Origin of the sequence: Telluribacter sp., assembly GCF_035998675.1 — a bacterium.
Lineage (GTDB): Bacteria > Bacteroidota > Bacteroidia > Cytophagales > Spirosomataceae > Telluribacter.
Map to the genome: position 1 here is coordinate 865,073 of NZ_DASYHI010000020.1, position 56,566 is coordinate 921,638.

59 protein-coding genes and 1 tRNA gene (2 of these 60 cut by a window edge) are annotated in these 56,566 nt (G+C 50.5%); 30 read left to right on the forward strand and 30 right to left on the reverse strand.

Features of this window, described 5'->3' with window-relative positions; translation table 11 throughout:
* Together VGN67_RS17820 and VGN67_RS17825 are read right to left on the reverse strand one after the other, a co-directional pair.
* A protein-coding gene (locus VGN67_RS17820) for a Fic family protein (protein ID WP_327488208.1) crosses the window boundary here: on the reverse strand, window positions 1-195 show its beginning. Its footprint begins 582 nt before the window's first position; 195 of the gene's 777 nt are visible here — the first part of the coding sequence; its start codon is at window positions 193-195; its stop codon lies beyond the left edge, outside the window.
* Window positions 196-258: 63 nt separating this feature from the next.
* Window positions 259-343, reverse strand: a tRNA-Ser gene (locus VGN67_RS17825).
* A 203-nt stretch (window positions 344-546) separates the two neighbouring features.
* Here VGN67_RS17825 and purL point away from each other — a divergent pair.
* Window positions 547-2,841, forward strand: coding sequence for a phosphoribosylformylglycinamidine synthase subunit PurL (gene purL, locus VGN67_RS17830; RefSeq protein ID WP_327488209.1), 2,295 nt, complete (start codon window positions 547-549; stop codon window positions 2,839-2,841).
* A 98-nt stretch (window positions 2,842-2,939) separates the two neighbouring features.
* Here the strand turns inward: purL and VGN67_RS17835 are convergent, their stop codons facing one another.
* Window positions 2,940-3,566, reverse strand: coding sequence for a hypothetical protein (locus VGN67_RS17835; protein ID WP_327488210.1), 627 nt, complete (start codon window positions 3,564-3,566; stop codon window positions 2,940-2,942).
* 87 nt (window positions 3,567-3,653) lie between these two features.
* Window positions 3,654-4,109, reverse strand: a complete 456-nt coding sequence (locus VGN67_RS17840; protein WP_327488211.1) for a YrdB family protein — start codon at window positions 4,107-4,109, stop codon at window positions 3,654-3,656.
* 532 nt (window positions 4,110-4,641) lie between these two features.
* On the opposite strand from VGN67_RS17840, the gene VGN67_RS17845 reads away from it, so the two are divergent.
* A complete protein-coding gene (locus VGN67_RS17845; protein WP_327488212.1) occupies window positions 4,642-5,682 on the forward strand; it encodes an alpha/beta hydrolase in 1,041 nt (346 codons plus the stop codon).
* A gap of 205 nt (window positions 5,683-5,887) precedes the next feature.
* On the opposite strand, the gene VGN67_RS17850 is transcribed toward VGN67_RS17845, so the two are convergent.
* The 11 genes from VGN67_RS17850 to VGN67_RS17900 form a co-directional block, all read right to left on the reverse strand.
* Window positions 5,888-6,556: a hypothetical protein gene (locus tag VGN67_RS17850; protein WP_327488213.1), complete on the reverse strand. Its 669-nt coding sequence runs from the start codon at window positions 6,554-6,556 to the stop codon at window positions 5,888-5,890.
* Window positions 6,557-6,987: 431 nt separating this feature from the next.
* Complete coding sequence (locus VGN67_RS17855; RefSeq protein WP_327488214.1) at window positions 6,988-7,866, reverse strand: manganese catalase family protein; 879 nt, start codon at window positions 7,864-7,866, stop codon at window positions 6,988-6,990.
* A 272-nt stretch (window positions 7,867-8,138) separates the two neighbouring features.
* On the reverse strand, window positions 8,139-8,747 hold the full coding sequence (locus VGN67_RS17860) for a trimeric intracellular cation channel family protein (RefSeq protein ID WP_327488215.1): 609 nt from the start codon (window positions 8,745-8,747) through the stop codon (window positions 8,139-8,141).
* Window positions 8,748-8,774: 27 nt separating this feature from the next.
* Window positions 8,775-9,380, reverse strand: coding sequence for an FMN-binding negative transcriptional regulator (locus tag VGN67_RS17865; protein ID WP_327488216.1), 606 nt, complete (start codon window positions 9,378-9,380; stop codon window positions 8,775-8,777).
* 55 nt (window positions 9,381-9,435) lie between these two features.
* Window positions 9,436-9,897: a GNAT family N-acetyltransferase gene (locus VGN67_RS17870; protein ID WP_327488217.1), complete on the reverse strand. Its 462-nt coding sequence runs from the start codon at window positions 9,895-9,897 to the stop codon at window positions 9,436-9,438.
* 235 nt (window positions 9,898-10,132) lie between these two features.
* Window positions 10,133-10,498: a glyoxalase/bleomycin resistance/extradiol dioxygenase family protein gene (locus VGN67_RS17875; RefSeq protein WP_327488218.1), complete on the reverse strand. Its 366-nt coding sequence runs from the start codon at window positions 10,496-10,498 to the stop codon at window positions 10,133-10,135.
* A 108-nt stretch (window positions 10,499-10,606) separates the two neighbouring features.
* Complete coding sequence (locus VGN67_RS17880) at window positions 10,607-11,104, reverse strand: VOC family protein (protein ID WP_327488219.1); 498 nt, start codon at window positions 11,102-11,104, stop codon at window positions 10,607-10,609.
* 1 nt (window position 11,105) lies between these two features.
* On the reverse strand, window positions 11,106-11,402 hold the full coding sequence (locus VGN67_RS17885; protein ID WP_327488220.1) for a hypothetical protein: 297 nt from the start codon (window positions 11,400-11,402) through the stop codon (window positions 11,106-11,108).
* A gap of 271 nt (window positions 11,403-11,673) precedes the next feature.
* Window positions 11,674-12,018, reverse strand: a complete 345-nt coding sequence (locus VGN67_RS17890) for a DUF86 domain-containing protein (protein ID WP_327488221.1) — start codon at window positions 12,016-12,018, stop codon at window positions 11,674-11,676.
* On the reverse strand, window positions 12,018-12,299 hold the full coding sequence (locus VGN67_RS17895) for a nucleotidyltransferase family protein (RefSeq protein ID WP_327488222.1): 282 nt from the start codon (window positions 12,297-12,299) through the stop codon (window positions 12,018-12,020). Before VGN67_RS17895 ends, VGN67_RS17890 begins: the two co-directional genes overlap by 1 nt.
* Before the next feature lie 308 nt (window positions 12,300-12,607).
* The gene (locus VGN67_RS17900; RefSeq protein WP_327488223.1) at window positions 12,608-12,880 is read right to left on the reverse strand and encodes an acylphosphatase; all 273 of its coding nucleotides are present in this window, start codon (window positions 12,878-12,880) and stop codon (window positions 12,608-12,610) included.
* Between the two features lie 299 nt (window positions 12,881-13,179).
* Between VGN67_RS17900 and VGN67_RS17905 the strand changes: the two genes are divergently transcribed.
* Together VGN67_RS17905 and VGN67_RS17910 are read left to right on the forward strand one after the other, a co-directional pair.
* Window positions 13,180-13,467, forward strand: coding sequence for a 2TM domain-containing protein (locus VGN67_RS17905; RefSeq protein WP_327488224.1), 288 nt, complete (start codon window positions 13,180-13,182; stop codon window positions 13,465-13,467).
* A gap of 36 nt (window positions 13,468-13,503) precedes the next feature.
* Complete coding sequence (locus VGN67_RS17910; protein ID WP_327488225.1) at window positions 13,504-13,764, forward strand: 2TM domain-containing protein; 261 nt, start codon at window positions 13,504-13,506, stop codon at window positions 13,762-13,764.
* A gap of 63 nt (window positions 13,765-13,827) precedes the next feature.
* Here the strand turns inward: VGN67_RS17910 and VGN67_RS17915 are convergent, their stop codons facing one another.
* Entirely contained in the window at window positions 13,828-14,622 is a 795-nt protein-coding gene (locus tag VGN67_RS17915; protein WP_327488226.1) for a thymidylate synthase, read from the reverse strand.
* Window positions 14,623-14,689: 67 nt separating this feature from the next.
* Window positions 14,690-15,124: an OsmC family protein gene (locus tag VGN67_RS17920; RefSeq protein ID WP_327488227.1), complete on the reverse strand. Its 435-nt coding sequence runs from the start codon at window positions 15,122-15,124 to the stop codon at window positions 14,690-14,692.
* 165 nt (window positions 15,125-15,289) lie between these two features.
* Here VGN67_RS17920 and VGN67_RS17925 point away from each other — a divergent pair, with 165 nt between their 5' ends.
* The 3 genes from VGN67_RS17925 to VGN67_RS17935 all read left to right on the forward strand — a co-directional run bounded on the left by VGN67_RS17925 (window position 15,290) and on the right by VGN67_RS17935 (window position 17,618).
* Window positions 15,290-16,063: an NYN domain-containing protein gene (locus VGN67_RS17925; RefSeq protein ID WP_327488228.1), complete on the forward strand. Its 774-nt coding sequence runs from the start codon at window positions 15,290-15,292 to the stop codon at window positions 16,061-16,063.
* Between the two features lie 170 nt (window positions 16,064-16,233).
* Entirely contained in the window at window positions 16,234-17,286 is a 1,053-nt protein-coding gene (locus VGN67_RS17930; protein ID WP_327488229.1) for a sialidase family protein, read from the forward strand.
* Between the two features lie 68 nt (window positions 17,287-17,354).
* Entirely contained in the window at window positions 17,355-17,618 is a 264-nt protein-coding gene (locus VGN67_RS17935) for a 4a-hydroxytetrahydrobiopterin dehydratase (RefSeq protein ID WP_327488428.1), read from the forward strand.
* 157 nt (window positions 17,619-17,775) lie between these two features.
* Here the strand turns inward: VGN67_RS17935 and VGN67_RS17940 are convergent, their stop codons facing one another.
* From VGN67_RS17940 to VGN67_RS17955, 4 genes are all read right to left on the reverse strand, one after another.
* Complete coding sequence (locus tag VGN67_RS17940) at window positions 17,776-19,947, reverse strand: PKD domain-containing protein (protein ID WP_327488230.1); 2,172 nt, start codon at window positions 19,945-19,947, stop codon at window positions 17,776-17,778.
* A gap of 29 nt (window positions 19,948-19,976) precedes the next feature.
* Window positions 19,977-20,606 (reverse strand): TetR/AcrR family transcriptional regulator, encoded by a 630-nt coding sequence (locus tag VGN67_RS17945; protein ID WP_327488231.1) that lies wholly within the window; start codon window positions 20,604-20,606, stop codon window positions 19,977-19,979.
* Between the two features lie 60 nt (window positions 20,607-20,666).
* Entirely contained in the window at window positions 20,667-21,038 is a 372-nt protein-coding gene (locus VGN67_RS17950; RefSeq protein ID WP_327488232.1) for a hypothetical protein, read from the reverse strand.
* Between the two features lie 373 nt (window positions 21,039-21,411).
* Window positions 21,412-21,873, reverse strand: coding sequence for a DUF4112 domain-containing protein (locus VGN67_RS17955; protein WP_327488233.1), 462 nt, complete (start codon window positions 21,871-21,873; stop codon window positions 21,412-21,414).
* Between the two features lie 140 nt (window positions 21,874-22,013).
* Between VGN67_RS17955 and rsmI the strand changes: the two genes are divergently transcribed.
* From rsmI to VGN67_RS18005, 10 genes are all read left to right on the forward strand, one after another.
* Window positions 22,014-22,682 carry a 16S rRNA (cytidine(1402)-2'-O)-methyltransferase gene (gene rsmI, locus VGN67_RS17960; RefSeq protein ID WP_327488234.1) on the forward strand — a complete coding sequence of 223 codons (669 nt, stop codon included), beginning with the start codon at window positions 22,014-22,016 and terminating at the stop codon, window positions 22,680-22,682.
* 22 nt (window positions 22,683-22,704) lie between these two features.
* On the forward strand, window positions 22,705-23,886 hold the full coding sequence (locus VGN67_RS17965; protein WP_327488235.1) for a DUF4105 domain-containing protein: 1,182 nt from the start codon (window positions 22,705-22,707) through the stop codon (window positions 23,884-23,886).
* Window positions 23,883-24,674, forward strand: a complete 792-nt coding sequence (locus tag VGN67_RS17970; RefSeq protein ID WP_327488236.1) for an inositol monophosphatase family protein — start codon at window positions 23,883-23,885, stop codon at window positions 24,672-24,674. Before VGN67_RS17965 ends, VGN67_RS17970 begins: the two co-directional genes overlap by 4 nt.
* Window positions 24,675-24,778: 104 nt before the next feature.
* Window positions 24,779-25,168, forward strand: coding sequence for an FdtA/QdtA family cupin domain-containing protein (locus VGN67_RS17975; protein WP_327488237.1), 390 nt, complete (start codon window positions 24,779-24,781; stop codon window positions 25,166-25,168).
* A 37-nt stretch (window positions 25,169-25,205) separates the two neighbouring features.
* On the forward strand, window positions 25,206-26,300 hold the full coding sequence (locus VGN67_RS17980) for a DegT/DnrJ/EryC1/StrS family aminotransferase (RefSeq protein ID WP_327488238.1): 1,095 nt from the start codon (window positions 25,206-25,208) through the stop codon (window positions 26,298-26,300).
* On the forward strand, window positions 26,300-27,226 hold the full coding sequence (locus VGN67_RS17985) for a glycosyltransferase family 2 protein (RefSeq protein ID WP_327488239.1): 927 nt from the start codon (window positions 26,300-26,302) through the stop codon (window positions 27,224-27,226). Before VGN67_RS17980 ends, VGN67_RS17985 begins: the two co-directional genes overlap by 1 nt.
* Complete coding sequence (locus VGN67_RS17990; protein ID WP_327488240.1) at window positions 27,219-27,980, forward strand: class I SAM-dependent methyltransferase; 762 nt, start codon at window positions 27,219-27,221, stop codon at window positions 27,978-27,980. The genes VGN67_RS17985 and VGN67_RS17990 overlap by 8 nt, the downstream gene beginning before the upstream one ends.
* A 35-nt stretch (window positions 27,981-28,015) precedes the next feature.
* Complete coding sequence (locus VGN67_RS17995) at window positions 28,016-28,549, forward strand: YfiT family bacillithiol transferase (RefSeq protein ID WP_327488241.1); 534 nt, start codon at window positions 28,016-28,018, stop codon at window positions 28,547-28,549.
* Between the two features lie 41 nt (window positions 28,550-28,590).
* Entirely contained in the window at window positions 28,591-28,746 is a 156-nt protein-coding gene (locus VGN67_RS18000; RefSeq protein WP_327488242.1) for a FeoB-associated Cys-rich membrane protein, read from the forward strand.
* Between the two features lie 328 nt (window positions 28,747-29,074).
* On the forward strand, window positions 29,075-31,552 hold the full coding sequence (locus tag VGN67_RS18005; RefSeq protein ID WP_327488243.1) for an AsmA-like C-terminal region-containing protein: 2,478 nt from the start codon (window positions 29,075-29,077) through the stop codon (window positions 31,550-31,552).
* A gap of 38 nt (window positions 31,553-31,590) precedes the next feature.
* Here VGN67_RS18005 and acs read toward each other — a convergent pair whose 3' ends face one another.
* The 3 genes from acs to VGN67_RS18020 all read right to left on the reverse strand — a co-directional run bounded on the left by acs (window position 31,591) and on the right by VGN67_RS18020 (window position 35,553).
* Window positions 31,591-33,480 (reverse strand): acetate--CoA ligase, encoded by a 1,890-nt coding sequence (gene acs, locus VGN67_RS18010; protein ID WP_327488244.1) that lies wholly within the window; start codon window positions 33,478-33,480, stop codon window positions 31,591-31,593.
* Window positions 33,481-33,558: 78 nt separating this feature from the next.
* Window positions 33,559-35,259: a sodium:solute symporter family protein gene (locus tag VGN67_RS18015; RefSeq protein ID WP_327488245.1), complete on the reverse strand. Its 1,701-nt coding sequence runs from the start codon at window positions 35,257-35,259 to the stop codon at window positions 33,559-33,561.
* A 33-nt stretch (window positions 35,260-35,292) separates the two neighbouring features.
* Window positions 35,293-35,553 (reverse strand): DUF4212 domain-containing protein, encoded by a 261-nt coding sequence (locus VGN67_RS18020; protein WP_327488246.1) that lies wholly within the window; start codon window positions 35,551-35,553, stop codon window positions 35,293-35,295.
* 208 nt (window positions 35,554-35,761) lie between these two features.
* On the opposite strand from VGN67_RS18020, the gene VGN67_RS18025 reads away from it, so the two are divergent.
* Entirely contained in the window at window positions 35,762-36,997 is a 1,236-nt protein-coding gene (locus VGN67_RS18025) for a THUMP-like domain-containing protein (protein WP_327488247.1), read from the forward strand.
* Here VGN67_RS18025 and VGN67_RS18030 read toward each other — a convergent pair.
* Entirely contained in the window at window positions 36,986-37,339 is a 354-nt protein-coding gene (locus VGN67_RS18030; protein WP_327488249.1) for an ArsC family reductase, read from the reverse strand. The genes VGN67_RS18025 and VGN67_RS18030 overlap by 12 nt on opposite strands.
* 111 nt (window positions 37,340-37,450) lie before the next feature.
* On the opposite strand from VGN67_RS18030, the gene VGN67_RS18035 reads away from it, so the two are divergent.
* Together VGN67_RS18035 and VGN67_RS18040 are read left to right on the forward strand one after the other, a co-directional pair.
* Window positions 37,451-37,777 carry a hypothetical protein gene (locus VGN67_RS18035; protein WP_327488250.1) on the forward strand — a complete coding sequence of 109 codons (327 nt, stop codon included), beginning with the start codon at window positions 37,451-37,453 and terminating at the stop codon, window positions 37,775-37,777.
* A 61-nt stretch (window positions 37,778-37,838) separates the two neighbouring features.
* Window positions 37,839-38,303, forward strand: a complete 465-nt coding sequence (locus VGN67_RS18040; RefSeq protein WP_327488251.1) for a hypothetical protein — start codon at window positions 37,839-37,841, stop codon at window positions 38,301-38,303.
* 27 nt (window positions 38,304-38,330) lie between these two features.
* Here VGN67_RS18040 and VGN67_RS18045 read toward each other — a convergent pair whose 3' ends face one another.
* Complete coding sequence (locus VGN67_RS18045) at window positions 38,331-39,749, reverse strand: dicarboxylate/amino acid:cation symporter (RefSeq protein ID WP_327488252.1); 1,419 nt, start codon at window positions 39,747-39,749, stop codon at window positions 38,331-38,333.
* Window positions 39,750-39,901: 152 nt separating this feature from the next.
* Entirely contained in the window at window positions 39,902-41,200 is a 1,299-nt protein-coding gene (locus tag VGN67_RS18050) for a dicarboxylate/amino acid:cation symporter (RefSeq protein WP_327488253.1), read from the reverse strand.
* Window positions 41,201-41,456: 256 nt separating this feature from the next.
* On the opposite strand from VGN67_RS18050, the gene VGN67_RS18055 reads away from it, so the two are divergent.
* From VGN67_RS18055 to VGN67_RS18080, 6 genes are all read left to right on the forward strand, one after another.
* Entirely contained in the window at window positions 41,457-41,891 is a 435-nt protein-coding gene (locus VGN67_RS18055) for a hypothetical protein (RefSeq protein WP_327488254.1), read from the forward strand.
* A 358-nt stretch (window positions 41,892-42,249) separates the two neighbouring features.
* Window positions 42,250-42,705 (forward strand): DinB family protein, encoded by a 456-nt coding sequence (locus VGN67_RS18060; RefSeq protein ID WP_327488255.1) that lies wholly within the window; start codon window positions 42,250-42,252, stop codon window positions 42,703-42,705.
* 45 nt (window positions 42,706-42,750) lie between these two features.
* Window positions 42,751-43,623 carry a WG repeat-containing protein gene (locus tag VGN67_RS18065; RefSeq protein ID WP_327488256.1) on the forward strand — a complete coding sequence of 291 codons (873 nt, stop codon included), beginning with the start codon at window positions 42,751-42,753 and terminating at the stop codon, window positions 43,621-43,623.
* A gap of 191 nt (window positions 43,624-43,814) precedes the next feature.
* Window positions 43,815-44,729: an ATP-binding cassette domain-containing protein gene (locus VGN67_RS18070; protein ID WP_327488257.1), complete on the forward strand. Its 915-nt coding sequence runs from the start codon at window positions 43,815-43,817 to the stop codon at window positions 44,727-44,729.
* Window positions 44,730-44,812: 83 nt separating this feature from the next.
* Window positions 44,813-46,144, forward strand: coding sequence for an ABC transporter permease (locus tag VGN67_RS18075; protein ID WP_327488258.1), 1,332 nt, complete (start codon window positions 44,813-44,815; stop codon window positions 46,142-46,144).
* A gap of 272 nt (window positions 46,145-46,416) precedes the next feature.
* Complete coding sequence (locus VGN67_RS18080) at window positions 46,417-49,386, forward strand: DUF2723 domain-containing protein (RefSeq protein WP_327488259.1); 2,970 nt, start codon at window positions 46,417-46,419, stop codon at window positions 49,384-49,386.
* Window positions 49,387-49,482: 96 nt separating this feature from the next.
* On the opposite strand, the gene dnaJ is transcribed toward VGN67_RS18080, so the two are convergent.
* Entirely contained in the window at window positions 49,483-50,652 is a 1,170-nt protein-coding gene (dnaJ, locus tag VGN67_RS18085) for a molecular chaperone DnaJ (protein WP_327488260.1), read from the reverse strand.
* A gap of 86 nt (window positions 50,653-50,738) precedes the next feature.
* Complete coding sequence (locus VGN67_RS18090; RefSeq protein ID WP_327488261.1) at window positions 50,739-51,299, reverse strand: nucleotide exchange factor GrpE; 561 nt, start codon at window positions 51,297-51,299, stop codon at window positions 50,739-50,741.
* A gap of 116 nt (window positions 51,300-51,415) precedes the next feature.
* On the opposite strand from VGN67_RS18090, the gene queG reads away from it, so the two are divergent.
* The gene (gene queG / locus VGN67_RS18095; protein WP_327488262.1) at window positions 51,416-52,369 is read left to right on the forward strand and encodes a tRNA epoxyqueuosine(34) reductase QueG; all 954 of its coding nucleotides are present in this window, start codon (window positions 51,416-51,418) and stop codon (window positions 52,367-52,369) included.
* Between the two features lie 151 nt (window positions 52,370-52,520).
* The gene (locus VGN67_RS18100; protein ID WP_327488263.1) at window positions 52,521-53,363 is read left to right on the forward strand and encodes a universal stress protein; all 843 of its coding nucleotides are present in this window, start codon (window positions 52,521-52,523) and stop codon (window positions 53,361-53,363) included.
* A 62-nt stretch (window positions 53,364-53,425) separates the two neighbouring features.
* On the opposite strand, the gene VGN67_RS18105 is transcribed toward VGN67_RS18100, so the two are convergent.
* Window positions 53,426-53,731 carry a hypothetical protein gene (locus VGN67_RS18105; protein ID WP_327488264.1) on the reverse strand — a complete coding sequence of 102 codons (306 nt, stop codon included), beginning with the start codon at window positions 53,729-53,731 and terminating at the stop codon, window positions 53,426-53,428.
* 91 nt (window positions 53,732-53,822) lie between these two features.
* On the opposite strand from VGN67_RS18105, the gene corA reads away from it, so the two are divergent.
* A complete protein-coding gene (gene corA, locus VGN67_RS18110; RefSeq protein ID WP_327488265.1) occupies window positions 53,823-54,905 on the forward strand; it encodes a magnesium/cobalt transporter CorA in 1,083 nt (360 codons plus the stop codon).
* Window positions 54,906-54,953: 48 nt separating this feature from the next.
* Window positions 54,954-56,566: the 5' portion of a bifunctional UDP-N-acetylmuramoyl-tripeptide:D-alanyl-D-alanine ligase/alanine racemase gene (locus VGN67_RS18115; RefSeq protein ID WP_327488266.1), read on the forward strand. The gene runs 877 nt beyond the window's last position; 1,613 of the gene's 2,490 nt are visible here — the first part of the coding sequence; it begins with the start codon at window positions 54,954-54,956; its stop codon lies off the right edge, out of view.

Here is a 56,566-nt window from a genome sequence, read left to right on the forward strand (position 1 = left end):
GTGAGAAAAGGGTTTCTCAGGAACAGTTTTGCCGTATTCGAGCAGGTCGATGACCTGATTTTCGGTGAGGGTACTTCCCTCGATAGCCGTAGAGTGGTGCGTAATGGCGTAATAGGCGTACTTGCGAAAATCCACCCGCCCCTTGGAGAGGTACTGAAATTGTTGGATCAGCGATTCGATTTCCTGGATCTGCATGCGCCTGCCGGGTTGACATGAAATAAAAAAACCCGCTCAGTGTTTTACTAAACGGGCTTTGAGCAGAGGGAGAGGGATTCGAACCCCCGGTAGGTTGCCCTACAACGGTTTTCAAGACCGCCGCGTTCGACCACTCCGCCATCCCTCTAAAAGATCTGCTTGGTCGCAAATGTGAGTGCAAAAGTACGAATGAAATAATACAGGTCAATAGTTTGTACAGAAATTTTCTTTGGGCTTCGCTTCTCTCGGGCTAAAAGCCTAATTTTGCGGAAGTAAAGAAGCCCGCCACCCATGGTACCGCCGCTAACCGCCAGGTACCGGCGGGCCATGTACCTGTAAACCGAGAAAAAAGTGTCATCTACCGAAGTACTGGACGGCAACGCCCTCCCCACCGTCGAAACCGCCCGCAAGCTGGGTGTACTCGCCGAAGAATTTGATAGAATTAAAGAAATTTTAGGCCGTGACCCCAACTTTACCGAGCTGAGTATCTTCGCGGTAATGTGGTCGGAGCACTGCTCTTATAAGAACTCCATTGTATGGCTTAAAACCCTCCCCCGCGACAGCGACCGGATGCTGGCCAAGGCCGGTGAAGAAAACGCCGGACTGGTGGACATCGGCGAGGGGCTGGCCTGTAGCTTCAAAATTGAATCTCATAATCACCCTTCGGCGCTGGAACCCTACCAGGGAGCCGCCACGGGGGTAGGTGGTATAAACCGCGATATATTTACGATGGGCGCGCGTCCCATTGCCCAGCTCAATTCCCTGCGCTTTGGTAATCCCAAACTCCCCAAAACCAAATGGCTGGTAAAAGGAGTGGTAAAAGGTATCGGCGACTATGGCAACGCCTTCGGTATCCCGACGGTAGGTGGTGAGCTTTTCTTTGACGAATCGTATAATACTAATCCGCTCGTAAACGCTTTCTCGGCGGGAATTGTCGAAGTAGGTAAAGTTGCCAAGGCAACTTCGTATGGCGTGGGCAATCCGGTATTTATTGTGGGTTCGGCCACGGGTAAGGACGGTATTCACGGGGCTACGTTCGCTTCGGAAGACATTACCGATAAATCTACTGAAAAGCTGCCCGCCGTGCAGGTAGGTGACCCTTTTATGGAAAAGCTCCTGCTGGAAGCTACCCTGGAAGTAATTGCCACGGGCTACGTGATTGGTATTCAGGACATGGGTGCTGCGGGTATTATCTGCTCTACGTCCGAAATGAGCGCTAAGGGCGAACACGGCATGGTCATAGACCTGGACAAGGTACCTACCCGGCAATCTAATATGCACGGCTGGGAGATATTGCTGTCGGAGTCGCAGGAGCGCATGCTGGTGGTCGTGGAAAAAGGAAAGGAAGACGACATCAAGCAGATTTTTGATAAGTGGGACCTTCATTGCGTACAGATTGGGGAAGTAGTAGCCCCCGGTGATAACGATACGGGGCGTCTGCACTTTTACCAGCACGGTCAGCTTATTGCCGATGTACCCGCGCACGACCTCGTGCTGGGCGGTGGCGCACCGCAGTACCACCGCGAGTACCGCGAGCCGGCCTACTACCAGGAGTTTAAGAAATTCAGCATAGATACCATTCAGGATGTAAACGCCGACGAACTGTCGGCCGTGGCGAAGCACCTGCTCTCCCACCCCAACATCTGCTCGCGGCGCTGGGTAGCCGAGCAGTATGACTCCATGGTAGGTACCGCAACGCGCACCACCAACGAGCCATCCGATGCCGCCGTGGTACGCATCCGGGACGTCGCCCGCCCGGCCTACGAAAAGTCGCTGGCGATGACCGTCGACTGCAACAGCCGCTACGTCAACGCTGATCCGTTTATTGGCGCGCAGATTGCGGTGTCAGAAGCGGCGCGTAACCTGCGCTGCGCCGGAGCCGAGCCGCTGGCGGTAACCAACAACCTCAACTTTGGTAATCCTTACGTACCGGAAGTATACTGGCAGTTTGTGCAGGCCGTAAAAGGAATGGGAAAGGCCTGTGAGCGGTTTGGCACCCCCGTGACGGGCGGTAACGTGAGTTTCTACAACCAAAGCTCCGACGACGGCCCGGTATTCCCGACGCCCACCATCGGTATGATTGGACTGGTGGAGAAGCCGGAATTCCAGACGCCACTCGCTTTCCAGGCCGAAGGCGATTTACTATACCTGGTAGGTACTTCTAAAAACGACATTGCTTCTTCGGAGTACCTGTACAGCTACCGGGGTGTAAAACAGTCGCCCCCGCCGGCCTTTGATCTGGAAGAAGAATTTAGTCTGCAGCAGGCCGTTCGTAAACTGATTACGTCCGGCGTAGTAGCCTCAGTGCACGACCTGTCAGACGGGGGTTTGTTTGTGGCCCTGGCCGAGTCGGCGATGTACCGTAACCTGGGCTTCGACATTACTACCGATAACAGCTTCCGGCAGGATGCTTACCTCTTCGGTGAAGCGCAAAGCCGGGTACTGGTGAGCGTAAAAGCAGACAAGCAGCCGGAGTTTGAGCAGCAACTAAGCGACCTCAGCACTACCTACCAGCACCTGGGTACAGTTACCCGCGAAGGATTCGTCGTAGACGGACAAACAATCATGGGTACTTCCGAAGCCAAAGACCTTTACGATAATTCGCTGGCGAATATCCTGGAAGGTACACCGGAGGTAGTCAGGTAAAACCTGGTTTGTAACAGGTACTTTATAAAGCGACAGCCGCTCCCAGGGGGAGCGGCTGTTTTGATTACTGCCTCTGTATGTTAAACACCTTAACCCAATTATTTTTTCGGACTGCCCTTTGGATAGTAGTAGGGCATTTTATTCTTGGCCGACTTCATAAGCTTGTTAACCAGCATAGCAGGGGTAGTCCGTGCGTCTCCAGAAAGTTTGTGCGTATAGGTCCAGATGGTATCCTGCGTTCCCTTATCAAACAACTCGAGTGTTAAAGCCATTTTGTTATTCTGTGTTCCCCGGTTAAAAGGTCCAATTCCTCTTAATACCATACCTGTTACTAGCGATTCAGTATCGGTCATGGTTTTATTCGATGTGAAGTTAGCGACCAAAATGGCATCTACACCTAATATATCGCAGATTTGAGCCGGCGTTAGGGCTTCTCCGTCAAAATACCCCGCTGCTTCAAGCCTTTGGTTTGTATCATTCACCCTTTGAACGTCCACGAACACTCTGTTTTCGGTTTTTTCTTTTAACATCCAGCTATACATTAACTGATGGAATTGCAGGGATGCCCGCTCTTGGTTCTCATGCCCTGCGGTTGCTTTTGTTCTTTTAATGCCTCTATGCTCCACCTTAGGGGGAATAATGGCAATAAGACGATGGTTGGCAGCCAATGATCTGGTTTCGGGATAGGAGCTGGTTTGGGCGCAGCCGCTAAGGAGTAGTACCATGCTTACCAGCACGGTAGTGGGGATTAGTAGCCTTTTTTGCATTTCAGTGAGGATAGAGTAATAGTATAATACATCCAATATCTTCACTTATCTCACAAGTACCAAATTAATTTCACCCGGAATAAATCTTAACATACCAACAACAGCGATAGCCACTTTCCCAGCAGATGGCTGAAATGCATACTGCCGCAGTAGCAACAACACCCGGTCGTATGATAATAGGTAGTGTACCAGCAGCACCACGCCCAGCACCAGACTGTTACGAAACTGATTCAGGTCGTAGAGAGCGGCAACGGCCGCCCAAAAAAACAGGATTTCCAACAGCAGACGAACGAGGCCGGGTACCTGCACGGGAGATACCCCCGGGTCGTTGGGCACCCTGAAAACACCCCATACCGTGGCCGCCACCACCTGCAGTAACAAGGCCAGTCCGTAGCGCAACGAAGTACCTTCCGGCTTTTGCCACCCCCAGGTACCCAGCGCTACCAATACCAGAATTTCCAGTAAAAAACGAACGCCCAGATTGATCGGATGCTGACTCATTGGTTTAAAAAATAGTCATGAAGGAAGGGTATTAATAGGCTGAGGTACTTACTTCCACCGTACCCTGGGTGGTATAAATCAATCTATAATCTATTTTCTCATGGCTAACAGATACTCAAAACTACGCAGACCGGAAATGAGTTACCAACCGGTTTTTATGAAGCGAAAAAATAGGGGGATGAAGATGCTGTCCCAGCTGATGAATCTAATGGCCTGGTGCCACAATGTAGTACCCGTTTCTTCTGTATGACAATACTTTTTGCTGGTTAAACCAGTATCGTCTGTTGCAAATCATTCCCTCTAGCAGAAAGATTTCCACCACTCCCGAAAGGTTTGTTTAACATTTGGCAACACTAAGGCAGCTAATCTGTAACCAGATTAAACAAAACAGACTGGTATAGTATTTCTCTGGCAATAAGAATAATAACAAAACAATATCCATATGAAAACACAAAAAATACTTATAAGCAGCCTTATTGGACTTAGTACTACCTGCGCAATTTTTCTTTCTTCCTGTGCCACAAACAACACCATGTCCGGATCAGGAAATACAGGTACCATGGAAGCCAGTTCGGCCGGAGATCTTGAACCTAACCAGCCCAAGCCCGACTGGGGTAAAAATATGACTGATCCCATGGCCGTAGTAATAGAGCAACTGGCCAGTTATAAAGCTCCCCCCCTGACAACGCTCAGCGCCGAACAAGCCCGGAAACAACCTACCCCGGCTGTTGCGGCAATGGCTGTAATGAAAGAAAATAATATTCCCAAGCCCCCCAGCAACGTAGACACTATGGGCCGGAAAATTCCGGTCGACGGAGGTCAGATTCATATGCGGATCTATACTCCCAAAACCGGTAAAGACTCTTATCCGGTCATAGTGTACTACCATGGTGGCGGCTGGGTAATCGCTGACCTTGATACCTATAACGCATCAGCCGAAGGACTGGCCAATACCGCCGAAGCCGTAGTAGTGTCGGTAGGCTACCGGCAGGCGCCGGAATACAAGTTTCCTACCGCCCATAACGACAGCTATGCTGCCTACGAATGGACCGTTAAGAATGCTGCTTCTATCAAAGGTGATCCTAACCGGATAGCCCTAGTAGGTGAAAGCGCCGGAGGCAACCTGGCCGCCGCCGTCAGCATGATGGCCCGGGATAAGGGAATGCAACTGCCTGTCCACGAAGTGTTGGTTTACCCCATTGCGGGTCATGACTTCACTACTGAGTCGTACAGGGAAAGTGAGAATGTAAAGCCACTGAGCAGTGGCCTGATGAAGTGGTTTTTTGACAAGTACCTCAACAGTCCGGCCGAAGGCGACAATCCTATGATTTCTCTTGTAAAGGCTGATCTAAAAGGTATGCCTCCTACCACTATTATCGGAGCGCAGTACGATCCGTTACGCACAGAAGGTAAAACACTGGCCGACAATCTGGAAAAAGCCGGTGTACGTACTAGCCACAAAGTGTACGACGGTACTACCCACGAGTTTTTTGGAATGGCAGCCGTAGTGCCCAAAGCAAAGGAAGCACAAGCCATGGCGGTATCTGAGCTAAAAAAGGCTTTTAATAAATAAAGATATCTCATATAAAAGAATCAGCGGGGGAGATTGCCAGGAGGCCGTCTCCCCCGCTTTATATAAGCCCTATTCCAAAACCATTTAACCCGGGGCGGAGTGGTACTCTATACCGGGTAACGTCCACGGCTGTATGCGTACCTGGAAACACTTAACCAGTTAAAAAAGCCGGTTGAAGTGGGCCTGGGGAGTAAGGGGTACTTTTTCAGAGAGGAGGATTAAACCGGGCCTGGTAGTAGGGAATTTTTTTACCGGCCGTCAACACGATTTCATCCACCGCCCAGGAGGGGGTTGAGCGGGTATCCCTGGATAACTTGTGTACGTAATCCCAGATAACCCTGCCAGTCTGCTGATCAAACAATTCCAGAATCACCGCCCTGTTGTTTATCGGCCCTTTCCCCTGTTTCAGGGACGGCAGGTCTCCGGTTCCAATGACTTGCGTTTTTACCTCAAAATCTGTCATCGTCGTGTTGAACAAATAGTTGGGAATAAGCACGGCATCGACGTTTAGGATGGCACACAATTCAGCGGGTGACAGGGCATGTTCGTCAAAATAACCGGCTTCAGCCAGCCTGGCGTTGGTTTCCTGGACTTTCTGAACATTAACAAATACATGGTGCAGGGCTCTTCCCCGCAGCATCCAGGTGTACATTCTCTGCTGAAAGTTTAACGATTCCCGGCTTTGGCGCTCCTTCGAGTCGGTCCTATCCGTTTGGATATTCCCAAAGGTAGCGACATAGGGAGGAATAACGGCGATTAACCGGTGGGTGGCCGCCAGGGCCTTGGCTTCGGAAGTCCGATACTTTCTTGTACAACTACCTAGGAGCAGAACCACACAGACCAATACCGACAGGGAAAGTACTATTTTACGCATCTTTTGGAGGGTTATTATAGTGATATTGCAGGAAACTACCTGACAATAAGTAGGTAAAGGCCCGCCCGAACGATAGCTACTACTCCCGATTCCCTGATTACTAAAAAGTTACAATAAGTAATTTGGATTTTACAATAGAGGCTGAAACCTAGAGCAAAAGGAGGAAGATCAGAAGCCCCTGAAGTGCTTTTGATTGTTAGGACACCATCGCTACCGACCAACTCTAAAAACAGCCTGGTGTCCCGGCCCAAAGCCTGAACCCCGACAAAAAAGCCCGGATGCTGGATTAGGAGTAAGGAGCTTTCAGGCGGCAGGTACTCAGAGCTTCGGTGAAGTACCGTTCTGTAATTAAAGCACTACTCAATTTACAAAAAACGGGGGAAGCTGCCAAAAGGCAGTTTCCCCCGTTCTAAAATTAGAAAAGTCAGGTACTACGTAAGCTTTTCCTTGACTTTTTTCATAATACCTCCGCCGGAACCATCCATCATTTGCTCCTTTTGGGCGTGGCCCTTAGGATCGGGAGCACCCAGCTTAGGTACTTCTCCGTGCGGCTGCGCATGAACAAACTTGAACTCGCCTTTGCCGTCGATCGACCGGCCCCGGGTCCAGCGGCCCAGCGGCGGCTCGGGCTTTTCGATATTGGTTGAAATAAAAGCGTAGCTGAACTCCTTATGCTCCTCGCTCTGCGGGAAACTATTTGGTATGGGGTGGTTATTTTCCAGACCGCCCAATTCTTCCAGCACCGCCAGCCACTGGTTCTGGTGCATGGTATCACGGGCAATCAGGAACGCCAGCATATCCTTCATGCCCTTGTCGTCGGTCGACTCCCACAGCCGCGTAGCCAGTACCCGACCACTCGACTCAGCCATAACGTTGGCGTGCATATCGGCCGCCAGGTTACCGGTACCTACCACCCACGAACCATTAAAAGGTACTCCGTTGCTGTCAACGGCCATGGCCGCCATACCCGACGAAAGTACATGGCGCGGGTCCATACCGCCCATGATACTGCCTACAATTGGATTTTCGCCCGCCACTTTATCTTTAAGATCATTGGTAGCCCCCTCCAGATTCAGCGCCACGGCCGTAGCCAGCATCTCAATATGTGCCATTTCTTCGGTTCCTGTTTCTAAAAGCATGTCCCGGTACTTTTCCGGTCCCCGCGCGCCCCACGCCTGAAACATGTACTGGAGGCACACCCTGATCTCTCCCTCAATTCCACCAATAGCCTGCTGAAGCAACTTTGCAAAAGCCGGATTGGGTTTGTCTACACGTACCTTGTACTGCAGCTTTTTATCGTGATAAAACATAATAAAAAAATGTTTAAGTGTGTAAAAACTGGTTACACCGCTTGAACTTAGGTACCGCCCGGATGTTTGAAAAAAAGTGGTACAATAGAAACAATCTTTATTAAGTACCTGTCAAATAAGTACTTAATAAATAATTAATTTCTTATCAGTTGTAGGGAAGGTCAATCTTGTTTGTAACTTGTCCAGGAGGAAGAATATACTACGTCGCCAAGTCAATATGCTTGCTAAGGTACTTACCGGAAAGCCGGAAGGAAAGAAAATCTTTTGACTGGTTATCTGAAAAAATTTGGAATGCGCCAGTGGTACTGCACCGCCAGAATGCGAATCAGGATAATAACCGCCGAAGCCAGGATAAAGGCCGTAATGCGCTCGGCACCGAAGTAGTCCAGCACCAGGTAGCTGACGGCTCCGGCCAGGCAAGCCGTGGAGTAAATTTCTTTTTGGTAAATAATGGGAATGTCGTTGTTCATGGTGTCCCTGATTACGCCCCCCATTACGGCAGAAAACACCCCCATAATAGCGGCAATTTCGGGCCTTACCCCCAGATACAGGGCTTTTTCGGTACCTACTATGGTAAAGAGCGCGATGCCGAAGGTATCGAACAGGAAAAGGGTGCGGCGCAGCCGCAACAGTTGCCGATAGAAAATGAAAGTAGCCAGTACGCCCGCCAGTATCGCGTACAGGATAGTGATATCGCTGATCCAGACCAGCGGATAACTACCCAGCAGTACATCGCGCACAGTACCCCCACCGATAGACGTAATAAAGGCCGTGAAGGTAGCTGAGAACCAGTCCTGGTGTTCCTTGTCCCGCACCGCCAGTGCCCCCGATATGGCAAAAGCAAAAGTACCGACGATTTCAAGGACGTATTGGATACTCATGGGCGGCTTCGGGACTGCATAAGGTACTTAATTCAGCTTCATATAGTCCGCCACTTCCCGTTCGTGGGTGCGGGTACTTTCCGAAAGTACTTCTTTGATTCGTCTTTGTTCCACCTCCGTTCTATTCTGGCTTAGTTTCTTCTTGGCCTGCAAATCAGTAACTACTATTTCAAAGGCGACAATTCCCCTAACCATTTTCTGTTTGTAGTCATCGGGCAGGCTGTCCCATTGGCTTTTATATTCTTTTTCGTAAGTATTTATCGTTGCTTCAAGTACCTCAAAAGCCCGGTCTGAATCGGGCAGTACCTGCCCCTGCCCGTAGGCATGTACCGAAAAATAATTCCAGGTAGGTACGTTCTGTTCTTTGTCGTAGTGCCCGGGCGAAATATAGGCATGAGGCTCCGCAAATATGACAAGTACCTGGTTATCGGCTATTTCCTTCCACTGTTCGTTGGCTCTGGCAAAATGTGAGGTCAGGACTACCTTATCATCCCGGACGGAAATCACGAAGGGCAGATGGGTCGCCGTTGGAACATTATCAGTAGCCGTAATCAGGGTAGCAAAGCTGTGCTCCTGCATAAAGGACAGGATTTCTTGCTGGTCCGTGGCAGCGAAGATCTTGGGGATGTACATGGGTTAAATGCAAAAGTTTGAAAACGCAAAGGTACCTGGCTTTTGTTGCCGAGGTTTATTCCTGATCAAAATGAAACTTCATTCCTTCGTGCGAGGCAGTAAATCCCAGCTTTTCGTAGAACCGTAGGGCGTCGGGTCGTTTTTTATCGGTGGTTAACTGAAGTACATGCGCGTGCCTTTCGCGGGCTCTCCGGATAGCCCATTCAAACAGCTGCTGCCCAATCCCCTGCCCTCTTACATCTTCCCTGATTCTGACGGCCTCGATCTGGGCTCTTGTGCCTCCCTGGTACGTCAGGTAGGGTATAAAGCTCAGTTGCAAAGTACCTATAATCTCATCATTTTCGTTTTCTACTACGATAAGTTCCTGGTTGTTATCGCGGTTTATCTGCTCAAACGCATCATAGTACCTGCCCGGCAAGGGGTCCCGGTAATCCTCCCGGAGCTGCCCGAGCGGGTCACTGGCGAGTAGTTGAACGATAACCGGAACGTCTTTCCGAACTGCTTTTCTGAATTTCATACTGCTGGTGCTTTTATCGATCCCGACGCAAAGTACATACAGTTGCGGAAGGAGCAGCAGCTTCCCTGGAAAATCTTGCTCCCAAAACGTATACGGTTTTTTCTGTCCTGCCAGGTACTCCTCAGTTGAATAAGCGCGGGGCATCGTAGGTACTTCCCCACCCTATGCCCCCTAGTTGGTTCGCTACGCTACCAGCTAACCCGAAAAACTGATTTTCCGTAGTTCCCTTTCTGGTTTAGGGGGCATCTTCCATGATAAAAATAAGATTTCGGTTGAGGTCAAAGAATCCGAATTCGTTGGTTTTCCAGGGCGTGTTTGCTTTAAAGGCATCCCGATCCACCGTCCCCCGCTCTACAAACTCTTCGAAAAGGGGTCTGATATCCCGTGTATAAATTCTGATCACCGAACCGCCCAACAGGGGATCTTCTTCGGTATCGGCGTGCCACTGAAGGTGCAGCCACAGATTACCGCGGTACAGTACCGCGTACATTGGGTCCTGAAAGTGGGGCTCAAAACCCGTTTTTTCCCGATACCAGCGTACATCCCGCTCGATACCCAAAGAAGGCAATACCGGAATGATCTGAACCAGTTCGGCAGGCATGGGTGAAGTAGTTTTTTAAGTTAGTAATAAGAGAATTAATCTGTACAGAACCCTGCCCAGAGGTGTGGCACTCACGGATCAATAATGACCGGTTGAAGCCGGGGTACCTCAGCTACCCTGTCTGAGCTCGGCCAGTAAACCATACAGGTCGAGGCGTTGGGTGTACATGTCCAGCGAGCCGTCTTCCTTTTGTGGCCACTGGTCCTGCGGACGGTCCCAGTACAACTCCACGCCGTTGCCGTCGGGGTCGTCGAGGTAAAGGGCTTCCGACACGCCGTGGTCGGAGGCACCCGAGAGCGGGTACTTAGCCTTATTTAACCGCTCATAAATAACCGCCAGGTCGCGCCGGGTCGGGTAAAGAATGGCCGTATGAAACAGGCCGGCCGACTGCCGGGGCGCGGGCGGTCCACCCTTGCTGTACCAGGTATTGAGGCCAATGTGGTGATGGTACCCTCCGGCCGAAATAAAGGCGGCATCGGTGCCGTAGGTCGTGGTTAGCTCAAAGCCCAGCAGGTCGCAGTAGAAGGCGAGCGAGCGGCTCAGGTCGGCGACTTTCAGGTGTACGTGTCCGATGCGGGTTTGGGCCGGAATGGTATAGGGTTCCATGCTATTTTTCCTGGGTCAGGGTAAAGACATTGGTGGCTTCCAGCCCACGTACTTCGTGCTCGGCGTTGACGGGTATGTGGTACGTATCAAACTGCCTGAAATGGAGTACTTCGCCCCCAATTCTGAATTCAATCGCTCCTTGTAGTACGGTCAGCAAGGTGGGGATGGCAGCTTTATGCTTTTTGAGCAACTGGTCCTGTACGAGGCCAATGGCCAGCAGGTTTAGCTTTTCGGTTTTCAGAATGGGTAAAACCGCAGGTTTGTCGCTGGTAAAATGTAAATTTTCAATAATATTCATGGGTAGAGTACTATTACTTTTTAATGCGTATTCATTCAAGTACCTGGCAAAAAAGTATTCACTAGCGATTACTCACTCCACCGGCACTGTTGAAAAACGAAGGTAAGGTTTGATGAGGAGTAGGGTACATAAAAGTAGTTAGATGTCCAGGGATAGAGCTATTTTCCGCAGCCTCTACTCTATTTTGTTTCTATCCTGATTAGACTAACTTCCAACCAAATACTATATTAAAGGAAAGCAATTGGTACATTAAAGTTTAAACCAGGTTCTGCTAAACTTCCTCATTCCTGATAATAGCGTTGATCTGTTGCTCAAAGCCGGGTAATACACCTTCCACTACTCCCCAAACTGCCACTAAATCAACACCCATGTAGTCGTGAATAAGCTTATCGCGCAATCCGGCGATTTTCCTCCATTCTACCGCTGGATACCGGGCCCGGAAAGCAGAAGGACGTTGTTTAGTAGCTTCTCCGATAATCTCAAAATTCCTAATTACCGCATCCTGTACCATGCTTTGCTGAAGAAAGTCTCTTTCACCTAATCCCCGGGTATAGTCTTTGATCTTTGCAATACAGTCAGCAATGTGGTGCAGGTAAATTAGTGGCTCTTTCTGCATCAAATTATCCTGATTAGATCTTTTTGAATATAAGGCTTAATGTGTTCACTCACCGAGTTGATCGTTACCAAATCAACCCTTATACCCAAAGAATCCGAAAGTTCCTGCTCTAAGCCAATTAAATCCAGCAGATTAACTTTGGATTTAAAATCAATCAGAATATCCAGGTCACTGTTCAAGGTATGCTCATCACGGGCATAGGAGCCGAAAACCCCTACTAAACTGGGCTTGAATCGGCTCGTAATTTCCTTTATCTTATTTTTTTGATGAGGTGTCAGCACGGTATAACTCTATTACAAGTCGGATTATTCGTCAATTGTATTTATAACTATTTCCAATCTGCTATTCTTGTTTTGGAATGATGCGTTGAAAATATAATTTTTATCAGTCTTCACTTTTACACCACTACTATAAAACTTATAAAATGTATGCTTACCTGTTAGATTGGTGAGTATCTTTTGTTTTTTTATAATTCTTTCCATTTTCAGGCGAAGTAGAGTTAGAGAACATTATTTAGTAAAATAAAATCATTTTGATTAGACTATTGATGGCAGAGCTACCTTTGCTGTGCACCAATGATTTTAGCCCTCTACCGCCGCTGCTCAAACTCCCGGTACCCCTGCACCTCCCCTTCCTGCACCAGTACCTGATCAACCCGGGCCAGCAGGGGGCCTCGGTGGCACCAGCTCAGGAACGCCTCAAGTACCTCCCCGGTACCTTCGGCTTCGATGTAAACGCTTCCGTCGGGCTGGTTCTGGACAAAGCCCGTCAGTCCCAGTTCGTGAGCCTTTTCCTGGGTACTGGCCCGGTACCATACGCCCTGTACCCGTCCCTGAACGGTAATGTTCCAATGCTTTTTCATGGGTGGCGGCTACTTTTATTTTGGTGTGACTACTGATTACCAATGTTAAGTAATAATTTTATAGTATTCAGCTCTTAAGGCTGGATTTACCCCTTCTGATTGCCACTTCGGCCCCGGAGAAAATGTAAGCTTACTGGCACCAACTATTTTTCACTCCTGATTTCGGGTGGGTTTATCCCGAAAAAAAAGAGGTTCGTCGGATTCAGGTAGCCCCTGGAATAGGCAGGTACTATCTTTGAACTACCCAACTGAAAAACAACAGGATAGCAGTCAAACCATTACCATATACCTAAACAACTATGGAACCTCAACGCAACGAACAACTCTGGAAAGTAGCCCAGAACCGGGCAGCCTTCAAGATTCACCTGCGCACTTACCTGCTCGTTAACACCGGCTTCTGGATCCTGTACTTTTTTATGTCCAAACAGCCATGGGGCGAAAGAATGTACCCCTGGCCGCTTTGGCCCATGTTGGGTTGGGGTATAGGGCTTGCCTCGCACTATTTCTCTGCCTACCGCTCGGTTGATAAAGAGAGTATGGCCGAGCGGGAGTACCAGAAACTAATGAACGAAGGTCGCCGAAATTAACATTAACCATCCAAATGTACTTAATCTACCCTGGTCATGGAACCCAAAAACGAACGACTATGGCGCCTGGCCCGGCTCCGCGCCAAATTCAAGAATAACCTGATCGCTTACTGCGTAATAAACCCGATCCTGATCCTTTTCTGGTACTTCAGCAGCGGCCCCAATACCTTTTTCTGGCCGGGTTTCCCTCTGTTTTTCTGGGGACTCGGACTGGCCTTTGAAGGATTTAACGCGTATTACAACAAGGGAGGTCTGGTGGAGAAGGAATACGAAAAACTACTTCGGGAACAAGGGTAATCTTTTCCTGAAATACACCAAAAGGGGTGAGCAACGCCACGTTGCTCACCCCTTTTGGGTTGCCTATACCGCTACCGGGGCTTTTATGCCCGGCCAGGGGTCGTAGTTGTCCAAGGTGAAGTCTTCGTACTTAAAATCAAAAATGCTTTTCACGTTCGGGTTGAGCTTCATGGTGGGCAGGGGGCGTGGCTCGCGCCCCAGCTGTAGGTTAACCTGGTCGAGGTGGTTGAGGTAAATATGCGTATCACCGCCCGTCCAGATAAAATCACCCGGCAGCAAACCGCACTCGTGTGCGATCATCATGGTCAGCAGGGCGTAACTGGCAATATTGAAGGGTACCCCCAGGAAGATATCCGCGCTGCGCTGGTACAGCTGGCACGAAAGCTTGCCATTGGCCACATAAAACTGAAACAGGGCGTGGCAGGGCTGCAAGGCCATGAAGGGCAAATCGGCCGGATTCCAGGCTGAGACGATCATCCGGCGCGAATCGGGATTTTTTTTCAACTGTTCGAGCAGGTCCTTCATCTGGTCAATGGTACCTCCGTCGGGACCCATCCAGCAACGCCACTGTTTGCCGTACACCGGCCCCAGACTCCCGTCCTCATCGGCCCATTCGTCCCAGATACTCACGCCGTTGTCGTTGAGGTACTTGACGTTGGTATCGCCCTTCAGAAACCACAAAAGTTCGTAAATGACCGATTTGATATGTACTTTTTTGGTAGTGACCAGCGGAAATCCCTGCTGTAAATCAAAGCGCATCTGGTAACCAAACACACTAAGGGTACCCGTACCGGTGCGGTCAGATTTGCGGTCGCCGTTTTCCAAAACGTGGCGAAGTAAGTCGTGGTATTGCTGCATGTGTGGTACCTTAATTGGAGTCCTTTATTCTAAACTAATTTATCGTGAATCTGAAATCTGCCCGGCCTTAGCTGCCCGCTTCTTCAATGGTTACGCTGTGCGTAAGCTCCGCGGTACTTTCGAACTGGGCCGTAGCCGAGCAGTACTTCTCCATCGAAAGCTGGATGGCCCGGTTGACCTTGGCCTCGTCCAGCCCTACGCCTGTCAGCTTGAAATGCAGGTGCATGGTGCGGTAGGGCTTCCGTTCGGTTGTGGCTTCTTTTTCCCGGTCGCCTTCGGCTACTATTCGAAAATCGGTAATCTGCTGCCGTTGCTTTTTCAGAATAAGTACTACATCAATGGCACTGCAGCTGGCCAGGCCCATCAGGAGCAGTTCCATGGGCCGCACGCCCGCATTATGTCCGCCTATATCAAGTGCGCCGTCAATATGCACCGTGGCGTCAGACGAGCCGGAGGCTTCAAAATGGAAGGCGTCGTCTACGCGTACAAGTTCTACTTTCATGAATAGTTGAGATAGGAATGAGAGTTTGTTAGTCAAACGGGCCCGAAACCGGGTTTCCTGATACAAAAGTCCGATTAGTTTCCGAAAGGTTCAAATAAAAAAGTAAATCAGCAGCAGGCATAGTTCTTTTATTTACCTTGCCAATTCAATAGCCCTTTACACTTCATGTTAACCACCGATAGAGACTTACGCCTGGCGGTACTCATTGATGCCGATAATGTTCCTTATTCCAACCTGCAGGGGATGCTCGAAGAAATCGCTAAATACGGCAGCCCTACCTTCAAACGTATTTACGGCGACTGGACCAACCCCCGACTGGCGGGCTGGAAATCGGCGCTGCTGGAAAATGCCATAACTCCGGTACAGCAGTACAGCTACACCAGTGGCAAAAACGCCACCGACTCCGCTATGATCATTGACGCCATGGATATACTGTACACCGGTCGGGTGGATGGTTTTTGTATAGTGTCCAGCGATAGCGATTTTACACGCCTGGCGATCCGCCTGCGCGAAGCCGGCATGAAGGTATTCGGCATGGGCGAACAAAAAACCCCAATCTCCTTTACCTCGGCCTGCGACCGTTTTATTTATATTGAAATCCTGCGAAAATCGGCCGACACCAACGGTTCAGACCAGTCCGAAGCCCCCGAAATCAGGTCGAAGTCTACCGTTAAAAAACGCGCGCCCAAGACGGATTCGTCCGATAAAAAATTGAAAAATCTCATTGCGGGCAGTATCAATGACGTGGCCGACGAGGATGGCTGGGTGTTTCTGGGCGATCTGGGTAACCTGCTGATCAAGAAGCGTCCCAGCTTTGACTCCCGCAACTATGGTTTCAACAAACTTTTACCCTTAATTAAGAGCATGGATGCCTTTGAAGTGGACGAACGGGAGACCGGCAAATCTAACATCAAGCACGTTTACGTCCGGAATAGGTAGTTCGGGCAATGGCCGTCCGTGGCACGGATAGTCCGAATTAAAGATTCTCCGTATTACTGATGCCCTGCGTTAAAATGGCCCGTGGCACGAATCATACCTGGCACGGCCGAGATAAGTAGATTTGGTACCATTACCTGCTTCGAACTAAAAAATATACCACCTAAATCCCGATGAAAAAACTACTCGTGTCGCTGCTTGCCAGTGGAATTTCCCTGGTCGCTACCCTGCCGGGCTTCAGTCAGACTTCCGGCTCCTGGAAAAAGGTCAGCCAGGAAATGGTTTTTGAGAATCCGCCCTTTAAGGAATGCCACGCCTCTACCATTGAGGAGGTACAGCCCAATGAATTTCTGGCCGCCTGGTTTGGAGGTCCGCACGAAAAGCACAAAGATGTAGGTATCTGGACCGCCACCCAAAAGAACGGGCAGTGGAGCAAGCCGCAGCTTATGGCCGAAGGTATAATCAATAAAGACCTGCGTTACCCCTGCTGGAATCCGGTCCTGTTCAAGGCGCGTGAAGGCAAATTGTTTTTGTTTTACAAAGTAGGTCCTTCGCCCCAGGAGTGGTGGGGAATGGTCAGGACTTCCGACGATAACGGACAAACCTGGACCCAGCCCGAACGGCTACCGGATGGCATTCTGGGTCCCATCAAGAACAAGCCCATCCAGCTGGCCAACGGGGATATTCTGTGTCCGTCGAGTACCGAAACTAAGGAACGCTGGAAAACTCATATTGAACGTACCCCCGACCTAGGCAAAACCTGGGAGAAGGTGGCCGTTGACCCCGGCACCGCATTTGACGTAATTCAACCGAGTATACTTCAGTACCCCAATAACCGTTTGCAGATTCTGTGTCGCAGTAAAAATGACCGTATTGTGGAAGCGTGGTCTAATGATGGAGGCAAAACCTGGGGGCAACTGGCCAAGACCGAACTACTGAACCCTAACTCCGGTACTGACGCCGTCACCCTCAAAAACGGTACTACCCAACTGCTGGTGTACAACCCCACCTTGCGGGGTAAGCAGTGGGACAACGGCCGCCAGAAACTGCACGTTGCCACCTCCCGCGACGGAAAGTCCTGGACTGATGTGGCCGTGCTGGAAGATAAGGAAAGGGGTGAGTTCAGCTATCCGGCGGTTATCCAGGCTCAGGACGGCAAGGTACATATTACCTACACCTGGGACCGTAAGAACGTGAACCACGTAGTACTGGAGAGTACCCGCTAAGGCCAACGAAAACACTCCGGTAGCTTCTTGGGTTGAATAGTAAAAAATAACTATTCATCAACAACCTAATCAAGCAAACAGCCATGTGGGATGAAGTAGATAATAAACTGAAACGCAGCTACGAATTTGAAGATTTCCGGGAAGCCTTCGCGTTTATGACCCGGGTCGCCGATGTGGCCGAGCAGATGAACCACCATCCCTGGTGGTCGAATGTATACAATAAAGTTGAGTTCGAACTGACCACCCACGACGCGGGTGATACCGTAACCGAAAAAGACAAGCAGCTGGCCGAAGCCATTGATACCATCTACGATGACTTTGATGACCTGTAAGAAGAACTTTTAAAATAATGTTCAAGAGTCATCCCGTACTTTTGGAGATGACTTGAAAGGTAATAAGAAGAGCAGCTAATGCGGCTCTAAGTCGGTAGAGCGGGGTCAGAGCATTCTGGCACCGCTCTACTGTTCCTAGGTATCGGGGCTGGATCAATTACTCTACTACTACCCTTACGCGGTCGAGGTTCTGGATACGGGTATAGGGCGTTTTTGTATCTCCCTCACGTTGCGCTGCTACCCGCAGCGTCGGGAAGTAGGTACCTGGTTTAGAAAATGTATAGGTAGTCTTTACCGTGACATGAGAGCCTGTTTTGTCAGGAGTAACCTTTGCGGCAACCGGAAAAACGCCCGATTTTTCGAAGTCCCATCCGGACAGCTTGCCGACATCTTCCGGCAAACCTTCAAAGTTCCAGGCGGCTGCTACTACCTTACCTCTGTTTTCTGGCACTTCCACGCTGGCGGTAAAGGTTACGGGTTGGCCTACTTTCACCTGTGCCCGTTTCCCGCCATTGGCCTTTACGGTTACCACAGGTTGTATGCCTTTGCGCTCATCGGCAGCCTGCGGTACTACTACCTGACCGTCCACTACTTTATAACTCGTGGTAGCCGCCGGGGCTATACCCTTTTCGACCCAGGTACTTAGGTCAATCAGGGCCTGCTGCAGTACGCCCAGGTAGCCAACGGTGCGGGTTGGGTCATCTTCAATGGAAATATCGCCGTGCAGGGCGTGGTCGGTGTACCAGAGCCGGAAGTTTTCGTCAATGCGATCGCCCAAATGCTCCTTTACCCTGGAACGATACCAATCCGCCTGCCACGCAAAAGCTTCCCGGTCCCAAAGTGATGAAAGCAGAATCATCTTACCCTTAAACTTACCCGTTGGCAATACACCGGCTGCTCCCCGTGTAAACAGCGGCCCGAGCAACATAGGCCGTTGGGGGTACATCGGGTTCCCGTCTTTATCCCGGAACTGGTCGTAACCATGGTACTCTTTGCTGGGTACCTGATGACGGTGGTACGTCTGAACCGCCAGAAAATTAGAATTATCCACCTGAACCTCATCACCGGGTTTGATCTGGGTCAGTATTGCCGTATCAACAGGCCCAAGTACTACTTTATCCCCGGCTATTTTGGTTATCTGTAATGATTTACCGGCAGCCGCACCACTCCTGATGAGGAGATCTCCACCCAGAAAATCCATATCGGGCAGTACGTCTGCCAGTTGAAAGGCAACGGGCATCCCTCCTTCCACTCCACCAATGGCCTTCCAGGCGGCATCGGCGGTGCCGCGCTCGGTGGGCGACATGGGCTTGGATAATCCCAAACCGACCGCCTGGTCGCTGGAAATTCCTGCTTTAATCTTGCTCGGCTGTTGGATACGGGCCTTTAGCAATGAGGCCGGTGGATTAGCGCCCAGATAGCCGGGCACTTTCCAGAAGTCCTCATTAAAATATTTTTGGTCGGCCCCGACTACACCCTGATACAGTACTAAAAAACCATGTATACCCATGTTCTTGTACCCAAACCAGGCATGGGGTGGAAAGCCCAGGCGGGTTACCTCCTGAAGGGCCTCCTTTTCTTCGGCATTCAACCCGGCGTACATGTCGCCACTCCCTCCCGGCTCCAGGGCATCAATAATCTGGGGAAACTTGTCCTTCAGTACCCGCATGGCGTGCATCCGCACGGTGAATACGTTGGGAATAGACATGGGTGAGCCCAATACATAAGGAACAACTCCATCCCAAACTCCTTCGGTATTTTCGATGCTGCCAACGGTCCGATAAGCTCCTCCGCTCCCCCCAAACGCATAGCCATACGGACGCCTGCTACTATAGATTTGCTGAGCGACGACTCTGGAAAATTGCGCAGTAGCCGCGTTCACCCGGTATGCCCCAATAGTGGGATCTTTTGATTCCGGTTTGGCTAAGTCTACTCGCCCGCCCCCGTTTGTTTCGATGAAATAGGCCCCATGGGTAATCGCAAACCCAATCTTATCTTCCTCACCGGAGGCCCCCTGCGACAGGTTTTCGTTATCCGGAAAAGGAGTAATGTACTGAAAGAAGCGCCCCTGGTACTTCTCCTTTGGTGGGAAGTAAAAGGAGAAACGGGCGTTAGTGCCCTTGAACCCGCCATGCACGTACCGGTGGCGAAAGGAGCCTTCCCTCCATTCATCTACATCCACGTAGGGTTCTTTGAAGAGCGTGTCCTGGGTGGTAAATTGTTTAGCCAGTTCGCTGCTTAACTGCGGCAGGTTGTTTTGTGCCTGGCCAAGGTTAGCATAAACGACCGACAAACAAAGAAAGACGTTCCGAAAAAGGTGAGAGCGCATCAGGTGATAGTATAGTTATAATATTTGATTCAAATTGAGGCGTTCACCACCCCACTGGATAACCGGAGGGTTCGGATATGCTCATCTAAAGCCTTCATGCCGTCAACGGTGCAAAGTCCCCGGATAAATGTTGCCGTAGTGTTCAACAGTAAATCGGTCGCTGACAAATGAAAGTGCTTAAAAGGCTCTGTCCGAACGGCCACCCGGTGCAGGGCTAGTATGCTTCGTAAGACTACTTCCGGAAGGATGTCCTGCCGGAAGGCCCCCTGTTCTATTCCCCGGTGAATAATAGACAGAAAGTGCTGCTCAAACTTTTGGCCAATTACCCCCTCTACTTTTTTTTCCAGCTCGGGGTAGTAATGATGCAGGTCCTGGTAGAAGAGCAGGTTAATCTTGTACTCCGTCTCTATGGCTATCTGCCAGACCTCAAAAAAATGACAGGCTGCATTTTGCTCTTTCGGCAGACTTTCCAGCATTTCGTACTGCTGGTTGTGGTAGAGATGGAGTACTTCTTCCAGTAACCCCTCTTTGTTTGTGAAGTACTTATAGATGGTTTTGGTAGAAATGCCCAGCCATTCAACGAGCTTCTGGTTGGACATTTCCCGAGTACCATATTTCAAAAACAGCTTCAGCGATTTTTCTAGAATTTCTTCTTTCATACAGCCTTCCATGTACGTCTGCGGTTGGTTAGCGACCTGGCCAAACAGGATCGTTTCTACCTACTTTACCCGTTTAGCAGTTGCATCAAACCCATATACACTACCTTTCAGGGTATCATCATTTACTTTCGCCAGCTCCAGAGCCATGTCTCCACCCTGTGACGACTCAAAATAGATAGTCAGCTTATCTCCGCTCTCTTCTACTTTAGTGATTTTACGGGTGCCGCTGGCGGGGTCAGCCTGGTTCACAAGTTCCCCGGTAAGTTTCCCATCCTTCCGTACCAGTTCCGTCAGAAAGGTTATATCTCCCTGGGGCGAACTAAGTACCGTGATTTCCCACTTACCTGCGAAGAAATCCGCCGGAGCCTGTGAAAAAGCGGTGAAGGCAGTACCTACCATCAGGACGAAAAGAAATAAGTTAACTTTTTTCATTGCTGTAATTGATTAAGTTGAAATTGAACGGAATAGCTGACTCAGGAATAGGAGACTTTCAAATCCTCTCGTCGATTACTCGAGGCCTTGTTGGAAACTTTTATATATTCGATAATTTCCAACAAAGGAAATGGAAATTATTTTAAATAAAAAAATTTCCTCCATAAAATCTCCGTTCATGATGATGACTCTGTACAGTGAATGCCGATGGAACGCCAAGATCTTTAACATAGAGCACTACCGATTGCTATCAAAGTACGGAAGTCAAAGGCCGCGGCATACGACCAGTAGCTACGGAAAGGAAGTTACTAGTTAGCCCAAGCCACGGTTTGAAACCTGGCTTGGGCCGCGCAAAGAGTTATAACCGGAGAAGTTAGTTAAATAACCAGGCAAAAAACCGGTAGCTCAACCAGGCCATGGCTCCAACCACCAGGAACAGTACTAACAAGGCGGGCAGTACCACCTTCCAGGCTCCCCCCTGGTGGCGGCCTTCGACATAATGCTCACGCATCAGTTTTACATTCCGTTGATTGGCCTTGAAGGCCACATCAAAAATGTCACCTATGATTGGAATAGATCCCAGGAGGGCATCGATCACAACATTTAAGGTCATCCGGGCAATCACAAGTCGGCTGGCTCCGTTCTTGGCCAAAACGGAAATCATGTACCCGGATATACACAAAGTACCGAAGTCACCGACACCGGGAATAAGGCCTACCAAAGCATCCAGTCCAAACCGGATGTTAGTACCTGGAATTGTAAAGCGGGAATCCATCCATTTGGCCATCGACTCCATATCCGAAATGGCAGACTTTTGCTTTGAAACTGCTCGCATGGCTACTAGTAAGTATTTGTTTTAAAATGGTACCTACTAATAATGTGCCACTGGTATGCTGGATTGGAACTCTGCCTGGTGCTTTATTGGCATCCTCGCTCCTATTGAGTACTTTCGGAGCTTATTAGCTGATTAGATTCATGAAATTATACCTTGTACCTACGCCCATTGGTAACCTGGAAGACATTACATTGCGGGCCATTAACGTGCTCAAAGCCGTAGACGTGGTGCTGGCGGAAGATACCCGTACTTCCGGGAATCTGCTGAAGCACCTGGGTATTACCAAGCCCATGCAGAGCTACCACATCCACAATGAACATCAGACCATAACGCGGCTGCTGGAGCGGATGCTGAAAGGAGAAACTATGGCGCTGGTGTCCGACGCGGGTACGCCGGCCATATCCGACCCGGGCTTTCTGCTGGTACGGGAGTGTATCAAGTACCGGATTCCGGTAGAGTGTCTGCCCGGCCCGACGGCCTTTGTTCCCGCCCTGGTGAACTCAGGCCTGCCCTGCGACCGTTTTACTTTTGAAGGTTTTTTGCCCCACAAAAAAGGCCGTCAGACCCGCCTGAAAGAACTGGCCGAAGAAGAACGTACAATGGTGTTTTACGAGTCGCCGCACCGCCTGGTAAAATCCCTGCAGCAGTTTGCGGAGTACTTCGGGCCGGAGCGTCAGGCGAGTGTAGCCAGGGAACTGACAAAAATATACGAAGAGAATGTTCGTGGTACGTTACAGGAAATAATTACTTATTTTGTTGAAAAAACTATTAAAGGTGAAATTGTTATCGTTATTGCCGGAAAAGAATAATTCATGTACCCTGTTCGGTTCCATGCGCCTCCTCCTTCTTCTGAGCTTTACATTATTCGTTAACTACTGGGTTTCTGCCCAGGCCCTCACCCTCAGTCCGGAGGCACGGGTGAGCCTTATTACGGTGGGGCCGGGCGAAGAGCTATACTCCAGCTTTGGGCACAGCGCCCTCTGGATCTATGACCCGGGTACCGGCCTGGACAATGCCTACAGCTACGGTACCTTCAACTTCAATGCGGATAATTTTTATGTAAAATTCCTGCGGGGTACCCTTCCGTACCAGATTTCGGTGGCACCCCTGCAGCCCCAGCTGTTTTACTGGCGCAGCGAAAACCGTTCGGTCATTGAGCAGGTACTTAATCTGACCCCGGACCAGAAGCAACGCCTGTACCAGTTTCTGGAAACCAACTTCCTGCCCCAAAACCGGGAGTACCAGTACAAGTTTTTTTACGACAACTGCTCCACGCGCCTCAAAGACGCGGTGGTACAGGCCTGCGGGGATAGTTTACAATTTCCGGGCTACGTTCGGGACACCCTGAGCTTCCGGCAGTGGATAGACCGCTACGCATACGAACAAAAGCCCTGGGCCGACTTTGGCATGGACCTGGCCATTGGTGCCCCATCCGACGAGGTAGCCACCCCCGAGCAGGCCACCTTTTTGCCCTACAACCTGATGGCTTCCTTCGATGATTCCCGGCTGCTGAAAGGCGGACAGCTTCAACCCCTGGTCACGGTTACCAATGCACTATTTACGGCAGTACCTATGCAGGAGGAAGTATGGCTGACACCAACGGTATTTTTCTGGGCAATGGCGGTACTGGTGCTGGCCTACACCCTTTGGCAGATCCAAACCAATAAACTTAATTTTGCTTTTGACAAAGTGCTTTTCACTATTGTAGGACTCACCGGCTGGTTTATAGTACTGCTATGGTTTGGCACCAACCACGGGGTTACCACCTGGAACTACGACCTGCTCTGGGCCTTCCCGCTCTGGTTCCCTCTTATTTATTCTATTTCCATTACCAACAAACCGGCCTGGTTTCAGTTTGCTTTAATAGGGTACGCAGTACTTCTGCTATTTGCCACCGGAAATCTGTTAAAGCACAACTACGTGGTAATACCGATACTGCTCACGCTGATCATCCGGGTATATTACCTTAATAATTCACTTTCTAAAATTCCAGTTAACGAAAAAAAGGCATGAATCTTGATCTTCTGACCCAACAGACCATTGAGGTAGTAAAGCGCGCTTCGGCCTTTATTCAGCAGGAAGCAAATACTTTCAATAGTGAACGCATTGAGTACAAGGATGTCAATAACCTGGTTTCGTACGTAGATAAAGAAACCGAAAAGCTCCTGGTGGCCGGTTTGCGGGAGATTCTGCCCGAAGCCAGTTTTATTACCGAAGAAGGTACTACGGGCGAAGAAAAAAACACTGAAGCCCTGAATTGGATCATAGACCCGCTGGACGGTACCACCAATTTTGTGCACGGCCTGCCGGTCTACTGTGTGAGCGTAGGGCTGGTTCGGGGAAAGGAACCCCTGATTGGCGTGATCCACGAGCCCAACCTCGACGAAATGTTCTACGGCTGGCAGGGCGGAGGGGCCTGGTGCAACGGTCGGCGGTTACAGGTATCCCAGGCCCGGCACCTGAGCGAGAGTCTGGTAGCTACCGGCTTTCCCTACCGCCTGTTTGAAAAACAAAATCGCTACATGGATATTCTGGGAGCACTGATGCGCAAAACCCACGGAGTAAGACGGTTGGGTGCCGCCGCGGTGGACCTGGCCTACGTGGCAGCCGGACGCTTTGAAGCTTTTTATGAGTACAATCTTCACTCCTGGGACATGGCTGCGGGCGTACTGCTTATTCAGGAAGCGGGAGGAATTGTAACCGACTTTGCCGGCCATGACAACTACCTGTTTGGGGGTGATGTGGTGGCAGCCTGCGCTATGCACGGCGAATTGTTGGAGGTAATTAATGAGCATTTCTAAAAAACATTTGTTTTATTTAGGGCTGCATAGTGGATGAGAGCCTTTAATCTCGTCAATTTATTAATGATTTACTTATTTGATTACACTCTACTTACTCGCACGACATGCCCAGGTTGGTACAACTTGACACCTTTCATTCCGAGTCCGGAAATTTAACCGTATTCGAGAAAATGATGCCCGGCACCATCAAACGGGTATTCTATATCTATGGCGCAGGTAACAAAATACGGGGCGGTCATCGTCACCTAAAAACCTGGAACGCCCTGATTTGTCTGCACGGACAATGTGAGGTATTTGTACATGATGGCGAAAAAGAAACCCATTATAAGCTTGATACACCACAAACCTGTCTGATTCTGGAACCAGAGGACTGGCATACAATGGAAAATTTTTCGCAGGAAGCCATTCTGCTGGTACTTTCCAACGAGTACTACGACAAGAGTGACTATATCTACGAAGGTTATCCGGTAATTCAGCAGCAAAACTCACTTTAATACGCTACTGGCTGAACCTGCTCTTCTTCCCCTTTTTATGATTCCATTTCTTGATTTAAACCAGATTAACCGACCCCATCAGGCTGCTATTGAAGAAGCTAGCTTGCGGGTACTTCGGTCGGGCTGGTATATTCTGGGTCAGGAATTACAGGCATTTGAGCAGGCCTTTGCCCGCTACTGCGGTACCGACTACTGCGTGGGTGTCGCTAACGGTCTGGAAGCCATTGAACTGATCCTGCAGGCCTATGACTTTCCTCCTGGCAGTGAAGTATTGGTACCGGCTAATACCTACATTGCTTCGGTACTACCGGTAGGCTACCTGCGGCTGGTCCCGGTTTGGGTAGAACCCGACCCGGTTACCTTGCTGATTGACCCTCGCTTAATCGAAGAAAAAATTACTGAAAACACCCGGGCTATCCTGACTGTGGACCTCTATGGCCGCTGCTGCGACATGGAACCCATTCGGGCCCTGGCCCAGAAGTATGGCTTGAAAGTCATTGCTGATGCCGCACAGGCGCACGGAGCTACCTACCAGGGTACCAAAGCCGGTAATCTGGCCGATGCCACGGCCTTTAGCTTTTACCCAACCAAAAACCTGGGCGCACTCGGTGACGCCGGTGCCGTTACTACCAACGACGAAGCACTAGCCGAAAAAATCAGGTACCTGCGCAACTACGGCTCGGGCGTAAAGTACTACAACCAATACCAGGGCATTAACAGCCGACTGGACGAAATTCAGGCGGCCATCCTCAGCGTGAAGCTCCCCCACCTCGACCAGGAAAACAACCGTCGCCGCCAGATTGCAGGCAGGTACCTGTCCGAAATAAAGGTACCCAACTTAGTACTTCCTCCCCACGACCGCATCGCGGAGGACTGCTGGCACTTGTTTGTGGTGCGGCACCCTGAGCGCGAGCAGCTGGTTAAGTACCTTCATGATAAAGAGATTCAAACCAACATTCATTACCCGCTCCCTATTCACAAACAGCCCGCCTATGCCCACCTGAGCCACCTCAGCCTACCCATTACCGAACAAATCCATGAGCAGGTCATCAGCCTGCCCTTGAATCCGGTACTTACTGAGGAGGAAGTTGACTATATTGTCCGGTCAATCAACCAATTCCCCCGGTCCTGATGCAGTTGTCCATTATCATTCCGGTCTATAACAGTGAGGCCACGCTCGGGCCCCTGGTACGGCGCCTGCAGGAGGCACTCCATGGATTGGTGTACGAAGTGGTTCTGGTCAATGACGGCAGCCGCGACGGTTCGGAGGCGGTATGTACCCGGCTGGCCCGGGAGCATGCGCATGTGCAGTTCATATCACTGCGTCGGAATTTCGGAGAGTTCAACGCGGTACTCTGCGGTCTCAACCACGCCCGGGGCGCCTACTGCGTTATGATTGATGACGATTTCCAGAATCCACCCGAAGAAATACAAAAGCTGCTCGATACCGCTATTCGGGGCAACTTTGACGTGGTATATACCTACTATTCCAAAAAAGAGCACGCGACCTACCGCAACTGGGGGAGCAGGCTCGTCAACTGGCTGACCAGCTACCTGCTCAATAAACCCCGCGACCTGTACCTGTCCAGCTTTAAACTAATCAGGAAAGAGGTAGTCCAGGAAGTGATCAAGTACACCGGTCCGTACCCTTACATTGACGGCCTTATATTCAGGGTTACCCGCAACATAGGTACCGTGCAGGTCAGCCACCAGAAAAGGCAGGAGGGGCAGTCGAGTTATACCTGGCGTAAATTAATTTCCCTCTTCCTGAATATCCTCTTTTGCTACTCAGCCTTGCCCATTCGGTTGTTTATGCCGGTGGGCCTGGGCCTGGTGGGGCTGGGTACGCTACTGCTGCTTTTTTTACTGGGCCAGTGGATCATTGGTCCCGCTGACCCCAAGGGCTGGCAGGTGGTGACGGCCACGCTCCTCTTTATCGGAGGTTTGCAATGTACCCTGATGAGTGTACTGGGAGAGTACATTGGCAAAAGCTTTATGGCCCAGAGCGGACAGCCGCCCTATGTTATTAAGACCACCATCCTGAACCGGCATGATTGACAACCGCCTTGAATACCAGCGCATGTACGAGGTTGAGCGCCGACTGTGGTGGTACCAGCGGCTGCACGGCCGGGTACTTCGAGCCATCAGGCAACAGTTCGGCGAAGCCAGCCAGGAGGTACATATGCTGGACGCGGCCTGCGGTACGGGGGGCCTGCTCTCTTACCTGCGTGACCGGGGATTTCGCCACCTCACCGGCTTTGACTACTCCCGGCACGCCATTGATTTTTCGGTGGAGCGGGGCCTGGATGTCGAATTCGGCGACCTTCGGCAGGTGGAAACGTTCCGGCCCGCAGCGCGCTATGATGTTATTAGCTGCAACGACGCTCTTTATTTTCTTACGGATGAGGAGATTGTAAAAGCGCTGTCGGAGTTTAAAAGCAGGCTTACCCCCAGGGGACTGCTCCTGATTAATATCCACGCTTTTGAGGCATTTGCCGGTACCCACGACCTGGCCGTGGGTAGTACCCGTCGTTTTGTCCTGGCCGACTTCCGGCGCTACGCCCAGCGGGCCGGCTTGACCATTCACTACCATACCTACTGGCCCTTCGCGCTTTCGCTCCCTATACTGGCCGTCCGGCAGTGGCAGCAATACCAGCTTCGGCGGGGTAAGATTGACACCAGTAAAATCGACTCTGACGTGAGTTTTCCGGGCGCATTAGTTAATAATCTTTTCAACGGCCTTATGAAAGCCGAAGAATGGTTACTACCCCGCGCTCCCTTTGGCAGCTCTTTGTTTTTAGTATTGAAATAGAATAAATTTAGCCCGCACTACTATTAACATACCTCATGGACCTCGAACAACTTCGCTATCCCATTGGCCCCCATAAAGGCAAATCTGAGTATTCGCCGGATGAAGTAAAAACCAATATCCAAATCATCAGCGCTCTGCCCTCCAAGTTTATAAATCTGCTGGGCAGCTGGGATGACCATAAATTGGATACCCCATACCGGCCCGGCGGCTGGACCGTCCGGCAGTTGGTGCACCATGTAGCCGATAGCCATATCAACGCTTACTGCCGGCTTCGGCTGGCTCTTACCGAGAGTAATCCTACCATCCGGCCTTACGAAGAAAGCCTCTGGGCGGAGCTTCCCGATGCCCAAACGGCCTCCATTGAGCTTTCGCTGCAACTCATGAAGTACCTGCATCTGCGGTGGGTACTGCTGCTGAACTCCCTGACCGAAGAACACCTCCAGCGCACTTACTACCACCCGGCGAGCGAAAAGACGGTACGCATGGATGAGTACATTGCCATGTACGCCTGGCACAGCGAGCACCACTACCAGCATGCGTACCTGCTGGCCCAGCGGAACAATTGGTAGTCATTTATGTGTTTAAAACAAACACATAAAAAGCGTGAAGCATGGCCCAGCAGATAGTGGTAATCCTGATTTTCCTGATAGCAGCGGGCTACCTGGGCTGGCGCGTCTGGAAGTCTTTCGCCAGAAAACAAACGGGCGGCTGTGCCAAAGGCTGTGGTTGTGAGGTTGATAAAGCACCTTCTTCCCTCCAACGGTAATACTTTCCATTACAGAATTATACACGAGAAGTACCCGATAGCACTGGTACTTCTTTTTTATTTCCAGGTACCGGCACTTAATTAGACTGGGGAATAAGTGGTACAAATCAAAGGAGCGTTACCCAACTTATTTTCCCAGAATAGACCTATTTTCTTCTCTATCTGTTCCCACGAGCCCGATTGGCTCCCAGGTACTTCCGCTTCCTGATGGCATAGTTTTATAATTGTTTGGTCAATAACCCTGATAATAAGAGCCTGTCAGGCATACAGAAATAGTTAAAGCATAGCTTCCTGTAAGCTAGCGCCTTCCTTATCACTACCTGCACTTATGTTAAAAAAATCAATGAAGGGCTTACTGATTGTAGTACTGGGCCTGCTGCTGGTAGTGGCCGGGGTGAGTGTGTGGGCCATACGGAATCAGGAGTACGTTTTTGAACAAATTAAAGCCTACATCAATGAATCAATTGATGGCCAGCTGGAGGTGAAAAAATTTACTTTTTCGCCCCTCCGGAAAGGGCTTGGCTTTACCTTTTCGCTGCATGACATTACCCTGGACGATACCCTGTTCTCCGTTCATAGGACCCATCTTTTACAGGCCCGCCGTCTGAATGTCACGTTGGATTTAAGGGAGTTTCTGACGAGGCGCATCAAAGTCAGGAGAATAGCCGTGGAAGATGGTACCGCGACGGTATTTATCCGCCGCGACGGCTACACCAATGCCTCAGTGCTTACCACCAACCCGAAGGACACCACGAGTAAGAAAAAAAGTTCTACGTCCGATTTGTTTAGTGGCATCCGGGAGCTATCTTTTCAGAATTTCGCCTTACACTATGCCGATTCGCTGCGTAGTAAGTACCATGCTGGTACCTTCCGTGAGGTAACCTCCCAACTGGTCCGGAAAGACTCCGTCTGGCGGGGCGATATGGAGGGCGCGGTCTATTTTAAAGGCCTCACGTTTCACCCTAAAAAGGGTGCTTTCATGAAGCAGCAGGAAAGTACCCTGGAGGTAGCGTTTAGCTACAACCAGGCAACTCGCGAGTTACAGGTACATCCTTCCTGGCTGGAGGTAGCGACGGGGCATCGTATCAAAATGTCCGGATTGTTTGATCTGGCCGGAAAACCGGGTAAAGTAAAGATGGACTTTACCACCGATACCATTGCCCTGCCAACCGCCCTGAAACTACTACCCGCCTTTATCGAAAAAACGGTTACCCGCGTAAAGATCCTACCCGTAGTCAAGGCCCATGTACATTTGGAAGGCTTCCTGGGAACGGGTACCCCCAGGGTAGATATCGCCTACCGTTCGGGGCATTTTGATTACAACCTGCCCTTTGGCAAACTAAAAAAAGTAAAAGCCGTAGGTACCTTTACCAATCAGGCAAACCGGTCGCTGCCACCCAGCGACGAAAACTCGCAGCTGAAAGGTACCCAGGTACAGGGCTTTTTTGAAACTATTCCGCTGGAAGGTACCATTGTGATCAATGACCTTTGGAAGCCCAAAGCTATCATTGAAAGTACCATGAAAGCCTCCCCGGCGAACCTGAACGCCCTGCTGGACCCTGCCCGTTATCAGGTCAGGAGCGGAAGCATTGACATTGGCTTTCGGTACCAGGGTAATCTGATGTCCTTCTATGACCCCAATACCAACCGGCCGACGGCCAAGCTGGGTGGGCAGATTGTACTGCAGAACCTGGCTTTTTCTTATCTGCCCCAGGGGGTGGACCTGAGCCGGATACAGGGGTCCATATCCATCAACGAAGACGAATTTGCCAGCCAGGACCTCCGCTTTTCGGACGGCAAAAATACTTATTTTATGACCGGTAAGGCTACCGACCTGCTCACGCAGATCATGGGAGCCAAAACCACCCCCAAAGCAGTAGTGCACGTGCAGGTACCCAATTGGCAGCTCAACTGGCTGGATTTTTTCCTGAAAAAGAAATCTCCGGAAGAAACCCTTGTCAATCCAAACTTCAAACTGTCCCAGACCCTGGACAAAGTGATTGATCGGACCGAGGTTGTGGCTTCGGTGGAGTCAAACCAGGTGTCTTACAAACGCTTTCAGGCCACCCAGGTACGGGGAAAAATGACTTTGACGGATACCAAGGTCAATCTGAATGATATTTCCATGAATGCTTTTGGTGGTACCCTGAAGGTATCGGGCTACATAGATAACATTGGTACCAACGGGCTCCCTTTCCTGCACGCCCAGGGCCAGCTCAACCGTACCGATGTACAGTCGGTGTTTTATTCGTTGAATAACCTGGGCCAAAAAGCCATTACGGACCAGAATATCCAAGGAAAGCTGGATGCGGACTTTGTTTTTGAAAGTACCCTGCGGGATAACGCTACCCTGCTGGCTGAATCCATGCGAGGAAAACTGGATATAGCCCTGACCAACGCCGAGGTTCGGGATTTTGAACCATTTCAGAAAATGAAAAATATCCTGTTCCGAAAGCGGAACTTTGACCAGGTGCGGTTTGCTCCTATCCGCAAACAATTCTTTCTGAATGGGCAGGAGATTGAAGTTAAAGAGATGGAAATTGAATCCAATATTTTCACCCTTTTTGTGAATGGTACCTACAGCTTTGGCCGCAAAACCGACCTCAGCATTCAGATTCCCCTCCAGAATCTCAAACGCCGCGACTCTACCTACCAGCTGGCGCAGCACGACCTGGAATATATGAAAGGGGCCAATGTATTTCTCAGGGCCGTGGACGAAGGCGGCGAGGTCAATATCAAGTATGACCCGCTTAAGAAATTCAGAAAAGACGACAAAGCCCTGAAACAGGAAGAGGGACAGAAATAGACCGTCCCTCTTTTTTGATTCTACCAGGTACCTTTTCCCTACAAAGCGCCTTCCCGGATTTCATCCACCACGCCCGGATCAAGCAGCGTAGAGGTATCACCCATATTGGCGGTATCGCCTTCGGCTACTTTCCTGAGTATACGGCGCATGATTTTTCCGGAGCGGGTTTTGGGCAGGCCGCTTACAAACTGCATTTTATCCGGCCGGGCTATGGGCCCAATGATACGGGTTACCGTAGCCGCAATATCTTTGCGCAGCATTTCAGGATCATCCGGTTTGTTTTCGGTAATAATATAGGCATAAATCCCCTGACCTTTTATGTCGTGCGGGTACCCTACCACCGCCGACTCTACCACGCCCAGGTGCATGTTAATGGCGTTCTCTACCTCGGCGGTACCTATGCGGTGGCCCGATACGTTTATTACGTCATCGACCCGGCCCGTTATGCGGTAAAATCCGTTTTCATCGCGTAAGCAGCCGTCGCCGGTAAAGTACATATTCTGATAAGTCGAGAAATAAGTCTGTCGGCAGCGGTCGTGGTCGCCGTAGGTAGTACGGAGCATACCCGGCCAGGGGTACCTGATACACAAATTTCCGCTCACGCCGTTACCTTCTATTTCCTCGCCGTTTTCGTCCACCAGTACGGGTTGTACGCCCGGCAACGGCAGGGTGGCATAGGTTGGTTTTTCGGGGGTAACTCCCGCCAGGGCGGATATCATAATACCTCCGGTTTCGGTTTGCCACCAGGTATCCACCAGCGGCGTTTTGCCTTTGCCAATATGCTGCTTAAACCACTGCCATGCTTCCTCATTGATCGGCTCCCCCACCGACCCCAGCTTGGTCAGGGAGTTTAACTTATAATCTTTCACGTACTGCAAACCGAAACTCATCAGGGAGCGAATGGCCGTGGGAGCGGTATACAGAATATTGACCTGATGCTTATCGGTAATCTGCCAGAAACGCCCCGCATCCGGCCAGGTAGGTATGCCTTCGAACATCAGGGAAGTAGCGCCGTAGCAGAGCGGACCGTACACGATGTAGCTGTGGCCGGTAATCCAGCCGACGTCGGCGGTACAGAAGTGTACCTCGCCCGGCTCATACTGAAACACATTGGCAAAGGTATAGGTAGCATATACCATGTACCCCCCGCAGGTATGTACTACTCCTTTGGGCTTGCCGGTTGAGCCGGAGGTATACAGGATAAAGAGCATATCTTCGGCGTCCATTTCCTCGGCCGTACAGTTGTCGTCCACGTGCTTCACTTCCTCCTCCCACCAGTGGTCACGGCCTTTCAGCATGGAGATGGGGGTACGGGTGCGGGTCATCACAATTACATTCTCTACGCTGGGGCACTTTTCAAGGGCGTCGTCTACGGTATCCTTCATCGGAATTACCTTCGCGCCCCGGAAGGCCCCGTCGGAGGTAATAACCATGGTACAGCCGGCGTCGTTGATGCGGTCGGCGATGGAACGGGCCGAAAAGCCCCCAAATACGACCGAATGTACCGCGCCAATCCGGGCGCAGGCCAGCACCGCTATGGCCAGTTCGGGGACCATGGGCAGGTAAATACAAACCCGGTCCCCTTTTTTTATACCATATTTTTTGAGTACGTTGGCAAAGCGGCACACGCGGGCGTGCAGGTTCCGGTAGGTTATGGTAACGGGCCGGTCATCCGGATCGTTGGGTTCCCAGATTATAGCCGGCTGATCACCCCGCTCGCTGAGATGACGGTCGAGAGCATTTTCGGTGATATTTAATTTACCCCCCACAAACCACTTGATACTGGGTTCGGTGAAGTTCCATTCCAAAACTTTCTTCCAGGGCTTACGCCACTGAAACTGCTGGGCTACTTCGGCCCAGAAACCTTCGGGATCTTCGACGCTTTGGGTATAGGCACTCTGGTATTCTTCATAGGTTTTTACTCTCATAGCTTAGTTAGGGTTAATGAATAGCAGGAATACTGCATGTAAAGTCAGTAGGTGCAAAGTTATAAAAAAGACATTTTATCAGTGCGAAACCGCTTCTCCGGCTCCCATAGGTAACCGGATATCCTCCACAATTTGCTGCACATCTTCGGGCGGGGCGGGCGTAAACCGGCTTATTACCAGCGAGACGGCAAAGTTTACCAGCATAGCTACCGAACCAAAACCTTCCGGCGAAATGCCAAACCACCACTCCTCTTTGGGCGGTACGCTAGCATCGAGCCAGCCCATCTTGTACTTCACCATATAGTACAGCATCAGGGCAATGCCTACCACCATACCGGCAACGGCGCCCTCCTTGTTCATTCGTTTGTAAAATATTCCCAGGATAATTGCCGGAAAAAAGGAAGCCGCCGCCAACCCAAACGCCAGGGCCACGACCGCTGCCACAAAACCCGGCGGATTAATGCCAAAGTACCCCGCCACACATACTGCCACTACCGCCGACAGCCGGGCGGCTACTAATTCAGCCTTTTCGGAAATATCGGGCTTTATCATCTTTTTAATTAAATCGTGGGAAACCGAAGACGAGATTACCAGCAGCAAACCGGCCGCCGTGGAGAGTGCCGCGGCCAGCCCACCGGCTGCCACCAGGGCAATGACCCAGTTGGGCAGGTTGGCAATTTCCGGATTAGCCAGTACCATAATATCGTTATCAATCGTCAGCTCGTTCTGCTCCTTATTAGCTACGTACTGGATTCGTCCATCCCCGTTTGTATCTTCAAAAACCAACAGGCCCGTTTTTTCCCAATTGCTAAACCAGGCCGGTACTTCAGAATAAGGACGATCCCGAACCGTTTCAATCAGGTTGGTCCGGGCAAATACCGAAACAGCCGGGGCGGCGGTGTACAGGATTGCAATGAAAAGTAAAGCCAAACCGGCGGACAAACGGGCATCTTTCACCCGTTTTACCGTGAAAAACCGAACGATAACGTGGGGAAGTCCGGCGGTACCTACCATCAGGGCCAGCGTAATAGCAAACACATCCATAACCGACTTGCTCCCGCTGGTATAAGCCGCAAAGCCTAACTCCGTGGAAAGTCCGTCGAGCTTGTCCATCAGGTAAGTACCTGATCCATCGGCCAGTTGGCCACCCATACCCAGTTGCGGAATGGGATTCCCGGTCATCTGGATGGAGATAAAAATGGCCGGCACCATAAAGGCAAAAATAAGCACGCAGTACTGCGCCACCTGGGTGTAGGTAATGCCCTTCATCCCACCCAACACCGCGTAAAAGAGGACGATAATCATCCCGATAATGACGCCCGTGTTAATATCCACTTCCAGAAAACGGGAAAACACCACGCCTACCCCGCGCATCTGACCCGCCACGTAGGTAAAAGAAACCAGCAGAGCGCAGACTACCGCCACCGACCGGGCAGTTTTGGAATAGTAACGGTCGCCGATAAAGTCAGGTACCGTAAACTTGCCGAATTTGCGGAGGTAGGGGGCCAGCAGAAGCGCCAGCAGTACGTAGCCGCCCGTCCAGCCCATAAGGTACACCGCCCCGTCGTAGCCCATGAAGGAAATAATACCCGCCATGGAAATAAACGAAGCCGCCGACATCCAGTCAGCGGCGGTGGCCATACCATTGGCCAGGGGCGATACACCCCCACCGGCCACATAAAACTCTTTGGTAGAGCCCGCCCTGGACCAGATAGCAATACCAATGTACAGGGCAAAACTTAGCCCCACGATTATATACGTCCAGATTTTTACGTCCATAGAAAGGATGAATTGAAGAATGAAAAGAAGGAGTTATTGATCGTACCCGTATTTTTTATCGAGCCTGTTCATCAGGTACACGTACACGAATATCAGGACCACGAAGATGTAAATGGAGCCTTGCTGAGCAAACCAGAAGCCTAGTTTGAAACCACCCAGCCGGAACTGGTTCAGCGCATCCGCAAACAGGATTCCCGCCCCGTAGGAGACCAGAAACCAGATGGCCAGCAATATGGCCAGGTACGTCAGGTTTTCTTTCCAATAGCGTTGTGCCTTCTGCACTTTTTCATCCATACGGGTAGGAGTAAGATTTTTTGAGTGAATGAGTCTGGTAATAAAATGGGAAGATACACTTTTTATACTGACGCATTTGACCAACTTCTTAAATCAATTCTCCAAAAAACCGGTAAAATTTAGCAATGAACGGGATTGTGCGCAGAATTACCGGTTGAATCCGGCCCGGTAGGCTACTACTTTGGCCGGCACCCCCTATTTTTGAAACATGACTCGCACTCCACCATCCGAAGCAGAGGGTAACCCCGGCCTTACCGAAACCGAACGAAAGTTTGTCCGGGACCATATTCAGGACGATGTGGCCACGCTGCTCCTGAAAAACCGTTCCTCGCCCGACCTGGACCTCCCCAGGGTAGTGAAGCAAATAGCTGCCCGCCAGAAAGCCCGATATAAGCTCCCCGAATGGTACCGGAACGAGCAGTTGCTCTTTCCGCCTCCGCTGTCGGTTGAGCAGGGCTCCTCCCAGGCTACTGCCCTTTACAAAGCCGGGCTGGTAGCGGGTAACCACCTGGTAGACATTACCGGCGGCATGGGGGTGGACTGCTACTACATGAGTCGGTCGTTTGAGTATACTACCTACTTTGAGCAGCAGACCGAAGTGGCTCAGTCCGCCGGTTATAATTTTAAAGTCTTGGGGGCAGACAGGATATCGGTACGGAACGAAGAAGCCATCAAAGCACTACGCCAGCAGCCCCTCCGGGCCGACTGTATCTACGCCGACCCCGCCCGCCGTGACCAGCAGCAGCGCAAGGTAGTCCGCCTCGCCGATTGTACACCCGATATAGTAACTGCCCTGCCTATTTTGCTTCAATCTTCGCCCCAGGTACTTATCAAGACCTCTCCCCTGCTCGATATTGACCTGAGCATGAAGGAGCTCCCGGGCGTAAAAGAGGTACATATAGTGGGGTTGGAGAATGAATGCAAGGAAGTCCTGTACCTGATCAGCACCGATGGAGCGCCCGGTCCGGAACCTGTTCTGAAGGTACGTATTTTGAACGACAAGGGAAGTCCGGTGGCTGGCCTGGACTTTACCCGGACCGAAGAAGCGAGGGCGGAAGTACACTACGGCGAACCCCTCAGGTACCTGTACGAACCCCAGGCCGCTCTGCTCAAAGCCGGTGCCTTCCGTAGTATTGCCAGCCGGTTTAACCTGACGAAGTTAGCGCCCAACAGCCACCTTTACACCTCGGACCGTTGGTTACCGGAATTTCCCGGACGGGGCTTTTCCGTCATTGATGTTTGCCGCCCCGATGCCCGTGACCTGCGCGCCCATTTACCCGAAGGAAAAGCCAATATCAGCCTGCGTAACTTTCCGGCCCAGGTCTCAGAACTTCGAAAAAAATGGAAAATTAAAGAGGGCGGTAACAGGTACCTCTTTGCCACCACTTTATTTGACGGCCGCAAAGTAGTAGTGGTCACCGAAAAGTCTTCCTTAACTGAGTAATTCTCCGTATACTTTCTCCGAAAACCCAAGCGCTACTACCTTGCCCCGTTCGTCTTCCAGCAGGGGCCGTTTTATCACGGAGGTTTTCTGAAGCATCAGTTCGGTAGCACCTTCGGGGGTACCGGCTGCCGCTTTTTCGGGTTCGGAGAGTTGCCGCCAGGTCATGCCCGCCCGGTTCACCAGCTTGTCCCAGGGCTCCTGCTGAAGCCAGGCGTCCAGTTTCTCCCGGTTGAGGCCCTTCTTTTTATAATCATGAAACTGGTAGCTGATCCCCTGCTCATCCAGCCAGGTCAGGGCTTTTTTAACCGTATTACAATTGGCAATGCCGTAGATAGTGTACATTTTTTTATTTAAAATAGAGCCTGATTTTCGTTGGTCCAAAATAACAGTTTTCAAAGGTCGAAAATGCAACATTCACAAAAAAAGGGGCTCTTTAGCTAAAAGAATTTTTTCATGAAAATAGCTACGCTATATATACTATTGCTACTGGGAGGTACTTCTCAGGCCCAGGACTTGGTTCCCAAAGTTCAGCCCAAAGACCCACTACCCGGGCCTAAGTACTATATAGTACCTCCGGGCCAGGGCCCCTGGCTCAACCGGCAGGATTCTAGTTACATTACCTACTCTGACTGGGACAATATGCCTATTCTTAAGCCTAAGCGCGTAGGCCCCATGCCCAATGCGATGGAGCCCCCAGCTCCTGCCCCACCCCATGACCAGATGGCCCCCATGCCCAACCCCATGCGTCCCCGACGCCCGGGTAGTCCGGCCCAGAAGTAACTAAATGGTTAATTATTTTGGAAGGGGCAAACTCTTAGCCGGAACAATGGGTTGTGGTAGTATGAAACTAGAACTACGTACAACTGTGTCGGCTCCCATACGAACTGTGTGGGAAGGCTTTGATAAATCTTTATTTAAACGACTGAGCCCCCCGTTCCCCCCCGTGCGTCTGCTCCGGTTTGACGGCAGCCACAAGGGAGATACGGTTAGTATGGAACTGAATTTCCTCTTCTTCCGGCAGCAGTGGACCAGTCTGATTGTGGAGCAGGAAACCACTCAGGATGAGATATTTTTTATTGACAAAGGCATCAAGCTGCCTTTCTTTCTAAAGTACTGGAAGCACAAACACCGGATGCTTCGGGAGGAAAACGGTACGGTTATCGCCGATGAAATTGAGTTTCGTACTCCCTTTGAATTCCTCGACTACCTGTTATACCCCTTCCTGTGGGCACAGTTTGCCTACCGAAAGCCCATTTACAAAAGAGTATTCTCTACTGATTACAATAACCTACCGGTTACCAATTGATAGAGCCAAGTTAGACTTAAAAAATCTTTAAGTAGTTTCTTCTTCCAGTAGTTCATCTACCACACCTTCGTCGGGTACCTGGTCCGAGGCCTGCATTTTGGCATCGTCCAGTTCGCCTTCCCAGCGGGCTACCACGCCGGTAGCCAAACAGTTTCCTATTACGTTAACGGATGTGCGGGCCATGTCCATCAGTTCGTCAATTCCCATGATTAGCAGTACGGGCCACTCCGGCAGGCCAAAATTAGCCACGGCTCCCAGCAGAATGACCAGCGTAGCCCGTGGTATACCCGCAACCCCCTTACTGGTCAGCATGAGCAGGAACACCATGGCGATCTGCTGGCTTATTGGGAAATCGGTACCCGACGCCTGCGCTACAAAAATGGTAGCGAGCGCCAGGTACAGTGTAGAGCCGTCCAGGTTGAAGCTGTAGCCGGTAGGCATCACGAAGGAAACAATCTGACGCGGTACCCCAAACTTCTCCATCCGTTCCATAGCCTTGGGCAGAGCCGACTCCGAACTGGTGGTAGCAAAGGCAATGGACACCGGTTCTGCAATGTTTTTGGCAAATTTCAGGATAGGAATACGGGCGAAAAGCGCCACCGGTACCAGCACCAGCCCCAGAAAGGCCAATAGCGCACAGTACAGCGTAGCCAGCAGCATGGCCAGATTTTTAAGTACGTCAATACCCATGTGGCCAACGGTTTCGGCGATGGCCGCTCCTACCCCGATGGGCGCAAACAGCATGATAATTTTGGTGAATTTGAACATGACCTCGGCCAGCAGTTCTACCCCCCCCACAAACTTGCGTTTTTTCTCCTCCGGCAGCAGGGCCAGGCTCACCCCAAAAATCACACTGAAAATTACGATCTGAAGTACTTCCCCGTTGTAGATGGACTTCGCAATATTTTCCGGGAAAGCGTGGGTAATAATACTCTGCCAGTTTTGAGACTCTACTTTAGGTAAGGCTTCGTTGAGCGCGGCCGGCGGAATAATACCTTCACCCGGCTTGAACCAGTTGGCAAATACAAGTCCGATGAATAACGCAATGGTTGTAACTACTTCGAAGTACAGCAGCGACTTCCAGCCCATGCGTCCCACCTGCTTGAGGTCGGAGTGACCGGCGATACCCGCTACCAGCGTAGCAAACAGCAGCGGCGCAATGATGGTCTTGATCATCTGCAGGAATATCTGTCGCAGGAACCGCAGATTGGTAGCCAGTTCGGGAAAGTCGTAGCCTATCTCGGTCCCGACCAGCATGGCCACCAGAATAGAAGTAGTGAGGTTTTGCCGGATAAAGGCATAAACCAGCAGGCCCGCCAGCGCCAGCCAGCGTACCGTGAGTAACAGCCCGTCCGGAAGTACTAATATCCCGTATTCACTTAGTACGGTAGCCAGAGCGGCCACCGTGATCATTACCCAATTAAAGAGCGCTAAATTCTTCTTCATACGATTAGTAAAGGGGGCTGTTTTTACTATTATAAAAAGCAAACATAGAAAAAATACGGAATTAAAAAATAGCCTCCCCCGCCCCTTACTAACAATTAGTTAACGAAGCCTACTTAAATACAAAATAGTGCAATTAAACGGGCAATTTCCTTTTAGAAATTATCATCCCAGTTTTTAGGCCGGGGCGCGGTAAGTTTGCCCAGGCTTTTCCCTACCACTATGGCAACTGTAGCGTCGCTGGTCACGTTGACTACGGTACGGCACATATCAAGCGGCCGGTCAATGGCCAGAATCAAAGCAATACCGGCCGGATTGACTCCAATGGACTCCAGAACAATAACCAGCATCAGGATGCCGGCTCCGGGTACGGCGGCGGTCCCGATGGAAGCCAGCAGGGCGGTCAGTACAATGGTGAGCTGCTCCCCAATGGTAACATCGTCTCCGAAAGCCTGCGATATAAAAACCGCCGCTACCGCCTGATACAGGCTGGTACCGTCCATGTTGATGGTAGCCCCAACCGGCAGGACAAAAGACGTCACTTCCTTTTCGACCCCAATATGCTCTTCCACCCGCTCCATGGTTACGGGAAGGGTGGCCGCGCTGGAACTCGTGGAGAAGGCCAGTAGCTGGGCCGGACCAATCCCTCTGAAAAAATCACCGTAGGAAATCCCGGCGAAGAAGCGTACCAGCAGGGGGTAAAACAGAAAAATCAGGATGGCCAAACCGCTCAGTACCGTGAGGGCGTATACCCCCAGGGCTTTAAAAATATCGGGTGAGGGCGACTCAGCCACCAGGGCCGCCAGCAGGGCAAAAACTCCGATGGGGGCAATCAGCATAATCAGGTCGATCATTTTGAGAATAACCTCATTGACCCCTTCAAAAAAACGCTTTACGGGTTCAGCCTTTTCGGGGGCGATAAGGATAAGCCCAATCCCAAAAAATACCACGAAGAAGATAACCTGCAGCATGTTACCATTAGAGCCCGCCGCCCCAATAATATTGTCGGGTACTACGTCTACCAGGGCACTGAGTGGGCCGCGGTTTTTGCCGGCTTCGGCCACTGACATGCTTTGTCCGGCGCTCGTACCAAAACTGGTCATCAGTTCCGTTCGGGTTGACTCCTGGATCAAACTACCCGGATTGACCAGATTAACGATAAGCAACCCGATGGTGATAGCAATGACCGTAGAAAATATATAAAACCCCAGGGTACGGGTACCCAGTCGGGATAGCTGCCGGATATCTTCCAGATCCGAGACACCCTTAATCAGGGACGCCACGATAAGCGGAATGGCGATCAGCTTCAAAAGGTTGATGAAGATAGTACCAAAGGGCTTGATCCAGTTAATCACAAACTGAGTACCCCAGCTAAATGATGAAAGAAAATAACCGGCAGCGATACCGGCCGCCATGCCAATCAGGATTTGCCAATGGAGGGCTAAACGTTTCATAAGGAGAGAGAGAAAATGCTGCGCTTACTGGGTTATAAGAATTAAAAACAGACTCTATTGAGTTACTAAGTACCACTAAACATAGCTAAAAATGGGCAAAATCCCTCATTTAAGCCCACTGCCTCCCCCGTTCAGGCGGCGGCTTTAACAAAATAATATGCCAGCCTACACCCTAATCTATTGACTATCTGACGGAAAAGTTATAGCTTTCTTGAAAATCTGCTCTCTTCATTTATCCTTAAACCTTTGCTCTTGTATGGAACAAAAACTGCTGCTCGAAAAAGAACTGGAACCTATTTTTCTGGGCAAATTCCCGGATTTCCCGGAGGAAGTCAAAGAATTTCTGGTCAAGTACGGACCGTACCTGATGCTGGTCGCGGCCATAATCGGGTTACTGGGGTTATTGACGGCCTTCGGAATGGGCTCGGCCGCTCTGGGCCTGGGGGTAGTAGCCTACGGAGGTACCGGAATGTTTTGGGTAGGTATAGTACTTACCGCCCTGGTACTTATTATATACCTGATGGCGTTTTCACCCCTGCGGAACCGCCAGATTCAGGGCTGGCGGCTCCTCTACTACGCGTTGTTGTTAAATCTGCTCGGTAGCCTTATCCAGCTCAACATTTTGAGCCTGCTCATTGGCGGTGCCATTGGTTTCTGGGTACTTTTCCAGATTCGCAACAAGTACGCCTGATCTTTGAAGGGTTCGGGCAGCGCCCGAACCCTTCATTCCCTGCTTCTCTCCATCCGCTTGTTTACCCCAAGGCTACCTTTCCATAGGTACTTCACCTCGCTCACTACCGTGGCCTTTCAAAAAGCTACCCGCACGACCGTCCCCGGTCATCCGCGCTTTTATAGCCGTCTATTCACCTGGGCTGACAACCTGCTACCATCTTAAAATTTTCATATCCGCCTTATTTTTATTTGTATCATTCCTACATTTAGCCGCAGAAACGGGTAAAACCGCCAAAGCAGGATCGGCATTCCCGGTTGAATGATAAAACCCTAAAACTAGCCTTCTTAAAAGGCTACGAAAAACATCTGAAGAACGAATGGAAACAATATTGAAAACCTGGAAAACCAGCCGGAAGCTCTACCTGGACTTTTTTGACAACTACTCAGTAGAGCAGCTAAATAAAGTACCCAATGGCTTTAGTAACAACCTCATCTGGAACATTGGGCATATCATAGTAGCGCAGCAATCCCTGGTATACAGAGGCTCCAACCTGCCCATGTATATAGCTGACGATTTGGTAGACCTTTATAAACCTGGTACCAAGCCAACCAGACCTGTATCAGAAGAAGAAATCAATGAGCTGAAATCCCTGTTAACTTCCCTTATTGAGCAGACGGAGGAAGATTTAAAGAGTGAGAAGTTCGATACCTATAACGAAAGAACGACCGTGACTGGATTTCATTTGGCTTCGCTGGAAGACGCACTTGAATTTAATAACTACCACGAAGGGTTGCACTTAGGGTATATGATGAGCATCAGAAAGTTTGTTTAAGCGGCACCAGCAAATGCTTTATTACGTAGAGAGTAGTCAACAAGTATGAGGTATATCATTTTAGTATTTCTCATAACACTTATCTTTCTTAATTGCCAATCGCAGGATTTACTACCATTTCGTGCTGACACTCTTTGGGGATATAAAGACTCGCAGGGAGTGATAAAAATTGAGCCTCAGTATCAGTATGCTTCAAGGTTTATTTATGAAATGGCCATTGTTGCCAAAAATGGGAGTTTAGGAGCGATTGACCAGAACAACAAACAGGTAGTTTCTTTCAGGTATCAGTTTTTACAACCGCTGAATACATCCGAACTCTTATTCGGTTATAGAACCAAGTACTTTGGTGAATACACTATGGGAGTCATAACCAGAGATGAAAAAGTAATAATACCCGCGGAGTACAGCTACATTATAAAACGCCAGGATACCTACATTGTAACTACGAAGCAGGATAGCATCATAGAAAAAAGCCCTACTGGCGATGTACGTTCTGTAAGAAGCTTCCACGGCCTGCTCGACAGCAACGGAAAAGCTCTGATTCCTTGCAAGTATGAGTACTTAGACTGGATGAATGACAGCCTGATTGTATTATCGAAAAGAGTCCAGGGTACTAACCAGGCTCTCTTCAATAAGCGGGGTGAACAGCTCACTGGTTTTGAGTATATGGTATTCGGAAAACTCACCGAAGGTGTTGCCAAAGCCAGAATTGGCAACAAGTTTGGGTTTATTTATCCAAATGGTAAGGTCGCTATCCCGATTCAGTTTGATTACTGTGAAGACTTCAGCAACGGCTATGCCCTTATAAAGGAAAAAGATAATTGGGGCGCAATAAACAAGGAGGGTACTATTATTATTGAGCCGAAACTTGAATACCAGGAGGTAAAGGCTATTCTTAAAGAGAAGTTTGGCAGTTAGCTTGGTCCTTATTTTCAGCTTGGTCCCACTCAGTCCTTTTTTAAGCCACTCATCCGCCCGGCAGGTTATTTATCCGTATAAAGTTGTGTAAGGGGGCGCTTCTTTGCAACTTTGAAGAGTACCAAGAGTACCTGTCGGCGGAACTTCTGATATTCCGCTCATCAGGCCTTATTCACCCCTACAACTATCGTATGAATATTCTTGAAACGCACAACATTGTAAAGGAGTACGCCAATCACCGCGCCCTTGACGATGTGAGTATTTCTATTCCCCGCGGCTCTATTTTTGGACTTCTGGGCCCTAATGGCGCGGGCAAAACGTCGCTTATCCGGATAATTAACCAAATTACCGGTCCCGACAGCGGCCATGTGTTGTTCGACGGAAAGCCCCTCAACCAAAATCACATTGCCCGGATCGGGTACCTGCCCGAAGAGCGCGGACTCTACAAAAAAATGAAGGTGGGCGACCAGCTCCTTTACCTGGCCCAGTTGAAAGGACTGTCGAAGCAGCAGGCCATGGAGAAACTGAAAGGCTGGTTCATAAAGTTTGACATCAAAACCTGGTGGGACAAAAACGTATCGGACCTGTCCAAGGGTATGCAGCAGAAGGTACAGTTTGTTTCGACGGTTTTGCACGAGCCCGACCTCATTATCCTGGATGAGCCATTTTCGGGCTTTGACCCCATCAATGCCAACCTCATTCGAGACGAGATACTGGAACTTCGCCAACGGGGCAGTACGGTTATATTCTCTACCCACCGTATGGAAACCGTAGAGGAACTCTGTGACTATATTGCCCTGATCAATCGTTCCAAAAAGGTACTTGACGGCCCCAAAAAGCAGATTAAAGAGCAATTCAAGACCAATACCTACTTTGTGGAGTACCGCGGCGAGCTGAACGGGCTGGCCGAGCGGTATACGCTGAGGTCATCGCGGGAAATAGAGCCGGGTTTTCAGCGAACGGACATCCAGCTTTCGGAAGGCATTACGGCCAACCAGTTGATTCAGGACCTTATCAGTCAGGTGGAAGTACGCGCCTTTGGCGAAAACATTCCTACCATGAACGACGTGTTTATGCGGGCGGTCAATGAAGTACCCGAAGCGTAATGAGAGAGTTTATGAGTTCATAGTCTATGAGTTTAAACTAGAATAAAGCTTACAGCATATAGTCTAAAGCATACTGCCTTAAAATGAAAAATATACTACTCGTTATTCAGCGTGAATACATGGTCAGGGTCAAAAAGAAATCCTTTCTGATTATGACCTTCCTGGCTCCGCTCCTGTTTGTGGGTTTCTATGCGGTCGTTATCTGGGTGGCAGTGGGTTCGGTCGAAACCAAAACCGTTCAGGTACTTGACAAGAGCGGTCTTTTTGCCGGCCAGTTCCAGAACTCCAAAACGATTAATTTCAACTACCTTACCTCTTCGCTGGATTCCGCCAAAAATACCCTGAAGACCAGCCAGGCCACGGCGCTGGTGTACATACCGGCGGACGTCATGGACAACCCCAAGAATGTAAAGATTTACGCGCCCAAGAACGTAAGCCTGGAACTGCAGTCGGATATTGAAAAGGTCATTGAAAAACAGATTGAAGATATAAAACTGACCGAAGCCGGCATAACCCGCCGCATCCTGGAAGACTCGCGGGTAAATGTCTCGTCCGAAACCATCAGCCTCAGCGAGGAAGGCGAAAAAAGCAGTAGTTCGGGAGCAGCCACCGCCATCGGGGGTATTTGTGCCTTCCTGATTTATATTTCTGTCTTTGTGTACGGTACCCAGGTTATGCGCGGCGTAACCGAAGAAAAAACCAGCCGGATTGTGGAGGTTATCATTTCGTCGGTAAAGCCGTTTCAGCTTATGATGGGAAAAATTATCGGGGTGGCCCTAGTAGGCCTAACCCAGTTTGTCCTCTGGATTTTGCTGACGGTGGCCCTGACCTCGGCGGCGGGCGCGTTCATGGGCGATAAAATCCCGAAGGACCCGAAACAAATTGAACAACAGGTACAGGAAATCCGGAAAGATATGCCCGCTGCCTCCATGCAGGCCAGTGCGGGGCCGGCCAATCCGGTTAGTGAGGTACTTTCAGCTATTAACAGCCTGAACCTCCCCCTGATTATCTCGTGCTTCCTGTTTTATTTTTTAGGCGGGTACCTGCTGTACAGTGCGCTCTTTGGGGCCGTTGGCGCGGCCGTGGACAACGACGCGGATACGCAACAGTTTATGCTCCCGATTACCCTACCCATTATTTTCTCTTTTGTATTTGCCCAGTTTGTCCTCCGTGATCCCGATGGTAGCCTGGCTTTCTGGACTTCCATCATTCCGTTTACCTCGCCAATTATCATGATGGTACGGATACCCTTTGGGGTACCCGCCTGGCAGCTGGCCCTCTCCATGGTACTGCTGGTACTTGGCTTTATGGGTACTACCTGGCTGGCGGCCCGTATTTACCGGGTAGGTATACTCATGTACGGCAAAAAGGTATCGTACAAGGAGCTGGCAAAATGGATTTTTTACCGGGCCTAACCCGTTCCGGCGGTTATTACTTCATCCGAAAAGACCCGCTTCAAGGTGGGTCTTTTTTGTATCCTTTTTCGCCACCGGCAGTCGGCTAAGTACCTTCCTTGCAGGCCGTTTAAACCACGTTCTGCTAACCTTTAACACTTTTTAAGACAGCCCGAAAGAGATGGTTGTGGTTATTTTGCTAATTTTGAACCGGCTCTCCTTGTAGCCGCTGGCACAGGCGGTCATTTTTATCTCTACTTTGAGGGCCCTAAATAACTGAAACCTACTAGTACATGACTTCTTTCACCCGTTACAACAACCTTACCGGTTGGATTGTATTCGCGATTGCTTTACTCACTTACGCTATTACCGTTGAGCCCACGGCCAGTTTCTGGGACGCCGGGGAATTTATCGCCTGCGCATTTAAACTACAGGTACCTCACCCCCCCGGAGCTCCCCTGTTCCTGATGGTTGGGCGGCTATTTTCCCTGTTTGCCTTCGGCGACCTGAATGACGTGGCTTTCTGGATCAATATGGTGTCGGTGGTGAGTAGTGCTTTTACCATACTGTTTCTGTTCTGGACCATTACCCTGCTGGGGCGCAAAATCCTGGGCCGACCCGATGCTGACCTTACCATGGCCGATACCATTCTGCTCGTGGGAGCGGGTGCGGTTGGGGCACTGGCCTACACCTGGTCCGACTCGTTCTGGTTTTCGGCCGTAGAAGCCGAAGTGTACGGTTTGTCGTCATTCTTTACCGCCATAGTTATCTGGGCGGTATTTAAATGGGAGCGTATTGAGGATGAAGCCGCCGAAAACCGCTGGCTCATTTTTATCGCCTACCTGGTAGGTCTTTCCATTGGCGTCCACCTCTTGAACCTGGTTACCCTGCCGGCGCTGGCCCTGGTGTACTACTTCAAGAAATACAAAAATATCAACCTGTTTGGGGGTATACTTGCCTTTATAGCCGGATTGGTGGTACTGGGAATTATTAATTCGGGTATTATTCCCGGTTTGCCCAGCATGGCGGGACGCTTTGAAATATTCTTTGTCAATACGCTCGGTCTGCCCTTTACGTCCGGGGTAATATTCTTTGTTATTCTGTTCCTGGGTGCGTTGGTGTGGGGAATTCGTTATTCTGAGAAAAAAGACAAGACTACCCTCAACGTGGCTCTTTTGTCGCTGGCTTTCGTCCTTATTGGTTACTCCTGCTACCTGATGGTACTGGTAAGAGCCAACTATAACCCGCCCATTAACGAAAATAACCCGGACGGCGTACTTAGCTTTGTATCCTACCTGAAGCGGGAGCAGTACGGAAGTCGTCCGCTGCTCTACGGGCCTACCTTCGTTTCCCGGCCAATCAGCCAGAAGCGGGGTGAGCCTATGTACCGCCGGCAAAACGGCAAGTACGTGGTATATGACTACCGCCCCGAGTACGATTATGAGCCCGGAGCCAGCGTACTGCTGCCCCGCATGTACAGTACTCAAGGCAACCACCCGCAGCTGTACCGCGAAATGACGGGGCTGGCCGAAGGACAAAAACCTACCATGGCTCATAACCTGAGCTTTATGTTCTCCCACCAGATTGGCCACATGTACTGGAGGTACTTCCTCTGGAACTTTGTGGGTCGTGAAAGTGACGAAGAAGGCGCGGGTAATCTGCTCCCCTGGGACGTAGCCAAAGACTATCCTTCCCATGTTGCTAATAACAAGGCGCACGACAATTTCTTTATGCTGCCCTTTATTCTGGGTCTGCTGGGCATTGTAATTCAGTACTTCCGCCGCCGCCGCGACCTGCTGGTACTGGGTCTGCTGTTTCTGCTGACGGGCGTAGCCCTGGTAGTATACCTCAACTCGCCGCCGGTTGAGCCCCGCGAGCGGGACTATATCTATGTAGGGTCGTTTTATATCTTCTGTATCTGGATTGGCTTTGGGGTTATTTCTATTGCCGAGGGGTTAATGGGCGTACTTAAAAACAGTACCCCCCGCGTAGCGGTAGCTGGCTTGCTGGGACTGGCCGTACCCGTAATCATGGGCGTAAAAGGCTGGGACAACCACGACCGCAGCAACCGCTACCACTCGGTAGACTTTGCCCGGAACCTGCTCAACTCCTGCGCGCCCAACGCCATCCTATTTACGGGTGGTGATAACGATACTTTCCCGCTCTGGTACGTACAGGAGGTAGAAGGCTTCCGGACCGACGTCCGGGTTTGTAACCTGAGCCTGCTGGGTACCGACTGGTACATTAACCAGATGAAACGCCAGACCTACGAGTCGGAGCCGCTTCCCATTTCCCTGGAGCCCAACAACTACGCCTTTGGTAAGAATGACATTATTCCATTCTACGAAATACCCGGTGTAAAAGGTGGAATTAACCTGAAAGAGTACATGAACCTGGTGAAGCAGGAAAACAAAGCCATTCAGGTACCGCTTACCAGCGGCGATATGACTTCCATTCTGCCTTCGTCGGTCTTGTTTTTGCCGGTCAATGTGGAGGAAGTGCGCCGGATGAATATTGTCAAGGAAGACTACGTCCCCTTTGTACGCGATTCTATCAGCTGGACCATCGGTAACCGCGACCTGTACAAGTCGGACCTTATTATGCTGGATATAATAGCTACCAACGACTGGAAGCGTCCGATTTATTTCTCGTCTACACTGGCGGGTTCCAACTACCTCAACCTGAAGGAGTATATGCAGTTGGAAGGTTACGCTTTCCGTTTGCTGCCCGTACGGGTACCCGGCGCTACGGATGGCTACGTCAACTCCGACATCATGTACAAAAACATGATGAACAATATGTTCTGGCGTGAGCTTGACAACCCGGATGTTTACTATGATAATACCTACCTGGGCTCGCCGGTATTCACCGCCCGTATTTCCTTCCTGCGACTGGTGGGGCAACTGCTGTCGGAGAATAAGATAGAAGAGGCCAAAAAGGCCATGGAAAGAAGCCTGACAACTATGCCGGACCGGAGTATACCGTACGACCAGATATCGGCTAACTACATTCGTCCGCTCTTCCAGATAGGCAATGCGAAGCAGGCCCTTGAGATAGCCGATACTATGGCCCAACGAGCCGACGAAAATCTTACCTTCGTCCGGAACCACGGCTCGGCCAATCAGCGCGATGCCAACATTGACCTCTACATCCTGCAAACCATTGTGACCGCCTGCCGCGAGTCAAATCAGACACAGGCTACTACGAAGTACGAGGCTATTTTCCAGAAACACCTCTCCGGGCTCAACGTAATGGGGCAATAGTCCCCGTTTCTCATCCGGTATCCATAAAAAAGCCCTGACAGCAACTGTCAGGGCTTTTTTATGCTTTATTATTTTCAATTCCAAATCAGTGCCTGATTAATGGAAGAAGTCTTTCATTTTATCAAAGAAGCCTTTCTCGTTCTTACCCGGCTTGGGTTGGAAGTTGGGCGAAGTACGTAGTTTTTCGAGCGTGGCCCGCTCCTCAGGCGAAAGCTGCTGCGGAGTCCAGACGTTCACGTGCACCAGTTGGTCGCCTTTGCCGTAGCCGTTGAGGTCTTTGATACCTTTGCCCTTGAGGCGCAGGATTTTTCCCGCCTGCGTTCCCGGATCTACCGTAATACGGGCTTTTCCGTCAATGGTCGGAATCTCCATGGAAGTACCCAGGGCGGCATCCACGAAGCTCAGGTGCATATCAAACACCACGTTGTTGCCATCGCGCTTCAGGAACTCGTCTTCCTCCTCTTCAATCACAATCAGCAGGTCACCGGCAACGCCGCCACGGGGCGGTACGTTCCCTTTGCTCGACATGGAAAGTTGCATACCATCTGCCACGCCCCCCGGTATGTTGAGCGCAATGAGGTCGTCCTGCAGGAGGCGTCCTTCGCCCGCGCATACCTCGCAGCGCTCGCTGATAATCTTACCATCACCGTTACAGGTAGGGCAGGTATTGGTAGACACCATCTGCCCCAACATGGTATTAACTACCTTACGTACCTGGCCTATTCCGTTACAGGTAGTACAGGTAGTAAGGGCCGTACCGTGCTTGGCCCCGTTGCCCCCGCAGGTCGTGCAGGACACGTGGCGCTTTACCTTAATTTTCTTCTCAACACCGTTGGCAACTTCCTGCAGATCCAGTTTTAGTTTTATCCGCAGGTCAGAGCCCCGGCGCACCCGGCGTCCGCCACCGCCGGTAGCACGACCACCGAAAATATCCCCGAAAGGACTGCCATCGCCGCCGAAGATATCCCCGAACTGTGAGAAAATATCTTCCATGGTAAATCCACCGGCTCCGTAGGCGCCTCCACCACCGCTGGCACCACCCACTCCGGCGTGGCCGAACTGGTCGTAACGACGGCGTTTGTCTTCGTCGCTCAGTATACTGTAGGCTTCGGCGGCCTCCTTGAATTTGTCCTCGGCGGTAGGATCATCCGGATTTTTATCGGGGTGAAACTTTATGGCCAACTTGCGGTAAGCCTTCTTGATATCGTCTGCCGCTGCGCCACGGTCTACCCCAAGTATCTCGTAGTAATCTCTTTTTTGTGCCATTGTTTTGGATCACGGGTTGACTAGTTGTAAGCCAACAGCTTTAAAATTTTATTTTGTATACTCCTCCAACCAGAGGAAGAAGGCCTTCAGGCACCTACTACCACCTTGGCGTACCGTAGTACCTTATCGTTGAGGTAGTACCCTTTCTCAATTTCATCCACTACCTTACCCTTCAGGTCTTCGGTGGGGGCCGGAAACTGCGTCACCGACTCGTGCAGCTCGGCGTCAAACGCCTGACCTTTGGCTTCCATCGGTTTTAGTCCTTTGTTTTCCAGCAGTTTGAAAAACTTAGTGTATATCAGGTCCACTCCCTCCTTTAACGGTTCCACTTCAGTAGTGGTGTCAAAGGACTGCTTGGCCCGCTCAAAGTCATCTACCACCGGCAGAATCGACCGCATCAGGTCAGCGTTGGCGTTGGCAATCAGATCCAGCTTTTCTTTGGCGGTCCGGCGACGGAAATTTTCAAAATCGGCGTAGAGCCGGATGTACTTATCTTTTAATTCAGCTACTTCTATTTTCAATTCCTCAACGGGATCTGCCGCCTGAGCTTCTGCTGTAATCTGCTCCTCCGCCTCGTTGTCAGTTACCTTTTCCAACTCGGGCTCTTCGGCGGGGGTTTCCTGGTTATTCTGTGTATTTTCCGACATAATTGACTGGTACTTTAATTCTTTTATTCAGCAAGTATACTCCTAAATTTGTTTGCCAGCGCACAAATACTGACATCTTGACACTAAAAGGCCTCCCTGATTCGTACCTTTGGGGTATGACTACCGAAGACCTTACCAACCAGCAGCGAAGTCAGTTCCTGAAAGCCAAAGCTCTTGAGCTGGGCTTCGACTACTGTGGTATTTCCAAAGCCGGGTTTCTGGAAGAGGAAGCCCCCCGTCTGGAAGAATGGCTTTCGCGCAACTACCACGGCCAGATGGCCTGGATGGCCAACCACTTCGACAAACGCCTTGACCCGCGTAAACTGGTAGACGGGGCGCGGTCGGTGGTGACGGTATTGCTTAACTACTATCCCGAACAACAGCTCTCTAACAACGAAGACGACTATAAAATTTCCAAATACGCCTACGGTACCGACTACCATTACGTACTTAAAGATAAACTCAAGGCGCTCCTGAATGCCCTGCGGGAAGAGGTAGGCGAGGTGGGCGGCCGGGCCTTTGTGGACTCCGCCCCCGTCATGGACAAAGTATGGGCGGCCCGCAGCGGGCTGGGCTGGGTGGGCAAGCACACCAATCTGCTCAACCGCGACATGGGTAGTTTCTTTTTTATAGGAGAATTAATTCTGGACCTGGACCTCGCACCGGACGGCCCCGTCAAAGACTACTGTGGTACCTGTACCCGCTGCGTGGATGCCTGCCCTACCGGGGCCATCACCGAGCCCTACGTGGTAGACGGCAGCAAGTGCATCAGCTACTTTACCATTGAACTCAAAGAAGCCATACCCGACGACGTACGCGGCCAGTTTGACAACTGGGTCTTCGGTTGCGACATTTGCCAGGATGTTTGCCCCTGGAACCGCTTCGCCCGCCCCCACCAGACGCCCGAGTTCAACCTTTCTCCGGAGCTGGCCCATTTTTCCAGGAAAGATTGGGAGGAAATTACGGAAGAAGTCTTCAAAGAAGTATTTAGGTACTCGCCCGTAAAACGCACCAAACTGGAAGGGTTGAAACGAAACATTGCCTTTGTAAAATTAGGGGAGCAGGAGTAGGAAAGCAGCGCAAACCCGCTAGCGGCATAGCCCCTGCTGGCATGCTATTTTACCCTTTTTTCAGAGTAGAGGGAATACTTGTCAGATCAGTTTGACTGTATTACTGGATATTCCCCTAACTTGACGCTCTGAACATACACTCATCCAACCCATGAAAAAGATTCTTATCCCCATTGATTTCTCGGAAAATGCCGACCGGGCCCTGGCTGCCGCCAAACTGGTGGGTACCAAAGGCGAAGCCAGGCTCCTTATTTTACACGCCTACCAACCCTATATTCCCGACATGACGGTACCATCCGGCGTTGGGGTACTGCCCGTCCCGACGGAGGCCGAAGATGCCTTTCGCCAACGGTTAGAGGAGTACGTGGCGCAGGCCCGGAATGAAGGCTACGAAGCCGAGGGTATCTGGGCCATTGGAGGAATCCATCCGGCCGTATTTGATACCATTGAGCAGTACCGGCCCACTATGGTAGTGATGGGAAGAACGGGTACGGGTGGTTTTCTGGACAAATTAATCGGGAGTTCTACTACCAAGGTAGCCCTGGAGGCTCCTTGTCCGGTCATGATAGTACCTCCCCAGGCCAAGCCCAAAGCCCTCCGGGAAATTGTATACGCTACCCAGCTGGAACACGATGAAATTCCTATACTGCATCGGGTATTCAAAAACGTAAATGAGTGGGGCGCACGCCTGACCTTTTTAAAAATTGTGGGGGCCGTGCAGCCCAACATTCAGCCGGACCGGCAGTATATTGATGAAATACGGTCAAAATTTGACGTACCTAAGGCAAGCTTTGTCATTAGAGAAGCCGACTCGGTCCTGGATGGCATTGAAGCCTATTGTGACGAGGTACAAGCTGACCTGCTGATTGTGTCGGCGCGGGAGCGGTCATTTATTGAAGCCTATATCACTAACCCCAGTGTTACCAAAAAACTGGTTGTGAATACCCATGTACCCATACTGGTGTACCACCTAAAAGATGACGATAGACTGTAAGGCTAAAAATATAAAAGCGGCTTCTGATGCAGAAGCCGCTTTTGTGTCATTCTACCTGCGGATTAATTGCCCGAAGTAGTTGCTGGTTTTGCGGTAGCAACCGAAGGCGTAGTAGCATTCACATCCCCGGTAACGGTTTTTGTTGCACAAGGTTTGTAAATGGCACCGGTTGCGAAATCAATAATGGCCGCTGGCGCAAAGAGTAAAATGTCAGCCACTAATGCACCTACGCGTACTTGCCGCTGAGGCTGACCTTCCTTAGGCTTGATACGCTGACAATCAGCTACTTTGCCACCAAAAAGAGTTGCACAGCTGGTCATCGAAAATGAAAAACCAATAACGAGGGCAGAATAAATCACTTTTTTCATAAGGAGAGTGTTGGTATTTAGATTAGGTTTAACGGGTACAATGGTAGAAGTTTTCCTGAACAAAAACTATTGTATAAAATATATTTTTTCTATGTCTAAACGTCGTCAGCGTTCCAACCGAAAAAACCTGCTTACATCACCGGGTACCCTCACCTATGTAGGCCCGGAAATCGAGCTGAAAACAGAGATAAAAAGAGTTGATTTTAATGCCCGTTTTCACCGGGAAGAAGTTGTAAGAAACATTGCTGCCTGTGCTCCTGACCAACTAAACAAAGACCCTTATATCACCTGGATTGACGTGGATGGTATCCATGAAAGCCATGTAATAGGGAAGTTGGGGCAGCTCTTTCGACTGCATCCGCTGCTGCTCGAAGATGTCATGAATACGGAGCAAAAACCAAAGCTCGAACACTACGATGGAGGTAACCTGTTCATTACCCTCAAAATGCTGCACGTTGAAGAAGAAGAGCCCTTGTGCCTGAATGCGGAGCACGTAAGTTTTGTTCTGGGCAACCGGTACCTGCTTTCTTTTCAGGAAGAACGCACGGGCGATATATTTGTGCCCGTTATTGAGCGCCTGAAAGCATCGGTCGGGAAGACCCGTCGCTACGGTGCCGACTACCTGCTGTACGCCCTTCTGGACATTATCGTGGACAACTATTTTCTGATTCTGGAAAAAATAGGTGACAAACTCGACCAAATGGAAGACCAGATCATCAATGGCTCCCCGAAGTTCTCACTGCCTGAACTATACGCTTTAAAGCGGGAGCTAACCTTGTTCCGGCGCCTGGTTTGGCCCCTGCGCGAAATAATAGCCCAGCTCTTGCGGGACGATAATCCACTGATCACCCGCGACGTCACGCCCTACCTGCGCGACCTCCATGACCATAGTATGCAGGTGATTGAAACCATTGATTCCTACCGCGAACTCCTCGCCAGCCTGGTCGACGTACACCTGTCTTCGCTCAGTAACCGTATGAATTCAGTCATGAAAACGCTGACTATATTTTCAGCCATTTTTATGCCCCTTACTTTTATAGTCGGGGTGTACGGGATGAACTTTGAAAACATGCCCGAATTGACTACCCGCTACGGGTACTTTGTGGTATGGGGTATTATGATTTTAGTTACCATTGTCTTGGTGGTATACTTTAGGTGGCGGAAATGGATGTAGCGGGCAAAGGAAATCAATACCTTTGCCGGTAGTAAATAACAGGTACCCATGCGTCTTATTGAAACTACCCCTTCCCACATCCGGACCTCGGCTCAGCACTTGCTTACCGATAGTCGCCAGCTTAGCTTCCCCGAACAAACCCTTTTTTTTGCCATCCGGGGTGAGCGGCACGACGGCCACCTGTTCGTAGCGGACCTGTACCAGCGGGGCGTGCGGGAATTTGTGGTGGAGCAGGAAGCTGTACCCGCCGCATTAAAAGCGGAAATAGAAACCTGGCCCGACGCCACGGTATGGGCAGTACCCAGTGCCCTGCGGGCTTTACAGTACCTGGCCGCGCAGCGTAGGGCCCAGCACACAATACCCGTAGTTGGCATAACGGGCAGCAACGGAAAAACCATTGTGAAAGAATGGCTGACCCAGCTACTGATGCCGGATCACTACGTAGTGGCCAGTCCCAAAAGCTATAATTCGCAGGTAGGGGTGCCGCTTTCGGTGTGGCTGCTGAACGAAAAGCATACGATTGCCTTGTTTGAGGCGGGTATTTCCCGGCCGCACGAGATGGAGTACCTGCAGCCCGTTATTCAGCCTACTGTCGGCCTATTTACCAACATTGGTACCGCTCATGATGAGGGCTTTCGCAGTCAAAAGCAAAAAATAACGGAGAAACTACGCCTGTTTACCAAAGCTGACAAGCTGATTTACCGAAAAGACTATACCGCAATTGACGAAGAAGTACGCCTGATTCTTAGCTCCGTCAATCCGGGCCTGCAAACCCTGACCTGGGCGACCTCCGCCGCCACGGCGGGCGGTCCGTCCGATGTACAGGTACAGCTTACGCCCGGTCCGGAAGGAGTACTTATTCAGCTAATGGGTACCTTGGGCGAGCATACATTCACCAGCCATTTCCGGGATGAGGCTTCCCTCGAAAACCTCCTCCACTGCCTGGTATTCCTGCTTGACCTGGGCCTGACCCCGGATGCCATCCGGGAGCGAATCAAACGGCTAAGGCCGGTTTCCATGCGGCTGGAACTCAAGGAAGGCATTAATCGCTGCTACATTATTGACGATAGTTATAACAACGACCTGCAGGGGCTGACCATGGCCCTTAATTTTCTGGCGCAGCAGGAGCACCGCAGCCATAAGGTGGTCATCCTGTCGGATGTACTGCAGGCCGGCCAGCCCGAGCAGGACCTATACGGCCAGATTGCCCGGCTTCTGCTGGAGAAAGGCGTCCAGCGGCTGATTGGAATCGGGCCAAAAATGCAGCAGAACCAGCAGCTGTTCCATCTCTTGCCGGCGTCTGAATTTTACGGAGATACGGCTACTTTTCTGAATGCGTTCTCCTTTCCGTCCCTGACGGAGAGTGTAGTACTGGTAAAAGGGGCCCGTTCTTTTTCATTTGAACAAATCATCAACCGGCTTCAGCAGAAAGTTCACGGTACGGTACTGGAAATAAACCTGGACGCGCTCACCCACAACCTCAACTACTACCGCGCCAAGGCCGGACCCCAAACCAGGATAATGGTTATGGTAAAAGCCTTTGCCTACGGAAGCGGCAGCGCCGAAGTCGCTAACCTGCTGCAGTTCCACCGGGTCGACTACCTGGCGGTGGCCTACGCCGATGAAGGGGTAAGTTTGCGTCAGAATGGAATCACACTCCC

Excerpts from the sequence above, each read along its gene's own strand:
- VGN67_RS17835 (WP_327488210.1), bottom strand. The coding sequence starts at position 3,566 with ATGGTACTACTCCTTAGCGGCTGCGCCCAAACCAGCTCCTATCCCGAA.
- VGN67_RS17840 (WP_327488211.1), bottom strand. The coding sequence starts at position 4,109 with ATGAGTCAGCATCCGATCAATCTGGGCGTTCGTTTTTTACTGGAAATT.
- VGN67_RS17845 (WP_327488212.1), top strand. The coding sequence starts at position 4,642 with ATGTCCGGATCAGGAAATACAGGTACCATGGAAGCCAGTTCGGCCGGA.
- VGN67_RS17850 (WP_327488213.1), bottom strand. The coding sequence starts at position 6,556 with ATGCGTAAAATAGTACTTTCCCTGTCGGTATTGGTCTGTGTGGTTCTG.
- VGN67_RS17855 (WP_327488214.1), bottom strand. The coding sequence starts at position 7,866 with ATGTTTTATCACGATAAAAAGCTGCAGTACAAGGTACGTGTAGACAAA.
- VGN67_RS17860 (WP_327488215.1), bottom strand. The coding sequence starts at position 8,747 with ATGAGTATCCAATACGTCCTTGAAATCGTCGGTACTTTTGCTTTTGCC.
- VGN67_RS17865 (WP_327488216.1), bottom strand. The coding sequence starts at position 9,380 with ATGTACATCCCCAAGATCTTCGCTGCCACGGACCAGCAAGAAATCCTG.
- VGN67_RS17870 (WP_327488217.1), bottom strand. The coding sequence starts at position 9,897 with ATGAAATTCAGAAAAGCAGTTCGGAAAGACGTTCCGGTTATCGTTCAA.
- VGN67_RS17875 (WP_327488218.1), bottom strand. The coding sequence starts at position 10,498 with ATGCCTGCCGAACTGGTTCAGATCATTCCGGTATTGCCTTCTTTGGGT.
- VGN67_RS17880 (WP_327488219.1), bottom strand. The coding sequence starts at position 11,104 with ATGGAACCCTATACCATTCCGGCCCAAACCCGCATCGGACACGTACAC.
- VGN67_RS17885 (WP_327488220.1), bottom strand. The coding sequence starts at position 11,402 with ATGAATATTATTGAAAATTTACATTTTACCAGCGACAAACCTGCGGTT.
- VGN67_RS17890 (WP_327488221.1), bottom strand. The coding sequence starts at position 12,018 with ATGCAGAAAGAGCCACTAATTTACCTGCACCACATTGCTGACTGTATT.
- VGN67_RS17900 (WP_327488223.1), bottom strand. The coding sequence starts at position 12,880 with ATGAAAAAGCATTGGAACATTACCGTTCAGGGACGGGTACAGGGCGTA.
- VGN67_RS17905 (WP_327488224.1), top strand. The coding sequence starts at position 13,180 with ATGGAACCTCAACGCAACGAACAACTCTGGAAAGTAGCCCAGAACCGG.
- VGN67_RS17910 (WP_327488225.1), top strand. The coding sequence starts at position 13,504 with ATGGAACCCAAAAACGAACGACTATGGCGCCTGGCCCGGCTCCGCGCC.
- VGN67_RS17915 (WP_327488226.1), bottom strand. The coding sequence starts at position 14,622 with ATGCAGCAATACCACGACTTACTTCGCCACGTTTTGGAAAACGGCGAC.
- VGN67_RS17920 (WP_327488227.1), bottom strand. The coding sequence starts at position 15,124 with ATGAAAGTAGAACTTGTACGCGTAGACGACGCCTTCCATTTTGAAGCC.
- VGN67_RS17925 (WP_327488228.1), top strand. The coding sequence starts at position 15,290 with ATGTTAACCACCGATAGAGACTTACGCCTGGCGGTACTCATTGATGCC.
- VGN67_RS17930 (WP_327488229.1), top strand. The coding sequence starts at position 16,234 with ATGAAAAAACTACTCGTGTCGCTGCTTGCCAGTGGAATTTCCCTGGTC.
- VGN67_RS17940 (WP_327488230.1), bottom strand. The coding sequence starts at position 19,947 with ATGCGCTCTCACCTTTTTCGGAACGTCTTTCTTTGTTTGTCGGTCGTT.
- VGN67_RS17945 (WP_327488231.1), bottom strand. The coding sequence starts at position 20,606 with ATGAAAGAAGAAATTCTAGAAAAATCGCTGAAGCTGTTTTTGAAATAT.
- VGN67_RS17950 (WP_327488232.1), bottom strand. The coding sequence starts at position 21,038 with ATGAAAAAAGTTAACTTATTTCTTTTCGTCCTGATGGTAGGTACTGCC.
- VGN67_RS17955 (WP_327488233.1), bottom strand. The coding sequence starts at position 21,873 with ATGCGAGCAGTTTCAAAGCAAAAGTCTGCCATTTCGGATATGGAGTCG.
- rsmI (WP_327488234.1), top strand. The coding sequence starts at position 22,014 with ATGAAATTATACCTTGTACCTACGCCCATTGGTAACCTGGAAGACATT.
- VGN67_RS17965 (WP_327488235.1), top strand. The coding sequence starts at position 22,705 with ATGCGCCTCCTCCTTCTTCTGAGCTTTACATTATTCGTTAACTACTGG.
- VGN67_RS17970 (WP_327488236.1), top strand. The coding sequence starts at position 23,883 with ATGAATCTTGATCTTCTGACCCAACAGACCATTGAGGTAGTAAAGCGC.
- VGN67_RS17975 (WP_327488237.1), top strand. The coding sequence starts at position 24,779 with ATGCCCAGGTTGGTACAACTTGACACCTTTCATTCCGAGTCCGGAAAT.
- VGN67_RS17980 (WP_327488238.1), top strand. The coding sequence starts at position 25,206 with ATGATTCCATTTCTTGATTTAAACCAGATTAACCGACCCCATCAGGCT.
- VGN67_RS17985 (WP_327488239.1), top strand. The coding sequence starts at position 26,300 with ATGCAGTTGTCCATTATCATTCCGGTCTATAACAGTGAGGCCACGCTC.
- VGN67_RS17990 (WP_327488240.1), top strand. The coding sequence starts at position 27,219 with ATGATTGACAACCGCCTTGAATACCAGCGCATGTACGAGGTTGAGCGC.
- VGN67_RS17995 (WP_327488241.1), top strand. The coding sequence starts at position 28,016 with ATGGACCTCGAACAACTTCGCTATCCCATTGGCCCCCATAAAGGCAAA.
- VGN67_RS18000 (WP_327488242.1), top strand. The coding sequence starts at position 28,591 with ATGGCCCAGCAGATAGTGGTAATCCTGATTTTCCTGATAGCAGCGGGC.
- VGN67_RS18005 (WP_327488243.1), top strand. The coding sequence starts at position 29,075 with ATGTTAAAAAAATCAATGAAGGGCTTACTGATTGTAGTACTGGGCCTG.
- acs (WP_327488244.1), bottom strand. The coding sequence starts at position 33,480 with ATGAGAGTAAAAACCTATGAAGAATACCAGAGTGCCTATACCCAAAGC.
- VGN67_RS18015 (WP_327488245.1), bottom strand. The coding sequence starts at position 35,259 with ATGGACGTAAAAATCTGGACGTATATAATCGTGGGGCTAAGTTTTGCC.
- VGN67_RS18020 (WP_327488246.1), bottom strand. The coding sequence starts at position 35,553 with ATGGATGAAAAAGTGCAGAAGGCACAACGCTATTGGAAAGAAAACCTG.
- VGN67_RS18025 (WP_327488247.1), top strand. The coding sequence starts at position 35,762 with ATGACTCGCACTCCACCATCCGAAGCAGAGGGTAACCCCGGCCTTACC.
- VGN67_RS18030 (WP_327488249.1), bottom strand. The coding sequence starts at position 37,339 with ATGTACACTATCTACGGCATTGCCAATTGTAATACGGTTAAAAAAGCC.
- VGN67_RS18035 (WP_327488250.1), top strand. The coding sequence starts at position 37,451 with ATGAAAATAGCTACGCTATATATACTATTGCTACTGGGAGGTACTTCT.
- VGN67_RS18040 (WP_327488251.1), top strand. The coding sequence starts at position 37,839 with ATGAAACTAGAACTACGTACAACTGTGTCGGCTCCCATACGAACTGTG.
- VGN67_RS18045 (WP_327488252.1), bottom strand. The coding sequence starts at position 39,749 with ATGAAGAAGAATTTAGCGCTCTTTAATTGGGTAATGATCACGGTGGCC.
- VGN67_RS18050 (WP_327488253.1), bottom strand. The coding sequence starts at position 41,200 with ATGAAACGTTTAGCCCTCCATTGGCAAATCCTGATTGGCATGGCGGCC.
- VGN67_RS18055 (WP_327488254.1), top strand. The coding sequence starts at position 41,457 with ATGGAACAAAAACTGCTGCTCGAAAAAGAACTGGAACCTATTTTTCTG.
- VGN67_RS18060 (WP_327488255.1), top strand. The coding sequence starts at position 42,250 with ATGGAAACAATATTGAAAACCTGGAAAACCAGCCGGAAGCTCTACCTG.
- VGN67_RS18065 (WP_327488256.1), top strand. The coding sequence starts at position 42,751 with ATGAGGTATATCATTTTAGTATTTCTCATAACACTTATCTTTCTTAAT.
- VGN67_RS18070 (WP_327488257.1), top strand. The coding sequence starts at position 43,815 with ATGAATATTCTTGAAACGCACAACATTGTAAAGGAGTACGCCAATCAC.
- VGN67_RS18075 (WP_327488258.1), top strand. The coding sequence starts at position 44,813 with ATGAAAAATATACTACTCGTTATTCAGCGTGAATACATGGTCAGGGTC.
- VGN67_RS18080 (WP_327488259.1), top strand. The coding sequence starts at position 46,417 with ATGACTTCTTTCACCCGTTACAACAACCTTACCGGTTGGATTGTATTC.
- dnaJ (WP_327488260.1), bottom strand. The coding sequence starts at position 50,652 with ATGGCACAAAAAAGAGATTACTACGAGATACTTGGGGTAGACCGTGGC.
- VGN67_RS18090 (WP_327488261.1), bottom strand. The coding sequence starts at position 51,299 with ATGTCGGAAAATACACAGAATAACCAGGAAACCCCCGCCGAAGAGCCC.
- queG (WP_327488262.1), top strand. The coding sequence starts at position 51,416 with ATGACTACCGAAGACCTTACCAACCAGCAGCGAAGTCAGTTCCTGAAA.
- VGN67_RS18100 (WP_327488263.1), top strand. The coding sequence starts at position 52,521 with ATGAAAAAGATTCTTATCCCCATTGATTTCTCGGAAAATGCCGACCGG.
- VGN67_RS18105 (WP_327488264.1), bottom strand. The coding sequence starts at position 53,731 with ATGAAAAAAGTGATTTATTCTGCCCTCGTTATTGGTTTTTCATTTTCG.
- corA (WP_327488265.1), top strand. The coding sequence starts at position 53,823 with ATGTCTAAACGTCGTCAGCGTTCCAACCGAAAAAACCTGCTTACATCA.